This window comes from Rhodococcus sp. DMU1 (genome assembly GCF_012272955.1).
In the GTDB taxonomy this organism is placed as follows: Bacteria; Actinomycetota; Actinomycetes; order Mycobacteriales; family Mycobacteriaceae; genus Rhodococcus; species Rhodococcus aetherivorans.
On the sequence record NZ_CP050952.1, the window covers coordinates 3,710,737 to 3,766,569 of the forward strand.

The 55,833-nt window shown below is 71.0% G+C and carries 58 protein-coding genes, 2 tRNA genes, 1 other RNA gene and 1 pseudogene (2 of these 62 cut by a window edge); 19 read left to right on the forward strand and 43 right to left on the reverse strand.

Annotated features, from left to right (window positions below):
• The 7 genes from HFP48_RS17050 to HFP48_RS17080 all read right to left on the reverse strand — a co-directional run.
• On the reverse strand, window positions 1-159 hold the 5' portion of the coding sequence (locus HFP48_RS17050; RefSeq protein ID WP_006933183.1) for a VOC family protein. It extends 222 nt beyond the left edge of the window; the window shows 159 of its 381 coding nt (coding positions 1-159); its start codon is at window positions 157-159; the stop codon falls past the left edge of the window.
• Entirely contained in the window at window positions 156-443 is a 288-nt protein-coding gene (locus HFP48_RS17055; RefSeq protein WP_006933181.1) for a metalloregulator ArsR/SmtB family transcription factor, read from the reverse strand. The genes HFP48_RS17050 and HFP48_RS17055 overlap by 4 nt, the downstream gene beginning before the upstream one ends.
• A gap of 75 nt (window positions 444-518) precedes the next feature.
• Complete coding sequence (locus HFP48_RS17060; protein ID WP_161996486.1) at window positions 519-1,676, reverse strand: class I SAM-dependent methyltransferase; 1,158 nt, start codon at window positions 1,674-1,676, stop codon at window positions 519-521.
• Window position 1,677: 1 nt separating this feature from the next.
• Window positions 1,678-2,655 carry a class I SAM-dependent methyltransferase gene (locus HFP48_RS17065; protein WP_029544469.1) on the reverse strand — a complete coding sequence of 326 codons (978 nt, stop codon included), beginning with the start codon at window positions 2,653-2,655 and terminating at the stop codon, window positions 1,678-1,680.
• A gap of 53 nt (window positions 2,656-2,708) precedes the next feature.
• Window positions 2,709-3,488 carry an enoyl-CoA hydratase-related protein gene (locus HFP48_RS17070; RefSeq protein ID WP_006933175.1) on the reverse strand — a complete coding sequence of 260 codons (780 nt, stop codon included), beginning with the start codon at window positions 3,486-3,488 and terminating at the stop codon, window positions 2,709-2,711.
• 10 nt (window positions 3,489-3,498) lie between these two features.
• Window positions 3,499-4,332, reverse strand: a complete 834-nt coding sequence (locus HFP48_RS17075; protein ID WP_006933172.1) for an NUDIX domain-containing protein — start codon at window positions 4,330-4,332, stop codon at window positions 3,499-3,501.
• A 152-nt stretch (window positions 4,333-4,484) separates the two neighbouring features.
• Complete coding sequence (locus HFP48_RS17080) at window positions 4,485-5,318, reverse strand: ABC transporter ATP-binding protein (RefSeq protein ID WP_037201771.1); 834 nt, start codon at window positions 5,316-5,318, stop codon at window positions 4,485-4,487.
• Between the two features lie 96 nt (window positions 5,319-5,414).
• Here HFP48_RS17080 and glgX point away from each other — a divergent pair, with 96 nt between their 5' ends.
• Window positions 5,415-7,529, forward strand: a complete 2,115-nt coding sequence (gene glgX, locus HFP48_RS17085; RefSeq protein WP_231772701.1) for a glycogen debranching protein GlgX — start codon at window positions 5,415-5,417, stop codon at window positions 7,527-7,529.
• On the opposite strand, the gene HFP48_RS17090 is transcribed toward glgX, so the two are convergent.
• The 3 genes from HFP48_RS17090 to ctaD all read right to left on the reverse strand — a co-directional run bounded on the left by HFP48_RS17090 (window position 7,530) and on the right by ctaD (window position 11,571).
• A complete protein-coding gene (locus HFP48_RS17090) occupies window positions 7,530-8,279 on the reverse strand; it encodes a peptidyl-tRNA hydrolase (RefSeq protein WP_168579786.1) in 750 nt (249 codons plus the stop codon).
• A 148-nt stretch (window positions 8,280-8,427) separates the two neighbouring features.
• A complete protein-coding gene (serB, locus tag HFP48_RS17095) occupies window positions 8,428-9,642 on the reverse strand; it encodes a phosphoserine phosphatase SerB (RefSeq protein WP_170914110.1) in 1,215 nt (404 codons plus the stop codon).
• 174 nt (window positions 9,643-9,816) lie between these two features.
• Window positions 9,817-11,571 (reverse strand): cytochrome c oxidase subunit I, encoded by a 1,755-nt coding sequence (gene ctaD / locus HFP48_RS17100; protein ID WP_082120257.1) that lies wholly within the window; start codon window positions 11,569-11,571, stop codon window positions 9,817-9,819.
• 259 nt (window positions 11,572-11,830) lie between these two features.
• Here ctaD and HFP48_RS17105 point away from each other — a divergent pair, with 259 nt between their 5' ends.
• From HFP48_RS17105 to HFP48_RS17115, 3 genes are read left to right on the forward strand one after another with little or no spacing between them, the layout of a single operon-like run.
• Window positions 11,831-12,823, forward strand: coding sequence for an iron-siderophore ABC transporter substrate-binding protein (locus tag HFP48_RS17105; protein WP_102799157.1), 993 nt, complete (start codon window positions 11,831-11,833; stop codon window positions 12,821-12,823).
• 31 nt (window positions 12,824-12,854) lie between these two features.
• On the forward strand, window positions 12,855-13,916 hold the full coding sequence (locus HFP48_RS17110; protein ID WP_168579787.1) for an ABC transporter substrate-binding protein: 1,062 nt from the start codon (window positions 12,855-12,857) through the stop codon (window positions 13,914-13,916).
• 29 nt (window positions 13,917-13,945) lie between these two features.
• Window positions 13,946-14,422, forward strand: coding sequence for an NUDIX domain-containing protein (locus HFP48_RS17115; RefSeq protein WP_065922430.1), 477 nt, complete (start codon window positions 13,946-13,948; stop codon window positions 14,420-14,422).
• A gap of 95 nt (window positions 14,423-14,517) precedes the next feature.
• Here HFP48_RS17115 and nrdF read toward each other — a convergent pair whose 3' ends face one another.
• From nrdF to HFP48_RS17155, 8 genes are all read right to left on the reverse strand, one after another.
• Entirely contained in the window at window positions 14,518-15,525 is a 1,008-nt protein-coding gene (nrdF, locus tag HFP48_RS17120) for a class 1b ribonucleoside-diphosphate reductase subunit beta (protein ID WP_006940539.1), read from the reverse strand.
• A 44-nt stretch (window positions 15,526-15,569) separates the two neighbouring features.
• Window positions 15,570-17,651 carry a class 1b ribonucleoside-diphosphate reductase subunit alpha gene (gene nrdE / locus HFP48_RS17125; RefSeq protein ID WP_206530652.1) on the reverse strand — a complete coding sequence of 694 codons (2,082 nt, stop codon included), beginning with the start codon at window positions 17,649-17,651 and terminating at the stop codon, window positions 15,570-15,572.
• A 184-nt stretch (window positions 17,652-17,835) separates the two neighbouring features.
• Window positions 17,836-18,264: a class Ib ribonucleoside-diphosphate reductase assembly flavoprotein NrdI gene (nrdI, locus tag HFP48_RS17130; protein WP_006940545.1), complete on the reverse strand. Its 429-nt coding sequence runs from the start codon at window positions 18,262-18,264 to the stop codon at window positions 17,836-17,838.
• A gap of 69 nt (window positions 18,265-18,333) precedes the next feature.
• A complete protein-coding gene (locus HFP48_RS17135; protein ID WP_006940556.1) occupies window positions 18,334-18,564 on the reverse strand; it encodes a redoxin NrdH in 231 nt (76 codons plus the stop codon).
• A 197-nt stretch (window positions 18,565-18,761) separates the two neighbouring features.
• Window positions 18,762-20,873, reverse strand: coding sequence for a xanthine dehydrogenase family protein molybdopterin-binding subunit (locus HFP48_RS17140; protein ID WP_168579788.1), 2,112 nt, complete (start codon window positions 20,871-20,873; stop codon window positions 18,762-18,764).
• Window positions 20,870-21,859 carry a xanthine dehydrogenase family protein subunit M gene (locus HFP48_RS17145; protein ID WP_029544485.1) on the reverse strand — a complete coding sequence of 330 codons (990 nt, stop codon included), beginning with the start codon at window positions 21,857-21,859 and terminating at the stop codon, window positions 20,870-20,872. The genes HFP48_RS17140 and HFP48_RS17145 overlap by 4 nt, the downstream gene beginning before the upstream one ends.
• A complete protein-coding gene (locus tag HFP48_RS17150) occupies window positions 21,856-22,404 on the reverse strand; it encodes a 2Fe-2S iron-sulfur cluster-binding protein (protein WP_006940562.1) in 549 nt (182 codons plus the stop codon). Before HFP48_RS17150 ends, HFP48_RS17145 begins: the two co-directional genes overlap by 4 nt.
• Window positions 22,405-22,544: 140 nt before the next feature.
• On the reverse strand, window positions 22,545-23,105 hold the full coding sequence (locus HFP48_RS17155; RefSeq protein ID WP_006940564.1) for an NAD(P)H-dependent oxidoreductase: 561 nt from the start codon (window positions 23,103-23,105) through the stop codon (window positions 22,545-22,547).
• A gap of 88 nt (window positions 23,106-23,193) precedes the next feature.
• On the opposite strand from HFP48_RS17155, the gene HFP48_RS17160 reads away from it, so the two are divergent.
• Window positions 23,194-23,823: a TetR/AcrR family transcriptional regulator gene (locus tag HFP48_RS17160; RefSeq protein ID WP_006940565.1), complete on the forward strand. Its 630-nt coding sequence runs from the start codon at window positions 23,194-23,196 to the stop codon at window positions 23,821-23,823.
• Window positions 23,824-23,828: 5 nt separating this feature from the next.
• Entirely contained in the window at window positions 23,829-24,620 is a 792-nt protein-coding gene (locus HFP48_RS17165) for an META domain-containing protein (protein WP_006940566.1), read from the forward strand.
• Window positions 24,621-24,635: 15 nt separating this feature from the next.
• On the opposite strand, the gene HFP48_RS17170 is transcribed toward HFP48_RS17165, so the two are convergent.
• On the reverse strand, window positions 24,636-25,184 hold the full coding sequence (locus HFP48_RS17170; protein ID WP_006940567.1) for a nucleosidase: 549 nt from the start codon (window positions 25,182-25,184) through the stop codon (window positions 24,636-24,638).
• Window positions 25,181-25,955: pseudogene (locus HFP48_RS17175) on the reverse strand (fructosamine kinase family protein). The gene HFP48_RS17170 and the pseudogene HFP48_RS17175 overlap by 4 nt, the downstream one beginning before the upstream one ends.
• A gap of 75 nt (window positions 25,956-26,030) precedes the next feature.
• On the opposite strand from HFP48_RS17175, the gene nadE reads away from it, so the two are divergent.
• A complete protein-coding gene (nadE, locus tag HFP48_RS17180; RefSeq protein WP_006940569.1) occupies window positions 26,031-26,870 on the forward strand; it encodes an ammonia-dependent NAD(+) synthetase in 840 nt (279 codons plus the stop codon).
• 88 nt (window positions 26,871-26,958) lie between these two features.
• Here the strand turns inward: nadE and HFP48_RS17185 are convergent, their stop codons facing one another.
• Both HFP48_RS17185 and moaA read right to left on the reverse strand, forming a co-directional pair.
• On the reverse strand, window positions 26,959-27,219 hold the full coding sequence (locus HFP48_RS17185) for a hypothetical protein (RefSeq protein WP_006940570.1): 261 nt from the start codon (window positions 27,217-27,219) through the stop codon (window positions 26,959-26,961).
• On the reverse strand, window positions 27,212-28,273 hold the full coding sequence (gene moaA / locus HFP48_RS17190; RefSeq protein ID WP_168579789.1) for a GTP 3',8-cyclase MoaA: 1,062 nt from the start codon (window positions 28,271-28,273) through the stop codon (window positions 27,212-27,214). The genes HFP48_RS17185 and moaA overlap by 8 nt, the downstream gene beginning before the upstream one ends.
• A 120-nt stretch (window positions 28,274-28,393) precedes the next feature.
• On the opposite strand from moaA, the gene glp reads away from it, so the two are divergent.
• The 4 genes from glp (at window position 28,394) to HFP48_RS17210 (ending at window position 32,789) form a co-directional block, all read left to right on the forward strand.
• Entirely contained in the window at window positions 28,394-29,677 is a 1,284-nt protein-coding gene (glp, locus tag HFP48_RS17195) for a gephyrin-like molybdotransferase Glp (protein WP_168579790.1), read from the forward strand.
• On the forward strand, window positions 29,674-30,720 hold the full coding sequence (gene moaCB, locus HFP48_RS17200; RefSeq protein ID WP_006940573.1) for a bifunctional molybdenum cofactor biosynthesis protein MoaC/MoaB: 1,047 nt from the start codon (window positions 29,674-29,676) through the stop codon (window positions 30,718-30,720). The genes glp and moaCB overlap by 4 nt, the downstream gene beginning before the upstream one ends.
• The gene (locus HFP48_RS17205; protein ID WP_043798868.1) at window positions 30,713-31,159 is read left to right on the forward strand and encodes a molybdenum cofactor biosynthesis protein MoaE; all 447 of its coding nucleotides are present in this window, start codon (window positions 30,713-30,715) and stop codon (window positions 31,157-31,159) included. Before moaCB ends, HFP48_RS17205 begins: the two co-directional genes overlap by 8 nt.
• A 175-nt stretch (window positions 31,160-31,334) precedes the next feature.
• Window positions 31,335-32,789, forward strand: coding sequence for a DEAD/DEAH box helicase (locus HFP48_RS17210; RefSeq protein WP_168579791.1), 1,455 nt, complete (start codon window positions 31,335-31,337; stop codon window positions 32,787-32,789).
• Between the two features lie 24 nt (window positions 32,790-32,813).
• Here the strand turns inward: HFP48_RS17210 and HFP48_RS17215 are convergent, their stop codons facing one another.
• The 3 genes from HFP48_RS17215 to HFP48_RS17225 all read right to left on the reverse strand — a co-directional run bounded on the left by HFP48_RS17215 (window position 32,814) and on the right by HFP48_RS17225 (window position 35,612).
• Complete coding sequence (locus tag HFP48_RS17215; protein WP_044476173.1) at window positions 32,814-33,842, reverse strand: GTP-binding protein; 1,029 nt, start codon at window positions 33,840-33,842, stop codon at window positions 32,814-32,816.
• A 61-nt stretch (window positions 33,843-33,903) separates the two neighbouring features.
• Window positions 33,904-34,530, reverse strand: a complete 627-nt coding sequence (locus HFP48_RS17220; RefSeq protein WP_029544506.1) for an MBL fold metallo-hydrolase — start codon at window positions 34,528-34,530, stop codon at window positions 33,904-33,906.
• Window positions 34,527-35,612 (reverse strand): S-(hydroxymethyl)mycothiol dehydrogenase, encoded by a 1,086-nt coding sequence (locus HFP48_RS17225; RefSeq protein WP_006940578.1) that lies wholly within the window; start codon window positions 35,610-35,612, stop codon window positions 34,527-34,529. Before HFP48_RS17225 ends, HFP48_RS17220 begins: the two co-directional genes overlap by 4 nt.
• Window positions 35,613-35,876: 264 nt before the next feature.
• Between HFP48_RS17225 and HFP48_RS17230 the strand changes: the two genes are divergently transcribed.
• Both HFP48_RS17230 and HFP48_RS17235 read left to right on the forward strand, forming a co-directional pair.
• Window positions 35,877-36,191: a WhiB family transcriptional regulator gene (locus HFP48_RS17230; protein ID WP_065922424.1), complete on the forward strand. Its 315-nt coding sequence runs from the start codon at window positions 35,877-35,879 to the stop codon at window positions 36,189-36,191.
• A gap of 52 nt (window positions 36,192-36,243) precedes the next feature.
• A complete protein-coding gene (locus HFP48_RS17235) occupies window positions 36,244-36,792 on the forward strand; it encodes a gluconokinase (RefSeq protein ID WP_006940581.1) in 549 nt (182 codons plus the stop codon).
• Here the strand turns inward: HFP48_RS17235 and HFP48_RS17240 are convergent.
• Together HFP48_RS17240 and HFP48_RS17245 are read right to left on the reverse strand one after the other, a co-directional pair.
• The gene (locus HFP48_RS17240) at window positions 36,776-38,053 is read right to left on the reverse strand and encodes a LuxR C-terminal-related transcriptional regulator (protein WP_006940585.1); all 1,278 of its coding nucleotides are present in this window, start codon (window positions 38,051-38,053) and stop codon (window positions 36,776-36,778) included. The two genes, HFP48_RS17235 and HFP48_RS17240, sit on opposite strands and share 17 nt — an antisense overlap.
• Window positions 38,054-38,097: 44 nt before the next feature.
• A complete protein-coding gene (locus HFP48_RS17245) occupies window positions 38,098-39,459 on the reverse strand; it encodes an MFS transporter (protein ID WP_065922423.1) in 1,362 nt (453 codons plus the stop codon).
• Window positions 39,460-39,677: 218 nt separating this feature from the next.
• On the opposite strand from HFP48_RS17245, the gene HFP48_RS17250 reads away from it, so the two are divergent.
• Genes HFP48_RS17250 through HFP48_RS17275 form a run of 6 tightly spaced genes read left to right on the forward strand, consistent with a single transcriptional unit; the run spans window position 39,678 to window position 45,489 of the window.
• Window positions 39,678-40,739, forward strand: a complete 1,062-nt coding sequence (locus HFP48_RS17250; protein WP_168579792.1) for an aromatic ring-hydroxylating dioxygenase subunit alpha — start codon at window positions 39,678-39,680, stop codon at window positions 40,737-40,739.
• A gap of 24 nt (window positions 40,740-40,763) precedes the next feature.
• On the forward strand, window positions 40,764-40,961 hold the full coding sequence (locus tag HFP48_RS17255) for a hypothetical protein (RefSeq protein ID WP_037201779.1): 198 nt from the start codon (window positions 40,764-40,766) through the stop codon (window positions 40,959-40,961).
• Window positions 40,962-40,971: 10 nt separating this feature from the next.
• Window positions 40,972-41,949 (forward strand): PDR/VanB family oxidoreductase, encoded by a 978-nt coding sequence (locus tag HFP48_RS17260; protein ID WP_102799085.1) that lies wholly within the window; start codon window positions 40,972-40,974, stop codon window positions 41,947-41,949.
• Between the two features lie 25 nt (window positions 41,950-41,974).
• Entirely contained in the window at window positions 41,975-43,174 is a 1,200-nt protein-coding gene (locus HFP48_RS17265) for a cytochrome P450 (RefSeq protein WP_246872429.1), read from the forward strand.
• A 34-nt stretch (window positions 43,175-43,208) separates the two neighbouring features.
• A complete protein-coding gene (locus HFP48_RS17270; protein ID WP_168579793.1) occupies window positions 43,209-43,994 on the forward strand; it encodes an IclR family transcriptional regulator in 786 nt (261 codons plus the stop codon).
• Entirely contained in the window at window positions 43,987-45,489 is a 1,503-nt protein-coding gene (locus tag HFP48_RS17275; RefSeq protein ID WP_168579794.1) for an AMP-binding protein, read from the forward strand. Before HFP48_RS17270 ends, HFP48_RS17275 begins: the two co-directional genes overlap by 8 nt.
• Here the strand turns inward: HFP48_RS17275 and HFP48_RS17280 are convergent, their stop codons facing one another.
• The 16 genes from HFP48_RS17280 to HFP48_RS17355 all read right to left on the reverse strand — a co-directional run.
• A complete protein-coding gene (locus HFP48_RS17280; RefSeq protein WP_029544516.1) occupies window positions 45,490-45,906 on the reverse strand; it encodes a hypothetical protein in 417 nt (138 codons plus the stop codon).
• 378 nt (window positions 45,907-46,284) lie between these two features.
• Window positions 46,285-46,357 (reverse strand) — tRNA-Ala (locus HFP48_RS17285).
• Between the two features lie 77 nt (window positions 46,358-46,434).
• Window positions 46,435-46,510: transfer RNA gene (locus HFP48_RS17290), tRNA-Ala, on the reverse strand.
• A gap of 140 nt (window positions 46,511-46,650) precedes the next feature.
• On the reverse strand, window positions 46,651-47,397 hold the full coding sequence (locus HFP48_RS17295) for a DsbA family protein (protein ID WP_006940599.1): 747 nt from the start codon (window positions 47,395-47,397) through the stop codon (window positions 46,651-46,653).
• 37 nt (window positions 47,398-47,434) lie between these two features.
• Window positions 47,435-47,923, reverse strand: a complete 489-nt coding sequence (locus tag HFP48_RS17300; protein ID WP_006940600.1) for a MauE/DoxX family redox-associated membrane protein — start codon at window positions 47,921-47,923, stop codon at window positions 47,435-47,437.
• Between the two features lie 26 nt (window positions 47,924-47,949).
• A complete protein-coding gene (locus HFP48_RS17305; RefSeq protein ID WP_006940603.1) occupies window positions 47,950-49,158 on the reverse strand; it encodes an MFS transporter in 1,209 nt (402 codons plus the stop codon).
• Between the two features lie 61 nt (window positions 49,159-49,219).
• Window positions 49,220-50,854: a phosphoglucomutase (alpha-D-glucose-1,6-bisphosphate-dependent) gene (gene pgm / locus HFP48_RS17310; RefSeq protein ID WP_029544519.1), complete on the reverse strand. Its 1,635-nt coding sequence runs from the start codon at window positions 50,852-50,854 to the stop codon at window positions 49,220-49,222.
• Between the two features lie 78 nt (window positions 50,855-50,932).
• Window positions 50,933-51,277 (reverse strand): fluoride efflux transporter CrcB, encoded by a 345-nt coding sequence (gene crcB, locus HFP48_RS17315; RefSeq protein ID WP_006940607.1) that lies wholly within the window; start codon window positions 51,275-51,277, stop codon window positions 50,933-50,935.
• A complete protein-coding gene (locus HFP48_RS17320; protein WP_006940609.1) occupies window positions 51,274-51,627 on the reverse strand; it encodes a CrcB family protein in 354 nt (117 codons plus the stop codon). Before HFP48_RS17320 ends, crcB begins: the two co-directional genes overlap by 4 nt.
• A gap of 68 nt (window positions 51,628-51,695) precedes the next feature.
• Window positions 51,696-52,064: a transfer-messenger RNA gene (ssrA, locus tag HFP48_RS17325) on the reverse strand.
• A 101-nt stretch (window positions 52,065-52,165) separates the two neighbouring features.
• Window positions 52,166-53,008: a DMT family transporter gene (locus HFP48_RS17330; protein WP_168579795.1), complete on the reverse strand. Its 843-nt coding sequence runs from the start codon at window positions 53,006-53,008 to the stop codon at window positions 52,166-52,168.
• Window positions 53,009-53,016: 8 nt separating this feature from the next.
• On the reverse strand, window positions 53,017-53,490 hold the full coding sequence (smpB, locus tag HFP48_RS17335) for an SsrA-binding protein SmpB (RefSeq protein WP_006940611.1): 474 nt from the start codon (window positions 53,488-53,490) through the stop codon (window positions 53,017-53,019).
• Between the two features lie 117 nt (window positions 53,491-53,607).
• Window positions 53,608-54,513 carry a permease-like cell division protein FtsX gene (gene ftsX / locus HFP48_RS17340; protein ID WP_006940612.1) on the reverse strand — a complete coding sequence of 302 codons (906 nt, stop codon included), beginning with the start codon at window positions 54,511-54,513 and terminating at the stop codon, window positions 53,608-53,610.
• A 60-nt stretch (window positions 54,514-54,573) separates the two neighbouring features.
• Entirely contained in the window at window positions 54,574-55,263 is a 690-nt protein-coding gene (ftsE, locus tag HFP48_RS17345; protein ID WP_029544525.1) for a cell division ATP-binding protein FtsE, read from the reverse strand.
• Between the two features lie 31 nt (window positions 55,264-55,294).
• Window positions 55,295-55,735 (reverse strand): hypothetical protein, encoded by a 441-nt coding sequence (locus HFP48_RS17350; protein WP_168579796.1) that lies wholly within the window; start codon window positions 55,733-55,735, stop codon window positions 55,295-55,297.
• Window positions 55,732-55,833, reverse strand: partial view of a mechanosensitive ion channel family protein gene (locus tag HFP48_RS17355; RefSeq protein WP_044476174.1) — the final stretch only. The gene runs 753 nt beyond the window's last position; only the last 102 of its 855 coding nucleotides appear in the window; its start codon lies beyond the right edge, outside the window; its stop codon occupies window positions 55,732-55,734. The genes HFP48_RS17350 and HFP48_RS17355 overlap by 4 nt, the downstream gene beginning before the upstream one ends.

Below are 55,833 nucleotides of genomic sequence, written 5' to 3' on the forward strand. Positions count from 1 at the left end.
CAGTTCCGGCCCGTCCGGTTGCTGCGGCGAGACGACGGTGAGCCACCGCGCCTCGCCCAGGGGGACCTCGGTCTTCTTCACGAAACCCAGGACGTCGGTGTAGAAGGCGAGCGCCTTGTCCTGGTCGTCGACCAACACGCTGGTGAGGGTGACCTTCACTGCGACTCCTTTCGATGCGCGACCGTCCATCGGTCGGCGAGGCCCTGCAGTGGCGCAACGTCCACATGATGGAACTTCGATCGCCCCTCGCGGCGGGTCCGGACCAGCCCGGCCTCCTCGAGGATCGCCAGGTGCTGCGAGATCGCCTGCCGGGACGAGCCCAGGCCGTGCCGCGAGATCAGTCGTGTGCACAGCTCGAACAGCGTCTGGCCGTCCCGGTCGACGAGCTCGTCCAGGATGGCCCGCCGGGTCGGATCCGCCAGCGCTTTGAAGACGTCGACCACACCGTCGAGAATACGCAAGTATTTGCTTGCATATCAAGACCCGCACCGGAACGACCCACCCGGCCGGGACAGGGCTCAGCGACTGGGTTCGCAGACGAACGCCGTCGGGGTGCGGCCGATCCGCGTGAGCACGACGCTCAGCGACCGCGATCCGCGCAGCTTCAGCCGCGGCCGGAGCACCGCCGGATCGACGTCGACCCCTCGCACGAGAATCTCCGCCACCCCACAGTCCATCGACGAGAGCGATTGCCGGAGAGTCTTTTCCGTGTACTTCAGTCGATCGAGAACGCGGAATCCCCGCACCCCCGCGGGGAGGGTGTCGCCGGTGAGATACGCGATCCGCGGATCGAGCTGCCACAGGCCGTGGGCGGCCGCGTAGTGCCGCACCAGCCCCGCACGCACGATCGCCCCGTCGGGATCGACGATCCACTCCCCCGGTTCCCGCTCGGGGATCTCGTCCGGCTCCGCGTCGGTGATCTCGAATACGGCGCCGTCCGAACGCAACACACTCGCCCGTCGCCGCACGCCCGGCGTGGCCAGACCCGGGGAGTACAGGCATGCCTCGCGGACGCCGCCGTCGAGCGAGACCACCTCGACCTCCCCCGCCCAGTCCAGCGCATCGAAATCCAGCCCGGGGGCACACTTGACGGCCAGGTCCCGTCCGGCGTAGGCGTCGAGCAGGTCGGGCAACGGCGGCATCAGGGCCGCCGGGTCGTGCGTGCGCCGGCCCTCGGATCGGCGGGCCGGATCGGCGATCACGGTGGTACCGCGGGTGATCGGGCGCAGCGCGTCGGCGCGGGCCAGCGCCGCCCCGGGGACGTTGTGGGCGGCCATCGCGAGGCGAACGGGGTCGAGATCGCTGCCGACCACCGCCTCCGCGACCCCCACCAGGGCCGCCAGCTCGGCGCCGATCGAGCACGTCACGTCGTGGACGCGCCGGCCGGCGAGCCGGCGGGCCCGATGCGCGGCGACGGACGCCGGCGTCGCCTGCTGCAGCGCGTCGTCGGTGAACAGCCAGCCGCCGGCAGCGGGCAGCTTCGCGACCGCCCTGCGGCGCAACAGCACCGTCTCGGTCAGCGGCGCGGTCAGGTCGGCGAAACGCGTACGCGCCCAGCCGATGTCGGCTAGGCGCGTCCGCGCGGACAGCTCCCGGACGGCCACCTCCGCGAGATCGGCCGCGCCCTGCGACGAACGCAGGTACGCGACGTCGGCGAGGGTGAACGCGTAGCCCACACTACTTGCCGGGCTTCACGCCGGTGATCATGACGTTGTAGAAGAAGCTGCGCGGGACCACGTGCCTGAGGACCTTCTCGTCCACCCAGCTGAGCGTGCGCCACCCGCCGAACGCGAAGCGCGCCCAGCCCCAGCCCAGCTTCTCCGCGGGCACCGCGGCCTCGAATGTGCGGACCGGCCAGCCCAGCAGCGCGGCCGCGAACTCCTCGCTGCTCGCCTTCACCTCGACCGCGCCGGCCGAAGCCGCCATCCGCTCCAGGTCCGACGGGTCGAAGGTGTGCAGGTCGACGACCGCCTCGAGCGCCGCGGCACGGGAGGACTCGTCGAGTTCGGCCTGCGGCCGCCGCCAGTCCCGCAGGAACGGCAGCTTCGTGACGTTGGTGGTGGCCTCCCACGTGAGGCGGCCGAGCCAGCGCGCGTAGAAGTTCCCGACCGTGCTGGGCTCGCCGGCGAAGACGAACCGGCCGCCCGGCTTCAGCACCCGCAGCACCTCCCGCAGCGACTGCTCGACGTCGGGGATGTGGTGCAGCACCGCGTGACCGACGACGAGGTCGAAGGTGTCGTCGTCGTACGGGATCGTCTCGGCGTCGGCCACCCGGCCGTCCACGTCGAGGCCGAGGTGCCCGGCGTTGCGCAGCGCCACCTTGACCATCCCGGGCGACAGGTCGGTGACCGAGCCGGTCCTCGCCACTCCGGCCTGCATGAGGTTCAGCAGGAAGAAGCCGGTGCCGCAACCGAGTTCGAGGGCCCGCTCGTACGGCAGGGGCTGGTCACCGGCGGCGGCGTCGAAACGACCCTTCGCGTAGTCGATGCAGCGCTCGTCGTAGGAGATCGACCACTTCTCGTCGTAGGTCTCGGCCTCCCAGTCGTGGTAGAGCACCTGCGCGAGCTTGGTGTCCCGAAGGGCGGCCGCCACCTCCTCGGCAGTGGCGTGCGGGTTCGGCGCGGGGTCGACCCCGTCGGTCCTGCTTGCAGTCATGAAGGGCATCCTACCCATCGGTAAGGAATGAACAAGTTCCAGTTCCGGGGTGCCTACTCCCCGACGAACTCGGCCTTACCCGGGCCGTTGGCGACGAAGGACTCCATGCCGATCGTGCGGTCCTTCGTCGCGAACAGGCCGGCGAAGACGTGCTGCTCGATCTTCAGCCCCGTGTCCAGGTCGGTGTCGAGGCCCTGGTCGATCGCGGCTTTGGCCGCCGCCAGTGCGCGGGTGGCGCCCCGGCTGAACTGCGACGCCCACGCGCGCGCCGCGTTGTACACCTCGTCCGGGGCGACGACCTCGTCGACCAGCCCCATCTGCAGGGCCTCGGCCGCACCGACGAAGCGGCCGGTGAACACCAGATCCTTCGCCCTCGACGGGCCGACGAGGCGGGCGAGGCGCTGCGTTCCGCCGCCGCCCGGGATGATGCCGAGCAGGATCTCCGGCACACCGACCTTCGCGTTGTCGCCGGCGATCCGCCGGTCCGCACCCAGCGCGAGCTCCAGGCCGCCCCCCAGCGCGTAGCCGGTGATCGCGGCCACCGTCGGCTTCGGGATCTCCGCCACCGACCCCAGCGCCGACTGCAGATCCGCGATGATCTCGCTCATCTGCACGTAGCTCAGCTCGGCCATCTCCTTGATGTCCGCGCCGGCCGCGAACACCTTCTCACCGCCGTAGACGATCACCGCCTTGACGTCGGAGTTCACGGTCGCCTCGCGCGCAGCGGCCCGGATCTCCTCCTGCACCTGCCGGTTGAGTGCGTTCATCGGCGGCCGGTCGAGCCGGATGGTGCCGATACCGTCGGAGACCTCGAGTGTCACGAATTCAGCCATGAGGCACAGGCTAGTTGGCATCCCGGGCGGCCCACGGATGCGGCCCCGCCTCGTAGTAGCCGTCCTGCTCGGGGAACTCCACCCGGAGCTGTCCCTCCCAGGTGATCCGGGTCGGCAGGATCGGCGTGATCTGCGGCTCCGCAGCGAGGATCTCCGCGACCGAGCCGAACCGTGACAGGGCCGTCAACTGGCTCCAGGTCGGGGGCAGCAGCACACTGCCGCCCTCCTGCCAGTGCGCGATCGCCTCCTGCGGAGTCTGCCACCGCACCTCGTCGGCCTCGCTCGTCTCGCCGTCGGCGATCTGTCCCTCGGGGGCCGCCGCGACGAAGAACCTCGTGTCGTAGCGACGACCCTCTCCGACCGGCGTGATCCAGTTCGACCACGGCCGCAACAGGTCCGCACGCAGCACCAGCCCCTCACGTTCGAGGAACTCGCCGAAGGTGAGCTCCCGAGCCTCGAGCTGCCTGCGGGCCTCCCCGAACGGTGTCGTGTCCGCCACCACGGTGTCCGGTGTCGCACCGGCGAGCAGCACCCCGCACTCCTCGAACGTCTCGCGCACGGCCGCGAGGACGAGCGCCTGCGCGAGCGTCTCGGAGGTGCCGAACCGCTCCGACCACCAGGGCACGGGCGGTCCCGCCCACGCCACCGTCGCAGCGCTGTCCGACGGGTCGACGCCGCCGCCGGGAAACACCGTCATGCCGCCGGCGAACGCCATGCCGCGCACGCGCTGCAGCAGGAACACCTCGACGCCACGGTCGCCGTCCCGGACGAGGATCACCGTCGAGGCATCCTTGAGCGGCATCGCCGCTGCACCCGCGGGTTCTCCCGAACGTTCGATAGCCATACTCACAAGTTACGGCATGACGTGACACACAACTCACCCACCCGGCTGCTCCGCGCGGCAGTGACCTCGGCCGCGGCTCCGCTACGCGCGGCAGTGACCTCGGCCGCGGCTCCGCTACGCGCGGCGGTGACCTCGGCCGCGGCTCCGCTCCGCTACGCGCGGCGGTGCCTCCCGGGCTGGTACGTGCGGCGCGCGAAGAACCGGCCGTCCGCCTTGTCGAGCGTGATCGCCTGGCTGAACGCATCGCTGAGGTTCTCACCCGTGATCACGTCGTCGAGCAGACCCTGCGCCACCACCTGCCCCTCCTTGAGCAGCATCGCGTGGGTGAAGCCCGGCGGGATCTCCTCCACGTGATGGGTGATCAGCACGATCGCCGGAGCGTCCGGGTCGGCCGCCAGCACGCCGAGCCGCGCCACGAGCTCCTCACGACCACCGAGGTCCAGGCCGGCGGCGGGCTCGTCGAGCAGCAGCAACTCCGGATCCGTCATCAGCGCCCGGGCGATGAGCACGCGCTTGCGCTCACCCTCGGAGAGCGTGCCGTAGGTGCGGTCGGCGAGATGCTCGGCGCCGAGGCTTTCGAGCATCTCCACGGCGCGTGCGCTGTCCACCTCGTCGTACCGCTCGCGCCAGCGCCCCAGCACGCCGTACCCCGCGGAGATCACCAGGTCCACGACCTTCTCGTCGCCCGGCACACGGTTCGCCAGCGCCGACGACGACATCCCGATCCGGGGCCGCAGCTCGGACAGGTCGGTCTTCCCGAACGTCTCCGCCAGCACGTGCGCCGTCCCCGATGTGGGGAATGTCTCCGCTGCGGCCACCCGCAGCAGCGACGTCTTACCCGCCCCGTTCGGACCGAGGATCACCCAACGTTCGTCGAGTTCCACCTTCCAGGACACGGGACCGACGAGGACGTTGCCGCCCCGCCGCACGAGCACGTCGTCGAATTCGATGAGCAGATCGGGATCAGGTTTTGCCACGCCGACCATCTTTGCGTACGCGCACGAGCGGTTCACGGCAGGATCGCTTCCGTGTCGTACCCCTCGCCTCCACCGCACCCCTCCCCCGCACCCGGCGAGCCGCCGGTGGGACCTGCCGTCGCCCGGTCCGACGCCGGTCCCTTCCCGCTGGGCGCCTTCCCCGGCGACGACGGGACGCGGTTCGCCGTGCACGCGCCCCACGGCAGCCGTGTTCAGCTCTGCCTGATCGACGACGCCGGCCGCGAGGAACGCATCGACCTGCCGGACAAGACGTACGGCGTCTGGCACGGCGCGGTGCCGGGGGTCCGCCCGGGCCAGCGCTATGGCTACCGCGTGCACGGCGCGTGGCAGCCCCGGACCGGGCTACGTGCCAATCCGCACAAGCTGCTGCTCGACCCGTGGGGCCGGCAGCTGACCGGTGACATCGGCGACACGGCCCGCTTGCTCGGCTACGAGCGCACCCCGTTCGGCGATGCGTCGACCGTGGACTCCCTCGGCCACACACCGCTGTCGGTGGTGGCCGACAACCCCGGCCGGGCCCGGCACAACCGTCCCGGCACGCCGTGGGAGCAGACGGTGATCTACGAACTGCACGTCGGCTCCTACACCGCCCGCCATCCCGCCGTCCCCGAGCAGTGGCGCGGCACCTATCTGGGCCTGACGGCGCCGGCCGTGCTCGAACACCTGGTCGGCCTGGGGGTCACCGCCGTCGAACTGCTGCCCGTGCACGCCTTCCTCACCGAACCACCCGTACGGGATCGCGGCATGCGCAACCACTGGGGTTACTCCACCGCGTCGTACTTCGCGCCCCACCCGGGCTACGCGGCCACCCCCGGCAACGAGATCGCGGAGTTCCGGACGATGGTCGACACGCTCCACGAGGCGGGCCTCGAGGTGATCCTCGACGTGGTCTACAACCACACCTGCGAATGGTCGGTGGACGGCCCGCACGTGTCCTGGCGCGGCCTCGACGCGCCCGGCTACTACCTCCTCGACGCCACCGGCCACGACATCGACCTGACGGGCTGTGGCAACACCGTCGACGGCAGTTCCCCGGTGGCGGTGCGGATGATCTGCGACAGCCTGCGGTACTGGGCGACGGAGATGGGTGTGGACGGCTTCCGGTTCGACCTGGCCAGCGCGCTCGCCCGGCCGCGAGGCGGCGACTTCGATCCCCGGGCGGCGGTGTTCACCGCCATCACCACCGACCCCGTCCTGACCCGGCTCAAGCTGATCGCCGAGCCCTGGGATGCGACCCTGCCCGGCTACCAGCTCGGCAACATCGGTCCCCAGTGGTCGGAGTGGAACGATCGTTACCGCGACTCGGTGCGGCGCTTCTGGGCGCGCGGTGCGGGAATCCGGGAGGTCGCCTCCCGGCTCGCGGGCTCGGAGGACCTCTACGGCCGGCACACCCACCGGCCGTGGATGTCGATCAACTTCGTCACCGCGCACGACGGTTTCACGATGGCCGACCTCGTCAGCTACCGGCGCAAGCACAACGAGGCCAACGGCGAACAGGGCCGTGACGGTAGCGACAACAACGAATCCGTCGACCACGGCGTCGAAGGACCCACGGACGATCCGCGGATCGTGGCCGCCCGGGCCCGGCACGTGCGTGCGCTGCTCGCCACCCTGCTGCTGTCGACCGGCACCCCGATGCTGCTCGCCGGCGACGAGTTCGGGCACTCCCAGGGCGGCAACAACAATGCCTATTGCGTGCCCGCCGACGTCCCGGTCCGCGACGCCTGGCCACTCGACTGGGAGCACGCGGACCAGGAACTCGTCGAGTTCGTGCGGCAGACGTTGCGTCTGCGCAAAGTGGTGCCGGTGCTGCGTCAGGGCCGCTTCTTCGACGGCAGGGCCCGCCAGGTCGGCTACCCCGACCTGGTGTGGTTCGGCGCGGACGGAAGGGAACTGCAGGAGGCGGACTGGCTCGACGAGAACCGGCGGACGCTGCAGGCGTGGGTGGACGGCTCGCAGCTGGGCACGGTCACCCGCGCGGGCGTTCCGCTGACGGACAGCAGCGGCCTGCTCGTGCTGCACGCAGGCGGCCCCACCACCCTGACCCTCGGCCGGGCCGAGTGGTACCACGGTGCGATGGTGTGCGCCTTCGACTCGAGCTCCCTCGACGGAGAGCCCGCGGATCTCACGCCGCTGCCCGCCGGCTCGACGTTCCCGCTGACCGGGCCGACGCTGCTGGTGTTCCGGATCGCGACGTGATCAGCCCGGGACGGCGACGACCGTCACCGACCCCGGCGTCACCTCGGTGAATCCCGCGTCCCGTACCGCCACGGCGGTGCCGGCGTCGACCCGCTCCGTCAGGTACCGCCACCGGGCGGGGTCGGCGTCGCGCACGGCACACACGAATCCGGAGTCGGCCCATGCGCCGGCGCGCTCGACGTCCAGGGCCCCGGCCAACAGCATCGCGGCGTGGCCGACCTGTGCCGCGGCCTTCCCGACGGTCATGCCGAGCGCGGCGTCGATCCACAGCACCGGAACTCCGGCGGGCGGATCGCCCGGGGTGTCGTGGGGCAGATCGGTGCCGCCGATCTGCAGCCGCGAGATGCGCGGATCGAGAGCGCCGACGGGCCCCGGGACCAGTGCCCGGGCGTGTGCCCCCCGGTGTTCGACGGTGATTCCGTCGACCTCCTGCGCGGCGCGCCACTGGGCACCGCGGGCGCGACGGCTGACCTTGCGGATGCGCGCGTCGGTCCACGCGAGGTAGGGCTCGCGCCACGGGCCGGGTTCACCGGCCGGCCCGGTCCCGACGCGTGGGTCCAGGCACAGCGCGATCGTCGCCATCGCAGCAGCCTCGAGCAGCGCGCTACGGGAGGGCGGATCCTGCTTGGGGATGTGCAGCACGATCGGCATCGCGAGCACCGCCCCGGGGTCCTCCGGGTCCGGTCGATGCCCGTAGCCGCGGGCGAGGACACCGTGGCGCGCCACGAAATCCGCACCGTGGCGAGCCACGAAATCCGCACCGTGGCGAGCCACGACATCCGCACCGTGGCGAGCCACGACATCCGCACCGTGGCGAGCCACGACATCCGCACCGTGGCGAGCCACGACATCCGCACCGTGGCGAGCCACGACGTCGGGACCGAGCGGGGCCGTGGCCTCAGGCACCGGTGTCGAGGGGCACGCGGCGCAGGGTGCCGTCGACCCGGTCGGCGGCCTCCACCTCGTCGCGGGTGACGCCGAGGACGAACAGCACCGCGTCCAGGTACGGGTGGGACAGCGCGGTGTCCGCGACCTCGCGTAGCGCCGGCTTGGCGTTGAAGGCGATGCCGAGCCCTGCCGCGCCGAGCATGTCGATGTCGTTGGCGCCGTCGCCGACCGCGACGGTCTGCTCGATCGGCACGCCGGCCTCGGCGGCGAACTCCCGCAGGGCACGGGCCTTGGCGGCACGGTCCACCACCTCGCCGACGACGCGGCCGGTGAGCTTGCCGTCGACGATCTCGAGCGTGTTCGCCCGGACGAAGTCCAGTTCGAGTTCGTGGGCGAGGCCGTCGATGACCTGCCGGAAGCCACCGGAGACGACGCCGCATCGGAAGCCGAGCCGGCGCAGCGTGCGGATGGTGGTCCGGGCGCCGGGGGTGAGCTCGAGGTTCTCGGCGACCTCGTCGATCACCGACGCGGGCAACCCGGCCAGGGTCGCCACCCGCTGGTTCAGCGACTCGGTGAAGTCGATCTCCCCGCGCATCGCGGCCTCGGTGACGGCGCGGACCTTGTCCTCCACGCCGGCGTGCGCGGCGAGCATCTCGATGACCTCGCCCTGGACGAGGGTGGAGTCGACGTCGAACACGATCAGCCGCTTCGAGCGGCGGGCGAGACCGGCGCGCTCCACGGCGATGTCGACACTGAGGCCCGCGGCGACCTCGGCGAGCCCGGCGCGCAATCGGACGTCGGCCTCGGCGCCGGGGTCGGCCGCGGTCACCATGAGTTCGAGACCTGTCACCGGATAGTCGGCGATGCCCCGGATCGAGTCGATGTTGGCGCCCTGCCGCGCGAGCTCACGACCCACCGAACGCAGCGCCCGGGCGCTGACGGGACTGCCGAGGACCACAACGGCGTGGGTGGACACGGTCGAGCCGATACCCGGCTCGACACCGGTCTGCACCTGGGCGTGCATGCCGATGGTGGCCATGGCGGCCTCGATCTCGTCCTGCAGGGCATCGGGATCGGCGGGGCAGGAGACCAGCACACCGAGGGTGAGCCGGCCCCGGATCACGACCTGCTCGACGTCGAGCAGATCGACCTCGTGCCGGGTGAGCGCCGCGAAGAGCACAGAGGTCACGCCGGGATGGTCCGGCCCCGTCACAGTCACCAGCATCGCGGTGTCAGACGCCACCTACGTCTCCGATCCTTCGTCCGTCGCGGCACATGCTCACTCATTGTGCCAGGTGAACGGGGTGCCGAACGAGCAGGGGTCCACCCCGGAAGAATGCGCGAGGCCCCGCCCGTCGGGACGGGCGGGGCCTCGGGAAGAGTCGATCCGGTGTGCGGATCAGCGGTCGGCGGGGGTCCTCTCGGCACCCTCGCTCAGCGCCACATGGTTGTGCTTGTTGCTGCCCGGACCGACGTGCGCCTCGGCGCGGATGCGGTCCACCATGTGCGGGTAGTGCAGCTCGAACGCCGGGCGCTCGGAGCGGATGCGCGGCAGCTCGTAGAAGTTGTGCCGCGGCGGCGGGCAGCTCGTCGCCCACTCGAGGGAGTTGCCGTAACCCCACGGGTCGTCGACGGTCACGACCTGGCCGTACCGGTAGCTCTTGAACACGTTCCACAGGAACGGCAGGGTCGAGGCGCCGAGCACGAAGGCACCGACGGTCGAGATGATGTTCAGGGTGGTGAACCCGTCCGAGGGCAGGTAGTCGGCGTAGCGGCGCGGCATGCCCTCGTTGCCCAGCCAGTGCTGCACCAGGAACGTGGTGTGGAAGCCGAGGAAGGTCAGCCAGAAGTGCCACTTGGCGAGACGCTCGTCGAGCATGCGTCCGGTCATCTTCGGGAACCAGAAGTAGATGCCGGCGTAGGTGGCGAACACGATGGTGCCGAAGAGCACGTAGTGGAAGTGCGCGATGACGAAGTAGGAGTCCGTCACGTGGAAGTCGAGCGGCGGGCTGGCGAGGATGACGCCGGACAGGCCGCCGAACAGGAAGGTGACGATGAAGCCGACCGAGAACAGCATCGGCGACTCGAACGTCAGGTGGCCCTTCCACATGGTGCCGATCCAGTTGAAGAACTTCACGCCGGTGGGCACTGCGATCAGGAAGGTCATGAAGGAGAAGTACGGCAGCAGCACGGCGCCGGTGGCGTACATGTGGTGCGCCCACACTGCGATCGAGAGCGCCGCGATGGCCAGCGTCGCGTAGACCAGGCCGGTGTAGCCGAAGATCGGCTTGCGCGAGAAGACCGGGAAGATCTCCGAGACGATGCCGAAGAACGGCAGCGCGATGATGTACACCTCGGGGTGGCCGAAGAACCAGAACAGGTGCTGCCACAGCATGACGCCGCCGTTGGCGGGGTCGAAGATGTGCCCGCCCAGGTGGCGATCGACGAAGAGGCCGAAGAACGCGGCGGTCAGCAGCGGGAACGCCAGGAGGATGAGCACGCTGGTGATGAGGATGTTCCAGGTGAAGATGGGCATCCGGAACATGGTCATGCCGGGGGCGCGCAGGCACACGACGGTGGTGATGAAGTTGACCGCACCGAGGATGGTGCCCAGACCCATCACGCCGAGGCCGAGGACCCAGAAGTCACCACCGACGCCGGGCGAGTGCAGCTCACTGGTGAGCGGGCTGTAGGCAGTCCAGCCGAAGTCGGCCGCACCACCGGGGGTGATGAAGCCGGCGGTCACGATCGTCGCGCCGAACAGGTACAGCCAGTAGCTGAACGAGTTCAGACGCGGGAACGCGACGTCGGGCGCGCCGATCTGCAGCGGCAGGATGTAGTTCGCGAAGGCGAACACGACCGGGGTCGCGTACATCAGCAGCATGATCGTGCCGTGCATGGTGAACAGCTGGTTGTACTGCTCGTTCGACAGGAACTGCAGACCCGGGACCGCGAGCTCGGTGCGGATGAGCAGAGCCATCACGCCACCGATGAGGAAGAACGCGAACGAGGTGACCATGTACATGATCCCGAGCATCTTGGGATCCGTGGTCGTGATCATCTTGTAGAAGAACGAGCCCTTGGGTCCCTGCCGCGGCGGGTACGGCCTCGCTGCAGCTATCTCCGGGACTGGCTGGGGCGCTACGGCAGTCACTAATCCTCCTGATTGCGCGCTCGACTCGCAGTGCGAGACGAACGTTCTCTGGCTTGCGCTGATCGAATCGTAGACGGTGCGACCACCGCACGCTCACCGGGTCCTACTCAGTGTCGTACTCGGCGGTCGAGCATACCGGCGGGGGTCTGTGACCCACGCAACCCGGGGCCGTGGCACACCTCACCGAGCACACGGTTTCGCCCGCACACTAAGGTAAGCGTTCCCTAACTGTTTGCGATCCCGAGAGACGAGGTCCACCGTGTATCCCCTCCCCCTGCGCCGCGGCATCGCCGCCCTGGCGGCGTCCCTGACCGCGGCCGTGCTGCTCGCGGGCTGTTCCTCCGGCGAGACGGCCGAGCAGACCCCCGCCACCGCGGGCTTCCCACGCACCGTCGAGCACTTCCGCGGAACGACCACCGTCGAGTCCCAGCCGCTGCGGGTCGTCGCGCTCGACACCAGCTACGCGGACGCGACGCTGCTGCTCGAGTCCGACCTCGTCGGCTACGTCGACTACCGCACCGAGGGACTGCCCGACTACCTCGGTGACAGCCGCCGGCAGTTCGCCGCCGAGGCCACCTCCGTCGGTGCGGTCTCCGACGCGAGCCTGGAGAAGATCGCCGCGCTGCACCCCGACCTGATCCTGTCCGCCGACGTGCGCGACGGCGAGAACTACGACAAGCTCTCCGCCATCGCGCCCACGGTCTTCTCCGAGAGCACCGGGCCGACGTGGAAGGACAACATCCGTCTCGCCGCGCGGGCCCTCGGCAAGGAGGACCTCGCCGAACAGAAGATCGCCGACTACGAGGCCCGGGCGAAAGCCATCGGCGACGAGATCAACGCCACAGCCGGCAACCCCACCGTCTCGGTGGTCCGCTTCGCCGGTGAGCCCACCGCCCGCCTGTACCGCACCACGTCGTTCAGCGGCATCGTCCTCGAGGACGCCGGCCTGGCCCGCCCCGCGAGCCAGGGACCCGACCCGGCCGATCCGAGCAGCATCATGAACGCGATCAGCCCCGAACTCATCGGCGAGGCGGACGCGAATGTGATCTTCGTCAGCATGTACCGCGACGGGGAGGGCAAGTCCGAGGCGGCGGCGCAGCCGTTCCTCTCCAACCCGCTGTGGCAGAACCTGCGCGGCCGGAAGGTGGACGTGGACGACAGCCTGTGGATGACGCCGGTGTCCATCCAGGGCGCGCACGAGATCCTCGACGACCTCGCCGAGGCGTTCGGGGTCGATCCGCACACCAGTTAACCTGGACCGTCCCCTAGACAGGAGTGGTCGTATGCCCGCAGCGTCCCGGTCTCGCGCCGTCACGTGCACCGTCGCCCTCGCCGCCGTCGCGGCACTCGGGTTGGCGGGATGCACGGAGGCGACGGACGATCCGGCGAGCAGCATCGTGCGCACCACCACCCGCATCGCCGGGGCGGCCGTCGTCGGGATCGAACGCGACACGACCACCGCGTGCGCGCTCCCCAGCCCCCCGGACCCGGGGCAGCCCGCCGGCGGCACCCGGTCGGTGATCCACACCGGCGGCGTCTCCGAGGTGCCCGCCGACCCGCAGCGGATCGTCGTGCTCGACGCCGCCGCGATGGACGCGGTGTGCGCCCTGGGCCTGTGGGAGCGGGTGGTCGGCACGACCACCGACGTCGCCCGGGCCGAGTACCTGGGCACGGGGATCGCGACGCTGCCGTCGGTGGGCACCACATCGGCGCCCGACGTCGCGCTCATCGACGGCGTGGAGCCGGACCTCATCCTCGGCTCGTCCGCCGACCCGGAGCTCTACCGCCGGCTCGGCACCGTCGCGCCGACGGTGCTCGTCGGCTCCGACCCGGTGTTCTGGCGGCAGCAGTTCCTCCGCGCCGGCGAAACACTCGGACGCTCGCAAGCGGCCGGCCGCGTGCTCGACGACTACCGCGCGACCGCGACGGACGTCGGCAAGGCGGTGACCGCGTCGCAGACCCAGGCGTCGATCGTGCGGTTCACCGGCGACGGCGCCGTCGTCGAGGGCACCGCCTCGTTCGCCGGACAGGTCCTCGCCGACGCCGACGCCGCGCGCCCGCCCGCACAGCGGTTCGGTGTGCAGGACGGGCGCGCGGACGCCCCGCTCGACGAGGCCGACCCGGCCGCCGCGGAGGGCGACCTGATCTACGTCCGCTTCGCCGGCGAGGACGGCGTCGCGCACGGCAGCGAGGTGATGGACTCCGAGGCGTGGCTCGAGCTCGGGGCGGTCACCGACAGCCGGCTGTTCGCGGTGGACGACCTGGTGTGGTCCACGCCCGGCCCGGTGGCCGCGAAGGCCGTCCTGACGGATGTGCGCAACACCCTCAACGGCTATTCCAACTGAGTCGACCTCGTCGAAAGGCGCCCGGGGACATGCCTATTCCGGAGTTCGTCGCGCAACTGCGCGCACAGGTCGGTCCCGCGCCGCTGTGGCTGCCCGGCGTCAGCGCCGTCGTCGTCGACCCCGACGGACGGGTGCTGCTGACCCGTCGCGCGGACAACGGCCTGTGGGCCGTGGTCTCGGGCATCCTGGAACCCGGCGAGGAACCCGCCGTCGCGGCCGTGCGCGAGGTGCGGGAGGAGACCGGCATCGACGCCGAGATCGTCCGGCTCACGAGCGTGGACGTGACCGCTCCGATCACCTATCCCAACGGGGACGTCGCGCGGTACCTGGACGTGTGCTTCCTGATGCGCCCGACGGGTGGCGTGGCCCACGTCGCCGACGACGAGAACCTCGAGGTGGCCTGGTTCGCGCCGGATTCGTTGCCGCAGAACATGACCGCCACGTCGGTGCTGCGCCTGGAGAAGGCGCTGCGGGACGTGCCGGAGGCGTGGTTCCGCCGCCCCTGACGGTGCGCCTGACGCCCACCTGACGGCCGAATGTCACACGTGCTCGATCAGATCGAACGCGTGTGACATTCGGCCACAACAGGTGGACCGTGGGGTCAGAAGTCCCAGTCCTCGTCCTCGGTGACGACGGCCTTGCCGATCACGTACGAGCTGCCCGAGCCGGAGAAGAAGTCGTGGTTCTCGTCGGCATTCGGGGACAGCGCGGACAGGATCGCCGGGTTCACGTCGGTCTCGTCCTTGGGGAACAGCGCCTCGTAGCCGAGGTTCATCAGGGCCTTGTTGGCGTTGTACCGCAGGAACTTCTTGACGTCCTCGGTGAGCCCGGCCTCGTCGTAGAGGTCCGCGGTGTACTGGGTTTCGTTGTCGTACAGCTCGAACAGCAGATCGAAGACCCAGTCCTTGAGCTCGTCGCGCTCGGCCTGGGTGATCTGCTCGAGGCCGCGCTGGTACTTGTAGCCGATGTAGTAGCCGTGCACGGCCTCGTCGCGGATGATCAGCCGGATCATGTCCGCGGTGTTGGTCAACTTCGCCCGCGACGACCAGTACATCGGCAGGTAGAAGCCCGAGTAGAACAGGAACGACTCGAGCAGCGTCGAGGCAGCCTTGCGCTTGAGCGGGCTGTCGCCCTGGTAGTAGTCGAGGACGATCTGCGCCTTGCGCTGCAGGTTGTCGTTCTCTTCCGACCAGCGGAACGCGTCGTCGATCTGGCGGGTGGAGCACAGCGTCGAGAAGATGCTCGAGTACGACTTGGCGTGCACCGACTCCATGAACGCGATGTTGGTGAGCACCGCCTCCTCGTGCGGGGTCACCGCGTCCGGGATCAGCGACACCGCGCCGACGGTGCCCTGGATCGTGTCGAGCAGGGTCAGACCGGTGAACACGCGCATGGTCAGTTCCTGCTCGTACTCGGTGAGCGTGCCCCACGACGGGATGTCGTTGGACACCGGGACCTTCTCCGGCAACCAGAAGTTGCCGGTGAGGCGGTCCCACACCTCCGAGTCCTTCTCGTCCGGAACGCGGTTCCAGTTGATCGCCGAGACGCGGTCGATCAGTTTGACGTGGGCGCCGTCGGCCGGCGAGTGCGCGCGGGGTGCGGAGGTCATCTGTCTTTCCCTACCTGAGTTTCGATGTGTACCGGCAAGATTCGTCACAGCATGCAGGAGACGCAGCCCTCGACCTCGGTGCCCTCGAGCGCCATCTGCCGCAGCCGGATGTAGTACAGCGTCTTGATTCCCTTGCGCCAGGCGTAGATCTGCGCCTTGTTCACGTCGCGGGTGGTGACGGTGTCCTTGAAGAACAACGTCAGCGACAGGCCCTGGTCGACGTGCTGGGTGGCCGCCGCATACGTGTCGATGATCTTCTCGTACCCGATCTCGTACGCGTCCTGGAAGTACTCCAGGTTGTCGTTGGTCAGGTAGGGAGCGGGGTAGTAGACGCGGCCGATCTTGCCCTCCTTGCGGATCTCGATCTTCGACGCCACCGGGTGGATGGAACTGGTGGAGTTGTTGATGTACGAGATCGACCCGGTCGGCGGCACGGCCTGCAGGTTCTGGTTGTAGATGCCGTGCTCCTGGACCGACGCCTTCAGCGCACGCCAGTCGTCCTGCGTGGGAATCGCCACGTCGGCGTCGGCGAAGAGCTGCCGCACGCGGGCGGTGGCCGGCTCCCACACCTGGTCGGTGTACTTGTCGAAGAACTCGCCCGAGGCATACTTCGACTCGGGGAAGCCCTTGAAGTACGTGCCCCGCTCGATGGCGAGCCGGTTCGACGCGCGCAGCGCGTGGAACAGCACGGTGTAGAAGTAGATGTTCGTGAAGTCGACGCCCTCTTCGGAGCCGTAGAAGATGCGCTCACGGGCGAGGTAGCCGTGCAGGTTCATCTGCCCGAGGCCGATCGCGTGGGAGTCGTTGTTGCCCTGCTCGATCGACGGCACCGAGTAGATGTGGGTCTGGTCCGACACGGCGGTCAGCGCCCGGATCGCCACCTCGATGGTGTGCGCGAAGTCCGGCGAGTCCATCGCCTTGGCGATGTTCAGCGAGCCGAGATTGCACGAGATGTCCTTGCCCACATGGCTGTAGGACAGGTCCTCGTTGAACGTCGACGGCGTGGAGACCTGCAGGATCTCCGAGCACAGGTTCGAGTGGGTGATCTTGCCCTGAATGGGATTGGCCCGGTTGACGGTGTCCTCGAACATGATGTACGGGTAGCCGGACTCGAACTGCAGTTCCGCAACCGTCTGGAAGAACTCGCGCGCCTTGATCTTCGACTTGCGGATGCGCTTGTCGTCGACCATCTCGTAGTACTTCTCGGTGACGTCGATGTCGGCGAACGGCACACCGTAGATGCGCTCGACGTCGTACGGCGAGAACAGGTACATGTCCTCGTTGCGCTTCGCCAGCTCGAACGTGATGTCGGGGATGACGATGCCCAGCGAGAGGGTCTTGATGCGGATCTTCTCGTCCGCGTTCTCGCGCTTGGTGTCGAGGAAGCGGTAGATGTCGGGGTGGTGGGCGTGCAGATACACCGCGCCGGCGCCCTGGCGGGCCCCGAGCTGGTTGGCGTAGGAGAAGGAGTCCTCGAGCAGCTTCATGATCGGGATGACGCCGGAGGACTGGTTCTCGATCTGCTTGATCGGCGCCCCGTGCTCTCGGATGTTGCTCAGCAGCAACGCAACCCCGCCTCCGCGCTTGGACAGCTGCAGTGCCGAGTTGATCGAGCGGCCGATGGACTCCATGTTGTCCTCGATGCGCAGCAGGAAGCAGGAGACGGGCTCGCCGCGCTGCTTCTTGCCGGAGTTGAGGAACGTCGGGGTCGCGGGCTGGAACCGGCCGGAGATGATCTCGTCGACGAGGTGGGTCGCGAGCTGCTCGTCGCCGGCGGCCAGGGTCAGCGCGACCATGCAGACGCGGTCCTCGAACCGCTCCAGGTAGCGCTTGCCGTCGAACGTCTTGAGCGTGTACGAGGTGTAGTACTTGAACGCACCCAGGAACGTCGGGAAGCGGAACTTCTTCGAGTAGGCGTGCTCGAAGAGCTGCTTGACGAACGGGCGGGAGTACTGCTCGAGCACCTCGGGCTCGTAGTAGTTCTCCTCCACGAGGTAGTCGAGCTTCTCCTCGAGGTTGTGGAAGAACACCGTGTTCTGGTTGACGTGCTGCAGGAAGTACTGGCGCGCGGCGGCGACGTCCTTGTCGAACTGGATCTCGCCGTTGGGCCCGTAGAGGTTCAACATCGCGTTGAGCGCGTGGTAGTCGAGTCCCTTGAGGGATTCGTCGATCTTGGCGCTCGCTGCCGGCGCGGCATCGGTGACGGTCACGGTGCTTGCTCCCACTGTGAGTAGACGGGTTCGCCGCGCACCCGTATCCCCGACGGTGACGCAGCGTTGATGGAGTGGACGAGTGTGGGTGAGGTCGCGGTTACGCCGACTGCAACGCCTGCGCCCAGAACTGTGCCAGGCCCTCGCGGACGCGCTCGACGTCCTCGGCGGTACCCATCAGTTCGAACCGGTAGAGGTACGGGACCTTGCACTTCTGGGAGACCACATCCCCGGCGTAACAATAGGATTCGCCGAAGTTGGTGTTGCCGGCGGCGATGACCCCGCGAATCAGCGCACGGTTGCGCGGATTGTTGAGGAACCGGATGACCTGCTTGGGCACGAAGTTCGTGTCCCGGCCGGTCGCGGTGGTGCCGCCGCCGTAGGTCGGCAGGATCAGCACGTACGGCTCGTGCACCTCGAAGGTGCCGTCACGGTCGTGCAGCGGAATCCGGGTGGCCGGCAACCCCAGTCGCCGGACGAATCGGTGCGTGTTCTCCGATGTGCTCGAGAAATACACCAACGAGGTCATGGATGTCTCACATCACTTCGCTCGGGTCCGGCGACCGGCCGCAGGGGCGGTGGGTCGGCGCGCGACGGGTCAGGCGGCGACGGCGAGGGCCTTGATCCGGTCCGGGCGGAAGCCGGACCAGTGCTCGTCACCGGCGACCACCACGGGGGCCTGCAGGTAACCGAGGGCCATCACGAAGTCCCGCGCTTCCGGGTTCTCCGAGATGTCGACGACGGCGTACTCGATACCGGCCTTGTCGAGGGCACGGTAGGTGGCATTGCACTGAACGCAGGCAGGCTTGGTGTAGACGGTGATGTTCATGGTTTCCCCTTTTCGACAACCTGACGACTGACTGCACAGCAGTGCCTCGAGGCCCGTCGTACCAGCACGATCCCGCTTCCCCGAGGGACCGGAAACGATCAAGCCTTCCAGCGCTCTAGACACTACACCTAGTGGCCGACAGATTCATAGAACGCGAGATGTTGTGAGTTACAGCCGTGATATTCCCAGGTCGTTACTCACCGCGCGGGGCTGTCGGGCAGGTACGGGAGCACGTCCTCGAGGTGCACCGGAAGCCGGCGCACCCGCGCCCCGGTGGCGTGCCGGAGGGCATTGACGACCGCCGCGGCGCTGCCGACGATGCCGATCTCCCCGACCCCGCGCGACCCCATCGGTGTGGCGTGCAGGTCGTCCTCGTCGAGCCAGCTCGCGTCCACGTCGCCGACGTCGGCATTGGTGGGGATGTGGTACTCCGCGAGGTCGTGGTTGACCACGTGGCCGGTGCGGGGATCGCGGATGCTCTCCTCGTGCAGGGCCATGGAGATGCCGAAGCACATCCCGCCGATCAGCTGCGAACGGGCGGTGCGGGGGTTGACCACCCGGCCCACGGAGAACACGCCGAGCATCCTCGGCACCCGGATCTCGCCCGTGTCGACATCCACCCGCACCTCGGCGAAATGCGCGCCGAACGACTGGATGCGGTAGTGCTCGAGCGCGGGATTCTCCTCGGCCGTCGCCGATGCCTCGGCACCCGGCTCCGGCCGATCCCCGTGCCGCTTGCGGAACGCGTGGGCCGCGGCGACGATCGCCGTGCCCCACGACGAGGTACCGGAGGATCCGCCGGCGACGGTGGCGTTCGGCAGGGCCGAGTCACCGATCTCGAGATGGATGTCCTCGGGCCGGCAGCCGAGCGCGTCGGCCGCGACGAGGGTGAGCGTGGTCCATGCTCCGGTCCCGATGTCCGCGGCGCCGGTGCGGACGGTGAAGCGCCCGTCGCCGTCGTGCCGGACCGCGACCTCGGTGCCGGGGTTGACCAGGTGCGGGTAGCTCGCCGCGGCCACTCCGGTCCCCACGAGCCACCGGCCGTCGCGGCGGGTGCCGGGCGTGCGGTCGGCGGCGTCCCAGCCGAAACTGCGACTCCCCTCCCGCAGGCACTCCACCAGCCGGCGCGAGGACCAGGGCCGGCCGGACTCGGGATCGGCGGGCGGGTCGTTGCGGACCCGCAGTTCGATCGGGTCCATGCCGCACGCCACCGCCAGCTCGTCCATCGCGACCTCGCCGGCGAACATCCCGGGGGCCTCCCCCGGCGCACGCATCCAGTAGGGCGCGGGCACGTCGAGCGCGACGATGCGGTGCGAGGTGCGCCGATACGGCGAGGCGTACATCCCCCGCGACGACACCGCCGTCTGCTCCGCGTACTCGCGCACGTGCGAGGACTGCGAGAAGGCCTCGTGCACCATGGCTTCGAGACGCCCTTCCCGGCTCGCGACGAGGCGGACGTGCGAGACGGTGGGCGGCCGGTAGCCGACGTACCCGAACATGTCCTGCCGGGACACGGCGAACTTGACCGCCCGACCGGGCAGCAGGCGCGCCGCCATCGCCGCCACGACGTCGTGCGCGTGCGGCGCCCCCTTGGACCCGAAACCACCCCCGACGTAGGGACTGATCACCCGCATCTGCTGGGGGCGCAGACCGAGCACGGGAGCCAGCGTGGAGACGACGCCGTGGGCGCTCTGCGTGGAGTCGTACAACGTCAACGACTCGCCGGACCACTCGGCCACGACCGTGTGCGGTTCGAGGGGGTTGTTGTGCTCCTCCGGGGTGGAATACCAGCCGTCGACCACGACGCCGTCGCGCTCCGCGGCCTCGGCCGCTGCGGCATCGCCCTGTTCCGTGTCGGTCGGATATCCGCCGTTGGCCTGTTCCGGGGCATAGCTGCGCGGGTGGTCGTGCCGGAACGCGACGTCGTGCGGCGCGGACTCGTACTCCACCCGGACCAGTTCGCTTGCGTGTCGCGCGATCTCGGGCGTCTCGGCGACCACGGCGGCGACGATCTGCCCCCGGAAGGCGACGTCCGGGCTCTGCAGGACCGCGTACTCGGCCTCCGAGGTGTCCGCCAGGCGGGGGGCACTCCACGGGGTGAGAACGGCGAGCACGCCGGGCAGGGCCTCCGCCTCCGCGGTCTCGATGCGGGTCACCGTTCCCCGCGCCACGGTTGCCGTGACCGGGACGAGGTAGGCCGGGTCGTCGACCGGATGCTCGTACGCGTAGGGCGCGGTTCCGGCCACCTTCCGCGGGCCGTCCACCCGCGGCGTCGACGTGCCGATCGGGCGCTGGGCCGAGTGGGTCATGCGACTGCCTCCGAGGTGAGTTCACGCAGTACCGAGACGAGGGTGCGGCGCAGCAGCGGCACCTTGAACTCGTTGCCGTCGAGGGGCCGGGCATCGGCGAGTTCCGCGTCGGCGGCCGCGGCGAAGACGCCGTCACCGGGGGCGCTCCCCAGCAGGACGTGCTCGGCGCGATGGGCGCGCCACGGCCGGTGCGCGACGCCGCCGAGGGCGATGCGGCATCCGGTGACGACGCCGTCGGCGACCGTCAGGTCCGCCGCCACCGAGACGAGCGCGAACGCGTACGACGCCCGGTCGCGCACCTTGCGGTACGTCGAGACGGCGCCTTCGGGCGCCGGGATCTCGACGTCCAGGATCAGCTCGTCGCGCTCGAGCACCGTGTCGTACTCGGGGCTTTCGCCGGGAAGCCGGTAGAGCTGCTCGACGGGGATGCACCGCTCCCCCTGCGATCCGAGCACCGTCACCTGGGCGTCGAGCGCGAGCAGCGCCACCGCCATATCCGACGGGTGGGTGGCGACGCACTGTTCGGAGGCGCCGAGGATGGCGTGGTAGCGGGTGTAGCCACCGATCGCGGTGCAGCCGCTGCCCGGGGTGCGCTTGTTGCACGGGGTCGACGGGTCCCGGAAGTACACGCAGCGGGTCCGCTGGAGCAGATTGCCGGCGGTGGTGGCCATGTTGCGCAGCTGCGGGGAGGCGCCGGCCAGCAGGGCCCGGGCCAGGACCGGGTACCGGCGGCGGACGATCGGGTGGGCGGCCAGGTCGCTGTTGCGCACGTTGGCGCCGACGCGCAGCCCGCCTTCGGCGGTCTCCTCCACGATGTCGAGCGACAGGCGGGAGACGTCGACGAGGACGTCGGGCGCGGTGACGCCGAGCTTGAGGTGGTCCACCAGGTTCGTGCCGCCGGCGAGGAAGGCGGCACCCGGGTGGCCGGCGACCGCGGCGACCGCGGCGGCGGGATCGGCAGGCGTCTCGTAGCGGAACGTCTTCACGAGCAGTGCCCCTCCCCGCGCGCGACGTGGCGGAGCGCTTCGACGATGTTGGGGTAGGCCGCGCAGCGGCACAGGTTTCCGCTCATGCGTTCACGGATCTCGTCGTCGGTCAGTTCCGGGTCCTGTGTGAGGTCCGCGGTGACGTGGCTCGGGGAACCCTTGGCGGCCTCGTCGAACATCCCGACGGCGGAGCAGATCTGGCCAGGTGTGCAGTAGCCGCACTGGAAGGCGTCGCATTCGACGAACGCCTGGGGCAGGTGCGAGGGACCGTCGTCCGCGATGCCGGCGGCGGTGACGACGTCGGCGCCGTCGTGGGCGACCGCGAGCGACAGGCAGCTCACGATGCGCCGGGAGTCGAGCAGGACCGTGCACGCGCCGCACTGGCCGTGGTCGCAGCCCTTCTTCGGGGAGTAGATCCCGAGCCGGTCGCGCAGGGCATCGAGGAGCGTGGTGCGCACGTCGACGGTGCAGCGGCGCTCACGGCCGTCGACGCGCAGGGTGATCGTGTGCTCGTGTTCGCCGGGACTGTCGCTCTCGTGCGCCATGGGCTCCTCCGTCGCGGTGGGGACTGGCGAGGTATTCCCCGCAGCATGCCCCGGCAATCACGGCTGCGGGCGCGAATGGGGTACGGACGGTGACGGCCCCGGACCTGGCGTGGTCCGGGGCCGTTCGGTGTGCGGCCGGCTCAGGCGTCGACGAGTTCCCGGCGGGCGTCGGCGAGCTGGGCGAGCAGCGCGGAGATCTGCTCGGCGACCTCGGCGTTCTCCTTGGGGTGGGCGTCGCCGAACTTGTCGATGGTGCCGCCGATGGACAGCTGCAGGCCCGTCCGGCTGCCGGCGATGCCGAGCGCCTTGACGGTCTCCTCGAGCGCCCACTTCGCGCCGTTGCCGCTGGGCGAGGCGCTGATGACGGCGACGGGCTTGCCGGCCAGGGCGCCGGCGCCGTACGGGCGGGAGAGCCAGTCGATGGCGTTCTTGAGCACGGCGGGGATGGTGCCGTTGTACTCGGGGGTGACGAGCAGGAGGGCGTCGGCCTCGCTCGCCGCGACGCGCAGCGCCCCGGCGGCGACGGGCGCGCCGGTCTCGCCGTCGAGGTCCTCGTTGTAGAAGGGCACCTCGCCGAGGCCTTCGTACACGGAGACCTCGACGCCCTGCGGCGCGACGGCGGCCGCGGTCTCGGCGAGGCGGCGGTTGACGGAGGCGGAGCGCAGGCTGCCGACGAGAGCGAGAACGCGGGTCTGGGACATGGGGGTGTTTCCTTCGGTTCGGGTGTCCGGGTCTGACTCCACTCTAAACGGACCGCGGTCCACTTCCATTCCCGGGCGGTACTGTGACGTGGTGAACATTCCGCTGCTGCCGCTGGTCGGGGACGAGGGCGTCGAACGGTGCGACGCGGCCCGCAACCGGCGCCGGCTCCTCGAGGCGGCCTCGCTCCTCGTCGCCGAACGCGGCGTCGACGCGGTCACGATGGACGCCGTCGCCGCGCGCGCCGGGGTCGGCAAGGGCACCGTCTTCCGCCGCTTCGGCTCCCGTGCGGGACTCATGCGCGCCCTGCTCGACCATTCCGAACAGGCCCTGCAGCAGCAGTTCCTCACCGGTCCCCCGCCGCTCGGACCCGGCGCCGATCCCGTCGACCGGCTCGTCGCGTTCGGTCGTGCCCGCATCCGTCTCGTGGAGGTGCAGGGCGAGGTGCTCCGCGCCGCGGAGAGTTCCGCCGAGGCCCGGTTCAATGCCCCGGCACGGGCCGTCAGCCTGACCCACATCGAGGTCCTGCTTCGCGCTGCGGGTGTCGACGGCGACCTCCCGCTGCTGGCCCAGGCCCTGTTCGCCCCGCTCGAGGCCACCCTGGTCCTGCATCAGTGGCGCGATCTGGGGTTCTCGCTCGACCGGCTCGCCGACGGGTGGGCGGACCTGGCCCGCCGCGTCGTCACGGCGCCGCCCGCCGCCGGGCGGGCGGTACCGTGACCGGCATGCGGCGGACTCTCGGGCTCTCGATTCTCCTCGCGCTGGCCGCGACGACGGCCGCCTGCGCGGGCGACGGCGCCGCCGCCCCGCCCCAGGACCCGGCCGTGCTCGTGGGGCGGGCGTTCGTCTCCACCGCGGTGTCGGGCCCGCAGATTCCCGGCGGCGGCCCACTGGTCGTGGAGTTCCCCGATGCGGGCCGGATCGCCGCCACCGCCGGCTGCAACCGTTCGTTCGGGTCGGTGGAACTCGGTGACGGCGTGCTGCGCGCCGATCGGCTCGGCAGCACTCTCATGTCGTGCCCGCCGCCGCTCGACCGCGCCGACACCTGGCTGTCCGATCTGCTGGCGTCGGAACCGCGCTGGCGTCTCGACGGCGACGTACTCACCCTCGACGGCGGGGACGTGTCCGTCTCACTGCTCGACCGCACGGTCGCCGACCCCGACCGTCCCGTCGTGGACACGCACTGGGTGCTCACCGAACTCGTCACGGCCGACGCGGTGTCGACCTCCCGCGCCCTCGAGGACGCCGCGCCCACCCTGACCGTCGCCGGCGACGGCACGGTCTCGGGCAGCACCGGCTGCAACCGGTTCACCGGTACCGCCACCGTCGGAGACACCGTGGTCACGTTCGGGCCGCTGGCCACCACCCGCGCGGCGTGCCCCGACCCGGAGCTCGCGCGGATCGAGTCGGCCGTCCTGGGAGTGCTGTCCGGCGAGGTGCGGTACACGGTCGAGGGTGCGGCGATGCGGCTGACCGCCGCCGACGGTGTCACCGGCCTCGGATACACCGCCCGCTGACGAGCCGGCTTCGGCTCAGTACCGCTCGACCAGCCACTGCGCGAGTGCGCGGGCACTGGCATCGACCTTGGCCGGCCAGTCCAGGGCGGTCTCGTCGGCGTGGTCGCTCACGTGCTTGACGAGCCGGCACTGCGCGCCCATGCGGGATGCGGCGAGCGCGACCGCGAAGCCCTCCATGTCGACGAGGTCGGCGCGGGCGGCGAGCGCGTCACGCACCTGCGCGTCCGAGACGAAGGAATCGCCCGTGGCGAGCACCGTCCCGTCCCCGTCGTCGAGTTCGAGCACGTCCTCGACCGGGTAGCCGAGGCTGCGCAGCACCTCGCTGCTGATGTCGTGATTGATCACCGCCGAGGGGACGTAGAGGCCGCCGTGGTGCAGGTGTAGCGCCCCGGCGGTCCCGATGTTGACCACCACCGGCGGGGTCCCGCGCCGGTGCCGCGCCAGCGCCTCGGTCACCGCGACGGCCGCGTGCACCTTGCCGATGCCGGTGATCACCGTCTCGTAGTGCGCCGGCACGTGCGCTGCCTCGGACTTCGTGGCGGCGACGACGAGGATCTCGGTCAACTTTTCTCTCCCAGCGCGAGGGTCGCGAGCGCCGCCCGGTGCAGCGCCCGCCCGTACCCCGCACCGTAGCCCGCCGCGTGCACCGCCAGCGGATGCAGCTGGTGCATCGGCACGCGCTCGCGCCATCCGGAACGCAGCGGGCACGTGGCGTCGTAGGCCGCGACGATCTCGTCGAGCCGGGGGCAGCCGAACAGCGCCAGCATCGCCAGGTCCGTCTCGCGATGACCGCCGTGCGCCGCCGGGTCGATCAGCACCACCCCCGCGGCGGTCCACAGCACGTTGCCGTTCCACAGGTCGCCGTGCAGGCGGGCGGGGGGTGCACCGTCGTCGAAACTCCCCGGCGGCGACGCGCGCGCAGGCCCGCTCGACGTCGGGCAGCTGCGCGGCGGTGACGCTGCCGGCGTCCACCGCGATCCGCAGGAACGGCTCGACCCGTTCCACCACGTAGAACTCGCCCCAGCTCGCGTGGACCGTGCTACTCATCGGCCGCTTGCCGATGAACAGCTGGCCGTCGAATCCGTCCGGTGCGCAACCGAATCCGGCGGCGCCCGCGGCGTGCATACGCGCCAGGCGAGCGCCGAACTCCCGAGCCGCCGCGGCGGTGGGGGCCGCCTCGGTCAACCGCTCGAGGTCGATGTGGTCCACCCCGACGCCGCGGACACCGGCAACGGGCATGCCGGCGTCCGCGAGCCAGGCCAGCCCGGCGGCCTCGGCGCGGAAGAAGTCGGGGTGAGCCCCGGCCCGGTGCTTGCGGAAGACGTCGCTGCTCATCGCCACGAGTGTGCCCGCGGCGCGCCGCGCATGTCACCCGAGCAGACCGTCGGGCGTCCCGCTAGGGTTCGGAATATGGCGAACCTTCGCGAGCAGATCATCGAGGAACTCGGCGTCCGGCCGACGATCGACCCCCGGGCGGAGGTCCGGTCCCGCGTGCAGTTCCTGAAGGACTACGTCGTGTCGACCCCCGCCAAGGGGTTCGTTCTCGGCATCAGCGGCGGTCAGGACAGCACCCTCGCCGGCCGGCTCGCCCAGCTCGCGGCGGAGGAACTGCGGGCCGAGGGCCGCGAGGCCGAGTTCGTCGCGGTGCGGCTGCCCTACGGCGAGCAGGCCGACGAGCACGACGCGCAGGTCGCGCTGGAGTTCATCGGTCCCGACCGCTCGTTGCGGATCAACGTCAAGCCCGGTGCCGACGCCTCGGCCGCCGAGGTCGGGCAGGCCATGCACGAGATCTACGGCAACGGATCGCAGCTGAGCGACTTCGTGCGGGGCAACATCAAGGCCCGCGAGCGGATGATCCTGCAGTACGCGATCGCCGGCGAGCTCGGCTACCTGGTGGTCGGGACGGACCACGCCGCCGAGGCGGTGACCGGGTTCTTCACCAAGCACGGCGACGGCGGGGTGGACCTGACCCCGCTCGCCGGCCTGACGAAGCGGCAGGGCGCAGCGCTGCTGCGCGAACTCGGGGCTCCCGACAGCACCTGGCAGAAGGTGCCGACCGCGGATCTCGAGGAGGACCGGCCGGCCCTTCCGGACGAGGTGGCCCTGGGTATGACCTACGCGGAGATCGACGACTACCTCGAGGGCAAGGACGTCACCCCGGAGCTGGCCGAGAAGCTCGAGCGGACGTTCCTGAACACCCGGCACAAGCGGACGGTGCCGGTGTCGCCGTTCGACACCTGGTGGCGCTGACAGCCACCCCGCCCGGCGGCCGGGCCGATCCGCCCCGCCCGGCGGGCCGGGCCTGATCCGCTCAGCCCGGCGGCCGGGCCTGATCCCGTCAGCCGCCGGCGAACGGCGGGAGGACGTCGACCGTAGGTCCGGCGGCGCGTCCGAGGTCGCGGGTGAGTTCGGAGTCGATGAGGAACGCGGCCACCGACAACACCCGCGCCATCTCGGCGCCGTGACGGTCGATCAGGGCGGTCTTGAGGGTGCCCAGATCCACCGACGGCGCCAGCGCCACCGTCTCCTTCTCCACTCCGGCCGCGTCCGCCGCCGCCGCGAAATACCGCACCTCGATGCCCGTCACGGTCTCACCCACCGATAGCTCCCATGCTGCGCTGCGGCGGGGTGAAGTCCGCCGCGTCGATGCCGTGTCCGGCCCACTTGTTCCACATTGCACCACGCCACAGCGCGGCGAGATCGTCGTCGTTCGCGCCGCCGCGCAGCGCCGCCCGCAGGTCGGTCTCCCGGTCGCTGAACAGGCACGAGCGCACGGTGCCCTCCGACGTCAGGCGGGTGCGGTCGCAGTCCGAGCAGAACGACCGGGTCACCGACGCGATGATGCCGACCGTCGCGGGCCCGCCGTCGACCGCCCAGCGTTCGGCCGGCGCGGCCGGGTCCTCGCGGCCGACCTCGGTGAGGGCGAAGCGGTCGGAGAGCACGTCGAGCAGCCGCTGCGCGGGCACCATGTTCGCCCGGGCCCACTCGTGGTCGGCGTCGAGCGGCATCTGCTCGATGAACCGCAGCTGCACGCCCTCGTCGAGGCACCAGGCCAGCAGGTCCGCGGCCCCGTCGAGGGTCTGCGGCATGAGCACCGCGTTGACCTTCACCGGCGCGAACCCGGCCGCCTTGGCCGCGCGGATCCCGTCGAGCACCGAATCCAGCCGATCGCGCCGGGTCAGCCGGGCGAACCGCGCGCGGTCGACCGAGTCCAGGGAGATGTTGACCCGGGTCAGGCCCGCCTCCGCCAGCGCCCGGGCACGATGGGCGAGTCCCACCGCGTTGGTCGTCACCGCCAGCGGGATGCCGGGGACGGCGCGCGCACACCCGGCGACGATCTGCTCGAGGTCCCGCCGCATGAGCGGCTCCCCGCCGGTGAAGCGCACCTCCCGGACCCCGAGCCGGTGCACCGCGACGGCCACGAGCCGCACGATCTCGTCGGCGCTGAGCAGCCGCTCGCGCGGGATCGCCGGCAGCCCCTCCTCGGGCATGCAGTACGTGCAGCGCAGCGAGCACTTCTCGGTGATCGACACCCGCAGGTCGCGCGCGACACGCCCGAACCGGTCCAGCAGTTCGGGAGTGTCGGGCCGGTCGGAGACGTCGTCGACAGCGGCAGGGCGCACCGCCGGGATCCCCACGTGCACCGCGGTCATCGGGCCTCCGTCCTCATGACCCTCAGTATGCCGTCGCGGGCCCCGTCGTGCGGGAGGAGCAGAAACCACGACCCGGACGAGGACGCACGGCGCCGCGAGCGATGTGCCTAGGATTGGCCCATGGCGGGCGGCAGGCGGTCGGTGGAGGAGCATGCGCGACACGTGGCGACGTTGCTCTCCCCGTTGCTGATCCGCGGTACCGAACCGGTGCCGCTGCTCGAAGCGCTCGGCCGGGTGCTGGCCGAGGACGTCGTCGCTCCGATCGACCTCCCCACCTTCCGCAATTCGCAGATGGACGGCTACGCGGTCGACACGGCCTCGCTCACCGCGGCGCCCGCGACCCTGCCCGTGCGTGCCGTCCTCGCGGCCGGCGACGGGGTCGTCGCGCACGTGCCCGGGACCGCCACCAAGATCATGACCGGCGCGCCACTGCCCACCGGTGCCGACGCCGTCGTTCCCGTCGAGGACACCGTGCCGGTCGAGGACACCGTGCCGGTCGAGGACACCGTGCCGGTCGAGGACACCGTGCCGGTCGAGGACACCGTGCCGGTCGAGGACACCGCGGCCGAGGGGCGGGGACTCCGGGTCACGGTGTGCAGGCTGCCCGAACCGGGAGCATACGTGCGCGAGCGCGGCAGCGACATCCACCGCGGTCGCACGCTGCTGCCCGCGGGCACCGTCGTCGCGGCCCGGCACGTCGCGGCGCTCGCCGCCGTCGGCCTGACCCACGTGTCCGTCCGGACTCGGCCGCGCGTGGCGGTGATCTCGACCGGCAGCGAACTGGTGCCCGGAGGAAGCGTTCTCGCCCCGGGCAAGATCCACGACTCGAACGGGCCGGCCCTGGCCGCCAGCGCGGCCGCCAACGGGGCGCTGGTGGTCTCGGTGGATCGCAGTGGCGACGATGCGGAGGTGTTCGCGGCGAAACTCGCTCGCGCCGCCTCCGTCGCCGAGGTGGTGTTCACCTCGGGCGGGGTGTCGAAGGGCGACTTCGAGGTCGTCAAGGACGTGCTCGGCCCGCGAGGGGCCGAATTCGTGTCGGTGGCGATGCAGCCGGGCGGTCCGCAGGGCACGGCACTGGTGGATTCCGTGCCGGTGCTGACCTTCCCCGGCAATCCGGTCAGCGCGCTGGTCTCGTTCGAGGTGTTCGCCCGGCCGGTACTGCGGGCCGCCGCGGGGCTGCCCGCCGTCGAGCCCGAGACCCGTCCTCTGTCAACAGGTCTCAGCTCCGTGCCGGGCAAGCGCCAGTTCCTGCGCGCTCGCCGCGACGGCGGCGCCGTGGTGGCGATCCCCGGCGCCGGGTCCCACCTGATCGCCGCGATGGCCACCGCGGACGTACTGCTCGACATCCCCGCCGACACCTCGGACCTCGAACCCGGAGAACTCGTGAAGGTACTACCGCTATGACCGAACCGCACGACCTCACCCCGCCCGACGGCGGGGCCCTGAGTCACCTCGACGACCGGGGCCGCGCCCGCATGGTCGACGTGTCCGGCAAGGCCGACACCGCCCGCGTCGCGGTCGCCGCCGGCGAACTCGTCACCACCGCGGAGGTGGTGTCGCTGGTGCGGGCCGACGACATGCCCAAGGCGGACGTGCTCGCCACCGCGCGGATCGCCGGGATCGCGGCGGCCAAGCGCACGTGGGAGCTGATTCCGCTGTGCCACCAGTTGGCGCTGTCGTCGGTGAAGGTCACCTTCGGGTTCACCGACACCGCGATCACGATCGAGGCGACGGCAAAGACGAAGGGCCCCACAGGCGTCGAGATGGAGGCCCTCACCGCCGTCGCGGTGGCCGGGCTGACGTTGCACGACATGGTCAAGGCCGTCGACCCCGCCGCGGTGCTGAACGGAGTGCGGTTGGTCTCGAAGGAGGGCGGCAAACGCGGGCACTGGCAGCGCGACGAGGCGGAGACCGCCGCACCGGCGGAGGACGAGACCGTCACGCCGGACGAGGACGACATCCTGGAGCAGGCCGGCGTGCCGGCGACGGTGCTCGTCGCGTCCACGGGTGTGGCTGCCGGTACGCGGGAGGACAGGACGGGCCCGCTGATCGCGGACTTTCTCGAGGCGCGCGGCTTCACGGTGCGGGGTCCTCTGGTGTATGCCGACGCGGACATCGCGTGGGGCCTCGAGGACGCGCTCGCCGGCGACCCGGCCCTGGTGATCTCCACCGGCGGGACCGGCGCCTCCCCCACGGACGCGACCCCGGAGGCGACGCTGGCGCTGCTGGACCGCGAGCTGCCGGGGGTCGCCGAGGCCATCCGCCTGCGCGGCCTGCAGGCCACCCCGCACGCCTCGCTGTCACGCGGCGTGGCCGGGCTGGTGGGCCGCACGGTGGTGGTCAATCTGCCCGGCTCACCGGGTGGCGTGAAGGACGGGCTGGCGGTGCTCGAGCCGATTCTCGGCCACCTGCTGGCCCAGGTCGCCGGAGGAGGCGCGCATGAATGAGCTGCTGGCACGGATCTCGGCCGAGCCGCTCGACCCGGCGTCGGTGGACGCCGCGGTCGCCGGCCCCCAGCACGGGGCGGTGGTGCTGTTCAGCGGGGTGGTGCGCAACCACGACGGCGGGCGCGCGGTGAGCGCGCTCGAGTACCGGGCGCACCCCGAGGCGGAGCGATTCCTGCGTCGCTGTTGCGAACAGGTGGCGGCGGAGTCGGGACTGCCGGTCGCCGCGGTCCACAGAGTGGGCGATCTCACCATCGGCGATCTCGCGCTGGTGGCGGCGGTGGCGGCACCGCACCGGGCCGAAGCCTTCGCTGTGTGCGCCGAACTGGTCGAACGCATCAAACGCGAGGTCCCCATCTGGAAGCGGCAGCGATTCGAGGACGGTCTGTCCGAGTGGGTCGGCCTCGACGCGTGCGCCGACGAGCATCCCGGCGTGGGGTAGGCTGCGGTAGTTCGGGCATCACGACGATGCTCACCGTCGTGGGATACCGGCGGGCCGGGATCGTGCCCGGTTCCGCATGCAATACCGGCATCGGCTTTCCTTGCGGCGATCCACTGCGCCCTCCGAGATCGTCTCGGGGTGCGTGCACGCTGCATCGAAAGGCAGTTCTGTACCTATGACCGTTTCCTTCTCCGACCTCGGCGTCCCCCGGACCCTGGTGGCCTCCCTGGGCGACAGCGGCATCACGAGCCCGTTCCCGATCCAGGTCGACACGCTGCCCGACACGCTGGCCGGCCGTGACGTGCTCGGCCGGGGCCGCACGGGCAGTGGCAAGACGCTGGCGTTCTCCATTCCGCTCGCCGCGCGCCTGGCCGGCCGCGCCACCCGCGAGGCCGGCCGCCCGCGTGGGCTGGTGCTGGCTCCCACCCGCGAGCTGGCCACGCAGATCGCCGCGGTCGTCGAGCCCCTCGCGCGGGTCGCCGGGCTGCGGGTGACCACCATCTTCGGCGGAGTGTCGCAGAACCGGCAGGTCGACGCGCTGCGCCGCGGCGTGGACATCGTGATCGCCTGCCCGGGCCGCCTCGAGGACCTGATGCGGCAGAAGTTCGTCACGCTCGACGCGGTGGAGATCACCGTGCTCGACGAGGCGGACCACATGGCCGATCTCGGCTTCCTGCCCGGCGTGACGCGCATCATGAACGCGACCCCCAAGGACGGTCAGCGCCTGCTGTTCTCGGCCACGCTGGACAACGGCGTCGACAAGCTCGTCAAGCGGTTCCTGCGCAACGAGGTGCTGCACTCGGTCGACGAGGCGCACTCCCCGGTGGCGGCGATGACCCATCACGTGTTCGACGTCGACAACGCCGACACGAAGAAGGACCTCGTGCGGACCCTGGCGTCCGGTACGGGCCGGCGAATCCTGTTCATGCGCACCAAGCATCAGGCCCGCAAGCTCGCCCGTCAGCTCACCGAGTCCGGCATCCCGGCGGTCGATCTGCACGGCAACCTGTCGCAGAACGCGCGCGACCGCAACCTCGCGGCGTTCTCCTCCGGTGAGGCGCGTGTGCTCGTGGCCACCGACGTCGCGGCCCGCGGCGTCCACGTCGACGACGTGGAACTGGTTGTGCACGTCGACCCGCCGGCCGAGCACAAGGCGTACCTGCACCGTTCGGGCCGTACGGCCCGCGCCGGGAGCACCGGCGACGTCGTGACCGTGGTGCTGCCCGAGCAGCGCAAGGATCTGGCCGTCATCATGCGCAAGGCCGCGATCAAGGTCACTCCGGTGCGGGTGACGGCGAAGTCGGAGCACGTGCTGGACCTGGTCGGCGAGATCGCCCCGCACGTGAGCCCGTCGGTCAAGCAGGCCGCACCGGCCCCGTCCGGCGGTGGATCGCGACGGCCGGCCCGGCGCAGCGGCAGCGGGGCCGCCGCTCAGCGCGGCGCCCGGCAGCACGGCGGCGGGGCCGCCCGGCAGCACGGCGGCGGGGCCGCCCGGCAGCACGGCGGCGGGGCCGCCCGGCAGCAGGGCGCGTCGCGGCAGGAGCAGCCGGCGGCCCGGCAGGAACGCGCCGGCCAGGCCGGGGGGCGCCGGCGTCGCCCGAATCACACGTCGGCGACCGCCGCACGGTAGGTAGGTCCCGGCTTCCGGACCCGCTCAGCGCGGGGTGAACCGGTGCACGGCCAGCATCGCGTCTGCCGGCACCGGTTCGGTCGGGACACATTCGGCGAGCCGGGCGCGTACCGCCTCGGGGTCCAGATCGGCGCCGATCACGACGAGCCGGGTGGTGGCAGGGACGTCGCCCGTGCGCCGGACGGGGTCGAAGCGGATGTGGTCGCCGACGGTGTGCAGCAGGTAGGTGCGCGTGCGTCCCCCGGCGACGACGTGGACGTACCCCTTGATGCGGAACACCCCGGCCGGCTGGTCCTCGAGGAAGTCGACGAGGGCACGCGGGTGCAGCGGGACGGGGGACTCGAAGTCGACGGCTTCGTAGCCGTCGTGCAGGTGCGTGTGGTCGCCGTCCTCGTCGTGTTCCTCGTACAGCAACCGGTCGAGGCTGAGTTGTTCGCCGGGTTGCGGCTCGGGGCGTTCGGGGATGTCGAACAGCAACGCCGGGTCGATGCGCCCGTGCACGGTGGACACGATCGCGGCGCGGTCGTTGAGGCGGCACAGCAGTTCGAGCAACTCGTCGTGGGCGTCGCCGTCGATGCGGTCGGTCTTGTTGAGCAGCACGAGGTCCGCGAGCGCGACGTGCTGATCGAGTTCGGGATGCCGGTCCCGGACGGTGCCGAACTCGGCGGCATCGACGACGAGGACGAGACCGCCGTAACCCACGTATTCGTTGCCCGAGCCGACGACGAGCCGGATCATGTTGCGCGGCTCGGCGAGTCCGCTGGCTTCGACGACGATGACGTCGATGCCGGAGGTACGGTGCGCGAGCCGGTCGAGCATCGCGTCCATGTCGGCGACGTCGACGGCGCAGCACAGGCAGCCGTTGCTCAGCGAGACCATGGAGTCGACCTGCCCGGCGACCATCATCGAGTCGATGTTGACCGAGCCGAAGTCGTTGACGATCACGCCGATTCGCGCGCCGCGGTTGTTGCGCAGCAGGTGATTGAGCAGGGTGGTCTTCCCGGAGCCCAGGAATCCTGCGACGATCACCACGGGGATCCGCTTGTTCGCCATGAGGCGAGCCTAGCGGTGCGTCCCGCCGGCCGGTCCGGGACGGGACGCACCACGGGCCTCGTCAGTTGCCCCGGCGGATCCATTCCTCGAGATGCGGGGACTCGGTGCCGATCGTCGTGCCGTCGCCGTGACCGGTGTGCACCTTCGTCTCGGCGGGCAGGGCGAACAGCTTGTCGCGGATCGAGCCGATGATGGTCGGGAAGTCCGAGTACGAGCGTCCCGTCGCACCGGGACCGCCGGAGAACAGGGTGTCGCCGGTGAACAGCTCGCCCGCCTCCGGCAGGTACAGGCACGTCGAGCCGGGCGAGTGCCCGGGGGTGTGGATGACCTGGATGTCGGTGCCCGCCACCGTGATCCGATCCCCGTCCGCGAGCGGCCGGTGCGCGACACCGGGGTGGGTCATCTCCCACAGCACGTCGTCGGCGGGGTTGAGCAGGATCGGGGCGTCGAGCTTGTCGGCCAGCTCGGGGGCGACGGTGACGTGGTCGTTGTGCCCGTGCGTGCACACGATCGCCACCACCTTCCGGCCACCGACGGCGTCGATGATCGGCTGCGCGGTGTGCGCGGCATCGATCACGACCACCTCGTCGTCGTCGCCGACGAGCCAGATGTTGTTGTCGACCTCCCACTCGCCGCCGTCGAGGGCGAAGGTGCCGTGGGTGACGACCCGATCGATACGCAGAGTCACAGGACCACCACCGAGCGCAGCACCTCGCCGCGGTGCATGGTCTCGAACGCCTTCTCCACCTGGTCGAGGGCGATGCGCTCGGTGACGAACTTCTCGAGCGGCAGCCGGCCCTGCTGGTAGAGGTCGACGAGCATGGGGAAGTCCCGCTCGGGCAGGCAGTCGCCGTACCAGGACGACTTGAGGGACCCGCCGCGGGAGAAGAAGTCGATCAGCGGCATCTCGAGGGTCATCTCCGGGGTGGGCACCCCGACGAGGACGACGGTGCCGGCCAGGTCGCGGGCGTAGAACGCCTGCTTCCACGTCTCCGGGCGGCCGACCGCGTCGATGACCACGTCGGCGCCGAAGCCGCCGGTCAGCTCCTGGATCGCCTCGACCGCATCGACCTCGGCCCCGTTGATGGTGTGGGTAGCCCCGAGGTCGGTGGCCCACTCGAGCTTCCTCGGGTCCCGGTCGACCGCGATGATCTTGTTGGCGCCGGCGAGGCGGGCGCCCATGATCGCGGCGTCGCCCACGCCGCCGCAGCCGATCACCGCGACGGAGTCGCCGCGGGTCACCCCGCCGGTGTTCACCGCGGCACCGAGGCCGGCCATCACCCCGCAGCCGAGCAGGCCGACGACGGCCGGGTCGGCGCTGGGGTCGACCTTGGTGCACTGCCCTGCGTGCACGAGGGTCTTGTCGGCGAACGCGCCGATGCCCAGGGCCGGGGTCAGCTCGGTGCCGTCCTCGAGGGTCATCTTCTGCGTGGCGTTGTGGGTGTCGAAGCAGTACTGCGGGCGGCCGCGCTTGCAGGCGCGGCACTGCCCGCACACGGCCCGCCAGTTGAGGACGACGAAGTCCCCGACGGCGACCGAGTCGACGCCCGCACCGACGGACTCGACGACACCGGCGGCCTCGTGCCCGAGCAGGAACGGGAACTCGTCGTTGATGCCGCCCTCCCGGTAGTGCAGGTCGGTGTGGCACACGCCGCACGCGGCGATCGCAACGACGACCTCTCCCGGCCCCGGGTCGGGGATGACGATCGGCACGACCTCGACGGGAGCGCCCTTCGCGCGGGCGACGACGCCCCGGACCTGCTGTGGCATGACGGTGTCTCCTTCTTCTCGTGCGGTGCTCGCGCGACGTCGGCGACGTATCGCGGTATGCGCACACGCTATCGGCGGCGCGGCACCCCGGTACCTGATCGAAGGAGTGGATCGACCTGACCGAAAGACCAGTCCCCCACTTTCGACCCCGAAATGCCGAAGTTTCGTTGATCGAGTACGGAAGTCCGACTAAGCTTCGGTATGACCGCCCTCACAGGGCGCAGCGTCCAGGCGAGGCGACCCCTCGCAGGCCCGAGGAGTGCAATGTCGATCGCCAACACGGTGACCCTCCCCCACCCCCGCAGCGAAAGCTGGGACTGGCAGCTGCACGCGGCGTGCCGGGGCCACGAGTCGTCGGCCTTCTTCCATCCCGAGGGGGAACGTGGCCGCGCACGCGAACTGCGCGAGTACCGTGCCAAGCTCGTCTGCGCCCGGTGTCCGGTTCTCGAGCGCTGCCGCACCCACGCACTGGAAGTCGGTGAGCCGTACGGCATCTGGGGTGGCATGTCGGAGTCCGAGCGCCGCTCGCGCCGCGCCGCCGTGGATCGGTCGGCCCGGTGGGGCATGCTGGGGCGCTGACGCGACCCGCCTGCGCCGCGACGCGGCGCAGGCGCCGACCAGGGAGGCACGAATGGACTCACCCGGCCACCCCGGCCCGCCGATTCTCGTCGTCATGGGGGTGTCCGGCTCCGGCAAATCGACCGTCGCGGCACTCGTCGCCGAGGCCACCGGATGGGACCTGCTCGAGGGCGACGACCTGCATCCGCGTGCCAACGTGGAGAAGATGGCCGCCGGCCGGCCGCTCAGCGACGCGGACCGGGCGCCGTGGCTCGCGGCAGTCGGCGCGTGGATCCGGGACCACACCGGCCGGGGCAGGCCGGGGGTGGTGACGTGCTCGGCGCTGCGCCGCCGCTACCGGGACGACCTCGCCGGCGAGAACGTGGTCTTCGTGCACCTGGCGGGCACGCGCGAGCAGATCCGGGAACGGCTCCGCACGCGGCGCGGCCACTACATGCCGGCCGACCTGCTGGACTCGCAGTTCGACACGTTCGAGCCGCTCGAACCCGACGAGGCGGCGATCGTCGTCGGCATCGACGCCGAGCCCGCCGACGTCGCCGCCGAGATCGTGGCGCGGGCGGCCGAGTGGACGCGCGGGACGGACGTCAGCCCGCGGCCTTGATCCCCGCCTCGGCGCCGAGCGCGGCCGCCTCGCCGCGGGTGCTCACCCCGAGCTTGCGGAGCACCGAGGCCACGTGGAACTTGACCGTCGACTCGCTGACACCGAGCCGCTCGGCGATCACCCGGTTCCGCCGGCCCGCGACGAGGTGCTCGAGCACCTCCACCTCGCGTGGCGCGAGGACCGCCAGCGCCTCGAGTGCGGGGCTGCCGGCCACGGGTGCGGGCATGTCGAGCGGTAGCCGGGCCGCGACCCGGCAGCCCCAGCCGGGCGTGGACTCGGCCTCCACGGTGCCGCCGAGGGTTTCGGCCCGGTCCCGTAGCTGCCGCGCGAGGTCGGCGGCGTCGGCCTCGCCGTCACCGTCGTCCCGGATGTCGATCAGCAGGTCGGTTCCGTCGCAGTTCCAGGCGACCCGGACGCGGCCGAGGTTCGCCTGCGCGGACATCGCGAGGACCGCGCCGCGGGCGAGGGCCCGGGCCGCATGCGCGACCTCGCCCGGCAGCGCCCGCCCGTCCACCGGCGGGGCGACCATCTCGAGGACCACCTCGCGGTGCCGGAGCAGACCGCGCAGTTCACCGTGCAGCCTAGCGAAGGCGGTGGTCACCGCCTCCTCGGCGAGTTCGCGGTGCCGGTCGACGGCCGAGCGCAGCCCGATGAGGGCATTGGTGGCGGTTTCGCGTGCGGTGATGCGGGCCCGGGTGTCGTCGAGGTCCCTCGACCGCAGCGTCGCGAGGATCGACTCGAGCGTCATCGCATGGGCCTCGGTGAGCTCGGCAACGGTCCGTGCGCGTTCGGAGGAGGCGGCGCGGGATTCGGCGAGGTACGCCGGGCTGGCGTTGCGGACCTGCAGCTGGATGCCGGTGGCCACCACGGCGAACAGGGCCCGGACCAGCTCGAGGGGAATCGAGCCGGTGCGGGCACCGCCCGGGACGAGCACGAGCAGCGTGTCGGTGGCGTCGAGGATCGCCCACACGTCGCGGTCCCGGCCCGCGATCCGGGCCGGGCCGCGACGGATCTGCCCGGTCGCGAGTTCGCTTCGGACGCGGTCGAGTTCGGCGATGGTCACGCGGTCGACGATCGCCGGGTCGCCGGCCACCTTGCGGGGCCGGCCGGTGCATTCCCGCGTGAAGATCACCAGGGCGGTGTGCGGGACCAGGTCGGTGAGCAGCGCCGAGAAGCGCTGGCCGATCTCGGTGAGCGGCCCGACCAGTACGTCCCGCAGATTCGTGATCAGCGTGTCGGGGGCCGGGATCGGGGTGTTCACTCCGGTCACGATAGCGCGCGCGGCCCGGCGACCGGCCCCGCCGATCAGTGTGTGGCCACCGAGGCGGGTGTGTCGGCGGACCGGGCGTCGGCGGTGTGCGCCTCGAACCGCAGCCGTCCCACGGCGACGGCGGCGAGCACGAGGGCGCCGGCGACGAGCAGGTAGAGCTGGGTGGGCGACCAGTGCAGGTCGAGCAGCGCACCGGCGACGATCGGCGAGGCGATGGCCCCGAGCCGGCCGACGCCGATGCCCCAGCCGACGCCGGTCGCCCGCACCGACGGCGCATACACCGAGGGCGTGATCGCGTACAGGCCCGCGATGCACCCGTTGACGAACACGCCGATGAGGGCGCCGAGGGCGAACGCGACGACCACCGCGACGGTGGCGGGGACGAAGACCACGAGCAGAGCGCCGGCGATCACCATGTACGACGCCAGGACCCGCTTCAGCGCGAATCGCGCGGACAGCGCGCCGAGCAGCGTTGCGCCGAAGATGCCGCCGAGGTTCAGCAGCACGCCCCCGGTGATGCCCTGGTCGGCCGACAGGCCCGCTTCGACGAGCAGCTTCGGCGTCCAGCTCGTCACGAAGTAGAAGGCGAACATGGTCAGGAAGAACGCGGCCCAGACGAGCAGCGTCGAGCGACGCTGCCGCGGTGCGAGGAGGCTGCCGACCCTGACGCCGGACCGCGGCCCGGAATCGTCGGCCTGTCGCGGCGCGGGCAGCGCGGCGAGCGGCTGGTGCCCGGCGCGGACCGCGAACGCGTTGATGCGGGCGAGGGCGTGGGCGGGCCGCCGGGCGAGCAGGAAGTCGAGGGATTCGGGCAGGCGGAGGTACACGACCGGGATGATCACCGCGGTGCAGACGCCGCCGAACAGGAAGACGGATCGCCATCCGTAGGAGTTCTGCAGCACGACGGCGATGATGCCGCCGACGGTGGCGCCGACGGCGTAGCCGGTGGAGTTCAGGCTCACCGCCAGCGCGCGCCACCGGTTGGAGGCGTACTCGCTGGCGATGACGTTGCTGCTGGCGAGGATTCCCCCGATGCCGACGCCGGTGAGGGCGCGCAGCAGCCCCAGCTGCAGGGCGCTCTGGCTGACCGCGGAGGCAAGCATGCCGATCGACGCGATCCCCAGGCAGAGCAGGATCATGCCGCGGCGGCCGATCGTGTCGGCCCACGGCGCGAGGAACAGCGAGCCCGCGGCCATGCCGAACAGGCCTGCGCTGAGCAGCAGGCCGAGCGCCGAACCGGACAGGCCCCACTCCTGGGACACCGACTGGGCGGTGAAGGCCATGACGAGCACGTCGAAGCCGTCGAGGACGTTGAGCAGCACGCAGATCGCCACCGCGCCCCATTGGAAGCGCGTCATCGGGCTGGTGTCGATGCGTTCACGTAGATCGATTGCCATGTATCGGGCCCCTGTTCGAAGGATGTGAGGCGAGTCACCTGCGAGGAGCGTGATGGATCGGATCACAACGAATCCACCCTCCTTCCGGATACCGGAAGGGCACCGCCCGACTTTCCGCCATCCGGAAGTCGGGTGGCGCCCGTCACGTGCCGCCCGTCACGGTGGAGGCATCCGCCGGTCGCTCGGACCGGAACCATCCCCGTGGAGACGAGACAACCATGACGAAGATCGCCCGGAACCAGTGGTATGTGGCCGCCTACGGCCGCGAGATCGACCGGGAACTGTTCGCCCGGACCATCTGCGACGAGCCGATCCTGTTCTGGCGCACCGAATCCGGTGAGGTCACCGCAATGTCGGACCGGTGCGTGCACCGCCGCTTCCCGCTCTCGCAGGCGCCGAGCCGCCTCGCGGGCGACACGGTCGTATGCGGCTACCACGGCTTCACCTACGGGCCCGACGGCGGCTGCGTGGCCGTGCCGGGCCAGAAGCGGGTGCCCCGCACCGCGCGACTGAAGTCGTACCCGGTGGTCGAGCAGGACTCGTTCGTGTGGATCTGGATCGCCGACCCGGACCGTCCGGCCGAGCCCGATCCGACCCGCATCCCCCGGGCGCCGTGGCTCGACGCGCCCGGCTACGCCGTGGCCTCGGGCATGGAGCCGCTGCGGGCGCGCTACAGCCTGCTCGTCGACAACCTGATGGACCTCTCCCACGAGACGTACCTGCACGGCGGCTACATCGGCACCCCCGAGGTGGCCGAGACCCCCATCACCACCGAGGTCGACGACGAGGCCGGGATCGTCTACGTCTCCCGGCACATCGCCGACGCGGAATGCCCGCCCTTCTACGCCGAATCGACCGGCCTCGAGGGCCGCATCACCCGATGGCAGGACATCGAGTACCACCCGCCGTGCCTGTACCTGCTGCACAGCCGGATCGCGCCCGTCGGCGTGCTGCCGCCCGAGACCGGACCCGACAGCGACGCGTTCCACGTCGAGGTGGTCTACGCGATCACCCCGGAGACCGAACACTCCACTCACGATTTCTGGTCGGTGGCAAGGGATTTTGCGCTCGAGGACGAGAAGGTCACCGAGTTCCTGCGCGAGAACAACCGCACCGTCGTGCTGCAGGACGTCGTCGCGCTCGACCGGCTCGAACAGGTGCTCGCCACCGAACCAGAGGGGTACCAGGAACTGAGCATCAACATCGACGCCGGCGCTCTGGCCGCGCGGCGGATCCTGCAGGCGATGACGGCGGGCGGCACCCTCGCCGAGACGAGGTAACCGATGTCCTCGCAACCGAACCGGATGCTGCGCGGGCCCAACGTGATGCGCGTCGTGTGGCTGCCCGGCTCCGACCGCCTCGAGGGAACGTGCCATTGCGGTGCCCGGCACGTCGCCGAGGATCCCGTCACGCTGTGGGACTGGCTGCTCGCTCATCCCGTCGGCCACGCCGACGCCCTCCCCCGGCCGCCCGAACCGACCCGCGAAGTCGCTCACGCGTAAGGACCCGACCATGACATTTCCGGAAAACAACTCCCCGGCAAACGAATTCGGCACCGACCTCGAAATCGTCGAGCGGACGGAACCCGCGGACGGCGTCGTCGCGTTGCGCCTGCGGCACCCGGACGGCGGGCCCCTGCCGCCGTGGAGTCCCGGCGCGCACATCGATCTCGTGCTCGACGAGGACCTCGTCCGTCAGTACTCGCTGTGCGGCGACCCGGCCGACACCGGGACGTGGCGCATCGCCGTCCTGCGCGAGGCCGACGGCCGCGGCGGCTCGCAGTACGTGCACGACAAACTCGCCGTCGGTGACCGCGTCCGCGTTCACGGACCCCGCAACAACTTCGACCTCGCCCCGGCGCCGCGCTACCTCTTCCTCGCCGGCGGGATCGGGATCACCCCGATAGTGCCGATGATCGCCGCGGCCGAGGCGGCCGGCGCCGACTGGTCCCTCGTCTACGGCGGCCGCCGCCGCGCCTCGATGGCGTTCGCCGACGACCTCGTCACCCGCTACCCGGGCCGGGTCACCCTCGTGCCGCAGGACGAACGGGGCCCGCTCGATCTGCCGTCGCTGCTCGGGGACCCGCGTCCCGGCACCCTCGTCTACTGCTGCGGCCCCGCCGGGCTGCTCGACGCCGTCACCACCGCCTGCGCCGACCGGCCCGCCGGGTCGCTGCGGATCGAACGGTTCGCCGCGAAGGAACAGTCCGCACCGGTGCGCTCGGACGGCTTCGAGGTGGAGCTGGCCCTGAGCGGTACCACCGTCACCGTCGCGCCCGACGAGAGCGTCCTGGACGCCGTCGCCGCCGCGGGTGTGCAGGTGCTCTCGTCCTGCCGCGAAGGTACCTGCGGCACCTGCGAGACCACCGTGCTCGCCGGCACGGTGGACCACCGCGACTCCCTGCTGACCCCCGAAGAACAGGCCGCGCACGACACCATGCTGATCTGCGTGTCCCGCGCCGCCTGCCCCCGCCTGGTTCTCGAACTCTGACTGCCCGAATCCCGAGGTGACCGCCGTGACCGTCGCAATGCACCCGCCCACCCTCGACGACGACCCGTTCGACGACGCCGTCCTCGCCGACCCGTACGAGTTCCACGCCCGGCTGCGCGCCGCCGGACCGGTGGTGTACCTGCCCCGATACGACGTGTACGCGACGGGCAGGTTCGAGGAGGTCCACGCCTGCCTCACCGACTGGCGCACCTTCGTCTCCGGACGAGGGGTCGGCCTCGCCGACTTCGCCCACGAGACGCCGTGGCGTACCCCGAGCCTGCTGCTCGAGGCCGACCCGCCGGACCACACGGTGGTGCGGGCGGCCATGGGGGTCGTCGTCTCGCCGCGCACCGTGCGCGCGCTACGCGCCGGGTTCGAGGCCGAGGCCGACGCCCTGGCCGACGCGCTCGTGGCCCGTGGTGAGTTCGACGCCGTCACCGATCTCGCCGAGGTGTTCCCCCTGCGGGTGTTCCCGGACGCGGTGGGGATCCGGGAGGACGGCCGCGAGCATCTGTTGCCGTACGGCGCCATGGCGTTCAACGCCTTCGGACCCCGCAACGACCGCGTGGAGAAGGCACTCGCCGCGTCCGGGCCGACGCAGGAGTGGGTCGCGGAGTCGTGCCAGCGGGAGAATCTCGCGCCGGGCGGGTTCGGCGCGCAGATCTGGGCGGCCGCCGACCGTGGTGACATCACCGCCGAACAGGCGCCTATGCTCGTTCGATCCCTGCTCACCGCCGGCGTGGACACCACCGTTCACGGCATCGCCAACACCGTCTACGCCATGACGCGGTTCCCCGGGCAGTGGCAGGCGCTGCACGCCCGGCCGGCGCTCGCGAAGTTCGCATTCGACGAGGCGCTGCGCTGGGAATCGCCCGTGCAGACCTTCTTCCGCACCACCTCCACCGACACCGAGGTGGCCGGCGTCCCCATCGGCGAGGGCCGCAAGGTCCTGCTGTTCCTCGGCGCCGCCAACCGCGACGAACGGCGATGGGGACCCGATGCGCACGTCGTCGACATCCACCGCTCCGCCGGCGGACACGTCGCGTTCGGCATGGGCATCCACCAGTGCGTCGGTCAGCCGATCGCGCGGCTCGAGGCCGAGGTGCTGCTCACCGCGCTGGCACAGCGGATCCGGCGGATCGAACCGGCCGGGGCTCCGGTGCCGCAACCGAACAACACGCTCAAGGGCTGGGCTAGCATTCCGCTCAGAGTCGAACCGGCCTGACCGGAGCAGTTCCCGAGGAAGGGGTGAGCACACCGTGACCCCCACCGGCGCCGCCCGCCCGGCCACCGGTTCCGTCACGGTACGCGCGCTCACCCTCCTGGAGGCGTTCACGCGCGAGCAACCCAACCTGACCCTGAGCGAGATTTCCCGGCGCACCGGCCTGCCGCTCACCACGGTGCACCGGCTCGCCGGGGATCTCACCGAGTGGGGCGCGCTGGAACGCGACTCGTCCGGCCGATTCAGCATCGGCCTCCGGCTGTGGCAGGTCGCGGCGCTCGCGCCGCGCGGCATGCTGCTGCGTGAGCTGGCGCTGCCCGTGATGGAGGACCTGTCGCAGATCACCCAGGAGAACGTGCAGCTCGGTGTGCGCGAGGGGACCGAGGTGGTGTTCGTCGAACGCCTGCGCGGTCAGCGGGCGGTGAAGACCCTCACCCGGGTCGGCAGCCCCTTTCCCATCCATGCGTCCGGCCTGGGACTCGTGCTGCTCGCGTTCGCACCGCGCTCCGTTCAGGAGGAGGTGCTGGCCCGGCCGCTGGAGCGGTTCACCGAACGCACCCTCACCTCCCCCGCCGAGCTGCGCCGGGTCCTGGCCGAGGTACGCCGCTCCGAGATCGCGGTGAGCGACCGGCAGGTGACGATGGAGGCGGTCTCCGTGGCCGCACCGATCTTCGAGCGGCCCGGCGTCGCCATCGCGGCGCTGTCGATCGTCGCCGCCGCGGACACCGCGCAGGTCACCGCACTGTCCCAACTGGTCCGCGCCGCGGCCCGCGCGATCGGCCGCTCCCTGCGGCCCGGCGGATTGACGAGCAGCGATGGGTGAACCCGCCCGCACCGTGCCGCGGCTGCTGCTCGACCGGGTGGCCCGCACGCCCCACGCGGAGGCATTCCGGCACCCCAGCGGCGACGACTGGACGAGCGTGTCGTGGACCGAGGTGGCCGGCCGGGTCACCGCCCTCGCCGCCGGGTTGATCGGCCGTGGAATTCGCCCGGGCGCGCACGTCGCCGTCTGCGCCGCCACCAGCTACGAGTGGATCCTCGCCGACCTCGCGATCGTGTGCGCCGGGGCGGTCACCGTGCCGGTCTATCCCGCCACCCCGCCGACAGAGGTGGTGGCACTGCTCCGGCACTCGGGCAGCGTGCTGACCTTCACCGACCGGCCGCTGCCCACCGCGCCGGTGCTGCACCTGGACCGGCTCGGCGAACTCGAGGCCGAGGGCCGACGGCTCCTGGCCGCCGATCCCGGAGCGGTCGCGGCCCGCATCGCGGGCGTGACGCCCGACCACCTGGCCACCCTGATCTACACCTCCGCCTCCGACGGCACCGCCAAGGGCGCGTGCCTGCCGCACGCCGCCGTCACCTACGAGGCCCGGGCCATGGCCAGCCTGGGCATGCTCACGCCCTCGGACCTGCAACTGCTGTGGCTGCCGCTCTCCCACGTCTTCGGACGTGCGCTGCTGTTCGTGGGCGTGCACCTGGGCGTGCCGACGATCGTCGACGGCCGTGCCGATCGGGTCGTGCAGCACCTCGGCGAGGTCCGGCCGACATTCCTCGGGTCCGTTCCCCACGTGCTGGGCAAGATCCGCGCCGGCGTGGAGTCCGGTGCCGCGGATCTGGGCCGGTTGCGGTTCGTGATCTCCGGCTCGGCGCGGCTCGACCGTCCGCTGGCCGAGTGGTTCGAAGGGGCCGGCGTGCCGGCACTCGAGGGATACGGCCTCACCGAGACCGCGGGTCCGTGCTGCGTCAACCGCCCGGACAGCCGGCGCCTCGGTTCCATGGGCCGGCCGCTGCCCGGCACGCAGGTGCGCATCGCCGCCGACGGGGAACTGCTCGTCCGCAGCCCCGCCGTCATGTCCGGATACCACGACGACGCCGAGCGCACCGCCGCAGTCCTCGACCGCGACGGGTGGTTCCACACCGGCGATCGCGCCGTCGTCGACGACGACGGTTTCGTCACCCTGCGCGCCCGCAAGAAGGAGGTGTTCAAGACCTCCACCGGCAAGTACGTCGCGCCGGTCGCCGTCGCACGCCGGTTCCGGGCACTGTTGCCCGGCGCGGACCTCGTCGTGGTGGGCGAGCACCGCCCCTACTGCGTAGGACTGGTGGTCCCCACCTCGGGCCGGGCGATCCCCCCGGCCGAGGCCGCGGCCGCCGTCGCCCGGCTCAATGCGGAGCTCGGCCGCTGGGAACGCATCCGCCGGTTCACCGTGCTGCCCGCACCGCTGCCGCCCACGGAGGTCGACGCGCACGGACACCCGCTGCGGGAGCGGGTGCTCGCGCGCTGTGCCGAGGTGGTGCGCCGGCTGTACGAGGGTTGATCAGGGGCGGTAGCCCGGCTCGGTGCGACCGGCGTCCCAGGTGCGATCGGCGTCCCAGGTGGACACCGCCCAGATCACCACCACGTCGATCGCGATGATCGCGAGCGACCATCCCGGGTAGTAGGGCAACCACAGGAAGTTCGCGATGATCGACAGCGCCGCGATGACGATCGCGGCGACGCGCGCCCACGTGGCTCCCGTGACGAGAGCGAGACCGATCACGGCCACGAGGATGCCCAGGATCAGATGCACCCAGCCCCACGCCGAGACGCTCCAGGAGAAGGTGTACTCCTGGCCGACCACGATGATGTCGTCCTTGGCGATCGCGGCGATGCCCTGCAGAACCTGCAGGACGCCGACCGTCGCGAGCAGGATGCCGGCCGCGATCGACGTGCCCGCGGCGAAGCCCTGCTTCAGGCCGGACCCCGTTGCAGGTCCACTGTCGTGGCGGACCGCGGCGGGGCCGCCGGCCTCGTGGGCACCACCACCGTGGCGCGCGGACGCACCCGCCGCTGCCGTGGAACCTGCACCGGCGGTGGCACCTGCACCAGCCGTCGAACCTGTGCCGGCCGTCGAACCTGCACCGGCCGTGGCACCCGCACCGGTTGGAGAACCCGGGGTAACGCTCGAACCTTCGGACACGACAGCTCACCTCTCCCGTTTTCGAAGCGATCCTTCACAGTGTGCGCCGCCGGACGAGAGCGTGGAGCAGGTTCCGAGGGTGAAAAATGTCGGCATTGCCCGGAGAAGGGGGCCGCCGCGGTGGGAGAAGGATCCGGAGAGTGCCGGAGGGAGTGGAGCTAAGGGGACTCGAACCCCTGACCCCCACACTGCCAGTGTGGTGCGCTACCAGCTGCGCCATAGCCCCGTGCAGAACAACCGTGCCACCCGCGGTGGCCTCTCACGACGAGAGGCGAGAGCATTCACTCTCGCCTCTCGCGGTGATGGTGGAGCTAAGGGGACTCGAACCCCTGACCCCCACACTGCCAGTGTGGTGCGCTACCAGCTGCGCCATAGCCCCGTACTCGGATCGTCACCCGGGATTCACTCCCCGGTGCGAGAAGAAAATTACACCATCGCCGTCGACGACAACAAATCGCCTGGTCAGTGGCGACGGTGCGGGCGACGGTGGTCGAACGGCCGACCACCGTCGCCGCCGCCTCAGCCGAGTTCGGCCACCCAGTTGTCGTTGCCGAGGGCGTCGATCACCGTGCCGTTGTGCACCACCGCGGGGGTGCCGGACGCGCCCGCCGCCGCGAGCGCCTGCCGTCCCGCCTCCGCGTCGACGGCGGCCTGCTCGACGCGCGCGCCGTCGGCGACGCACTGCGCCGCCTCGTCGGACGCCCCGGCGTCCCGCGCCATCTGTGCCAGCTCGGCGTTGGTGAGGTCGCTGTCGCTCCGCTCGGCGGGCTGGTTCTCCGGCGAGAGCAACGCGGCGTGGAACGCGGAGAACGCCGTCGCATCACCGGTCTGCGCGACGCACTGGCCGGCCGCGACCGCGCGGGTCGAGTAGTCGCCGCTCGCGGAGAGCTGATCGAGGAACGCGAGCATGTGGTACCGCACGGCGACGTCGCCGGCGTCGACCGCCTGCGCGAGTTCCTGGCCGTGCTTGTGCTCGAGCTCGGCGCAGTACGGACACAGCGGATCCTCGAACAGGTCGATCGTGGTCGCGGCGTCGGGAAGACCGAGCACGATGACACCGTCGTCCTGCAGCTCCACCTGCACCGCGGTGTTCTGCACCGTCCCGTAGCCCTCGTTGCGCGCCTTGCCCCGGTTCGACTGCCACAACACCCCCCCGATGACCAGCACCGCGATGACCAGGACCGCGATGCCGCCGAGGATGAAGGTGGACTTGCTCGACGTCGGCTCCGGCGTGTACTTGACCGGTTTGACCTTCTTCGCGCTCACGGAATCTGCCCTTCGCTGCTCGGGGATCGATGCGGGATCACTCTGCCATCGCGGGCTGAGTGCGTGCTGAGAGCCTCGCCCGTGAGCCGAGACCGAGCGCGAACGGACTGCGCGGGAACACCGTCAACCACCCGGCCAGGGCGAGGAAGCCGAGGTCTCGTGCGATCTCCCCGGCGTAGTCCCAGCCGTTCACGTCCGCCGCTCCACCGCCGCCGAAGCATCCGCAGTCGATGGACAGGCCGCGGGCCCAGACCGAGGCGATCACCGCGATCAAGGTCAGCAGCGCAGCCGCGCCCACGACCGCTGCGGCGCGCACCGCGAGTCCGATCAGCAGCAGCAGGCCGAGCACGAGTTCGAGGATCGGCAGACCGGCCGCAACGGGCCGTACGAGCGCCTCGGGCAACAACTGGTATGCGCGGACGGCCACGACGGTCTGTGACGGATCGGCGAACTTGATCCATCCGGAGATCAGCCACACGGCAGCGAGACCGAGCCGGGCGATCAGGCTGAACAGGGGAATCCACACCCCTTCGACAGTACCGACGACTGGGGTCAGATCTCCGTGGCTTCGGTCACTGTGGGTTTCCGGGCGGGCCGCGGCGCCAGCGCCCAGGGCACGGCGACGAGCAGCATGACGGCGCCGGTCACGGCGAAGGCGGCCCCGTACGACACCTGCTGCGCCAGGATTCCGGCGGCGACCGGTCCGATCACCGCCCCCACATCCGCGGTCATCTGGAACGTCGCCAGCACCGGGCCCCCGCGCGCCCTGCTGCCGACCACGTCGGCGACGGACGCCTGCTGGGCCGGGTTCATCAGGCCGGACCCGACGCCGGCCAGCAGCGACGTCGCGAAGAACAGCGCGAGGTTCGTGGTGAGGCCCATCGCGATCGTGCTGGTCCCGCACACCACCAGCCCCAGCAGGACGAACGGGCGGCGGCCGAACCGGTCGGACAACCGCCCGGAGACCATCAGGACCAGGGCATTGCCCACGGCGAACACCGTCAGTGCCACCCCGGCGAGGCCGGCGTCGCGCCCGAGGACCTCCACGACGAACAGCGGCACCATCGCCACCCGCACGCCGAAGACGACCCAGCCGTTGGCGAAGTTCGACCCGAGCGCGGCCCGGTACACCGGCGACCGCAGAGCCTCCCGCAGCCGCATCACCGGCATGGCGCCGCCGGAGTCCGGCACGGCAAGCGCGGAGTGACGCAGGCTCACGAACACGACCGCCGCCGCGACGAGCAGCGCCACCGCATAGATGAGGAACGGTGCCCGCAGGCCCAGCCCGACCAGGGCGCCCCCGGCGAGGGGGCCACCGATGTTGCCGAGCAGGAAGCTCGTCGCGTAGAGCCCCGACACCCGGCCCCGCGCGTTCGGCGGCGAGATGCGGATCAGCAACCCGAGCGCCGAGACGGTGAACATGGTGGAGCCGATGCCGCCGAGCGCCCGGAACAGCAGCAGCTGCCAGTAGTCCGTCGCGAAGGCGCAGGCGCCGGTGGACAGCGCCACGATGAGCACGCCGGCGGTGTACACCGGCCGCTCCCCCAGCCGCTGCACGAGGTTTCCGCTCGCGGGGGCGAACAGCAGGCGCATCGCCGCGAACGCCGAGATGACGACGGACGCCGCGGTGACCCCCACCCCGAAGCTGCGCGCGAACTGCGGCAGCGCGGGTGCGACGAGACCGAAACCGAGGGCGATGACGAAGGCCGCGCTGACCAGGACCCAGATCTCCCGCGGCAGGGCGGCGTCGCGTGTTCGCATGATGGCCTGATGTTAGCGACGCGCACGACCGGGAGGGCGGGCGCGTCCCGCCGGTGCGGGCTCAGCCGAGGACGTGGGACACCAGGTCCCGCGCCGCGTCCTGGACGCGGGCGAGATGCTCCGGGCCGAGGAACGATTCGGCGTAGATCTTGTACACGTCCTCGGTGCCGGAGGGCCGGGCCGCGAACCACGCGTTCTCCGTCGTGACCTTCAGGCCCCCGAGCGCGGCACCGTTGCCCGGCGCGGCGGTGAGGGTCGCGGTGATCGGCTCGCCGGCGAGTTCGGTGGCGTCGACCTGGTCGGGCGAGAGCTTCGCCAGGACGGCCTTCTGCTCGCGCGTCGCGGGCGCGTCGACCCGGGCGTACGACGGGTCGCCGTAGCGCTCGGCGAGCTCGGCGTAGCGCCGGGAGGGGGTCGTGCCGGTCACGGCGGTGATCTCGGACGCGAGCAGGGCCAGCAGGATGCCGTCCTTGTCGGTGGTCCACACCGAGCCGTCGCGCCGCAGGAAGGAGGCGCCGGCGCTCTCCTCTCCACCGAAGCCGAGGCTGCCGTCGAGCAGGCCGGGAACGAACCACTTGAAGCCCACCGGCACCTCGAGCAGACCCCGGCCCAGGCCCGCGGCCACGCGGTCGATCATCGACGAGCTCACGAGGGTTTTGCCGACCTTCGCCTCGGCCGACCATCCGGACCGGTGCCGGTACAGGTAGTCGATGGCGACCGCGAGGTAGTGGTTCGGGTTCATCAGCCCCCCGTCGGGGGTGACGATGCCGTGCCGGTCGGCGTCGGCGTCGTTGCCGGTCGCCAGGTCGTAGCGGTCGCGGGCGCCGATCAGCGACGCCATCGCGTTGGGCGACGAGCAGTCCATCCGGATCCTGCCGTCGGTGTCGAGGGTCATGAACCGCCAGGTGGCGTCGACGAGCGGGTTGACGACGGTCAGGTCCAGCCGGTGCCGCTCGGCGATCTCGCCCCAGTAGTCGACGCTGGCGCCGCCGAGCGGATCGGCGCCGACGCGCAACCCGGCGTCGCGGACGGCGTCGAGATCCACGACGTTCGGCAGGTCGTCGATGTAGGCGGCGAGGAAATCGTGCCGGCCGGCGTCGGCGAGCGCCCGGACGGCGGGCACCCGGCGCACCCCGTTCAGCCCCGCGGCGAGCAGTTCGTTGGCGCGCGCCGCGATCGCCGACGTCGCATCGGTGTCGGCGGGCCCGCCGTGCGGCGGGTTGTACTTGAAGCCGCCGTCGCGGGGTGGATTGTGCGACGGGGTGACGACGATGCCGTCGGCGCGGGCACCGGATCCAGCGCCGGCGTTGTGCCGCAGGATCGCGTGGCTCACGGCCGGGGTCGGCGTGTAGCGGTCGCGAGCGTCGATCACCACGTCGACGCCGTTGGCGGCGAGCACCTCGAGTGCGCTCGTCCACGCCGGCTCCGACAACGCGTGGGTGTCGCGGCCGAGGAACAGCGGACCGGTGATCTGCTGCGCCGCCCGGTACTCGACGATCGCCTGGGTGGTGGCGAGGATGTGCTGCTCGTTGAAGGCGCCGTCGAGGCTGGAACCGCGGTGACCGGAGGTGCCGAAGGCCACCTGCTGCATCGGATCCTGCGGGTCCGGCGTCACCGTGTAGTACGCGGTGACCAGGTGCGCGAGGTCCTCCAGATCCTCCGCCGCCGCCGGTTGTCCCGCTCGTTCGTGCGCCATGTGACCTCCTCGTCCACCCGACCTTGCCCTGCTCATCTTGCCCGCCCGGCGTGCCCGGCGCGCGCCGATCGCCGTCGGTCAGGACGTGAGGGCATACCCGGCCCAGGCCGCGGCCGTGCCGGCGAGCACGCTCACCGCCGCATACACCGTCGCGGTGACCGGGCGGCGCACCCGGACGAGACCGACCGTCTCGACGGCGAACGTCGAGTAGGTGGTCAGGCCCCCGCAGAACCCCGTGCCGAGCAGCGCGAACGTCGAGGGCGCGAGCGCGGCCCCGGACAGCACACCGAGCAGCAGGCAACCGAGGACGTTGACGGTCAGGGTCGCCACCGGGACGCTGCGGTAGGAGCGGACGTGCCGGCCCGCGAGATAGCGCAGGACCGCTCCGGCACCGCCGCCCAGGGCGACGAGCAGGACGGTCATCGGGCCGTCCGGTGCCGCCACGCCTCACCGGCCGCCATGCCGGCGCGCGCCGCCGCGAGTGCCCCCACGAGTGTCACGGCCACATAGACGACGGCAGTCGCGGGGTGGCGGACCGCGTCGACGGCGAACGTGGAGAAGGTGGTGAACCCGCCGAGCACACCGACGCCGAGGAACAGGCGCCACAGCCGGTCGGGACCGAGCATCGCTGCGACGACGCCGAGCAGCAGCGAACCGGCGATGTTGATCGCCGCGATCGTCCAGATGCCGGGGAATTGCACGGACAGCGCGTATCGGGTGACAGCGCCCACCGCGCCGCCCGCGGCGACGACGGCCGTCGGCTTGTACTCCATGCCGGTAACCGTAGAGGTCCGGCATATGCGAAGGACCCCGGCCGGGTGGCCGGGGTCCTTCGCGTTTCCGGTGGAGCTGCCGGGAATCGAACCCGGGTCCTCCGCCGCCTCGCCAGGGCTTCTCCGTGTGCAGTTCGCTATGTCTCTACTTGGATCTCCCGGTCCCGCGAACAAGCCGAGATGACGATCCCAGTCGCTGTTTGTTGTCCCGTCCGGCTCCGCGACCGAGCCGTACGGTGGAGCTCCCTAGTCGATGCCAGGATCCGGGGCGGGAGCACACCCGGTCTGACAGAGACGCACTCGCTTAGGCAGCGAGGGCGTACTCGCGCTGAGTAGACTCGGCGCTTATTGGTTTGCAGCGACGCTTACGGTGGTCTCTTGCCTGCACCGACACGCTTCCCCTAGCTCAACGTACGCAGTCGAAACCGTTCAGCCCCGTACGTACCTGCGGCCTTCGCAGGACTACCCACTTTAACGCGCGGACCCCCCTCCGTCATTCCCATTTCCACCGTGATGCGAATGACGTGGCTCACAGCCCTCAGGCGGCCGCGGTGATCATGCCGACGGCGGTGAGGGCGAGCACCATTCCGGTCATCTGGCCCCGCCCGATGCGCTCGCCCAGCACGACCATCGCCAGCAGCACGGTCGCCGCCGGGTACAGCGCGCCGATGACGCTCACCAGCGACAGCATGCCGCCCTGGAAGGCGAACATCAGCGCACCGTTGGCGATCACGTCCAGCACCGCGACCGCGATGATGTGCGGATAGACCCGGCTCGGCGGCCGGATCATCTGCCGCACGCCCAGGGCCACCGCCCACACGACGAGTGTCGCCGTGAGCCGGGACATGCCGAGGGGCCACAGGCCGGTGCCCGCGGGGACGCGGTGCAGCGCGACGAACATCAGCGCGAACGCGACTCCGGAGCCGACGGTCAGCCACGCCACGTTCGCGGTGAATCGGGGTTGCTCGTCCCCGGCGACGCCTTCCTTCGATTCGCGACTGACCAGCACGACGGCGACGAGGGCGATCGCGATGCCGGCGTAGGCGACCGGTCCGGGCCGCTCCCCCGTCGCGATCCCGACGAGCACCGGGATACCGGCCACGAGCACGGCGGTGAGCGGGGACACCACCGACATCGGGCCCGCGGCGAGCGCGAGATAGAACCACCAGATCGCGAGCCCGCCGGCGACACCGGCCGCCGCACCCCAGCCGAGGGACTCGGGGGTGAGGTCGCCGCCCACGAGCGGCGCGGCGGCGAGCACCAGCAGCAGCGACAGCGGGTACGAGACGATCACGAACCGCAGCGCCGCCACCCGGCGGGACGCGACCCCGCCGAGGAAGTCGCTCACCCCGTAGCCGACCGCGGCCACCAGGGCGAGCACGATCGCCGTCAGCGCATGCCCTTCACCCGCCGGCCGAGCTCGCGGGTCACCTCGCGCTCGGCGGTGCGACGGGCCAGGTCCTGCCGCTTGTCGTAGTCCTGCTTGCCCTTGGCCAGCGCCAATTCGACCTTCACCTTGCCGTCGGAGAAGTACATCGACAGCGGGACCAGGGTCTGGTTGCCCTCACGGGTCTTGCCGACGAGGTTGTCGATCTCCCGGCGGTGCAGCAGCAGCTTGCGGGTGCGCCGGGGCGCGTGGTTGGTCCACGTGCCGTGCCCGTACTCGGGGATGTGCAGCCCGCGCAGCCACACCTCGCCGTCGTCGACGGTGGCGAACGCGTCGACGAGCGACGCCTTGCCCTCGCGCAGGCTCTTGACCTCGGTGCCCAGGAGCGCGACTCCGGCCTCGTACGTGTCGAGAATGGTGTAGTTGTGCCGTGCCTTGCGATTCGTGGCGATGACCTTGCGGCCCTTTTCCTTCACTTTCGGGCCCCTCCGGTCCTCCACTTTCGGGCCCCTCCGGTCCTCGATGCGTCCGACAGATCTGTGTACAGCATAGGTAGCGGACGCAACGAGATATTCCCGCGCACCGACGCGCGGCTATTCACGCACGTACAGGCGCAGGGTGACGTAGGCGGTCAGGGCCGCCATGCCGACGCCCACCAGCACCAGGATCGGCGAGACCAGCAGCACGTCGCTGTTGGAGATGCGGGCGACGATGTTGGCCTCGTAGACCTCCGAGAGCACCTCGTCGACGAAGGCGCCCTTCGCGACGAACAACCCCGCGATCGCCAGCGCCGCGCCGATCACGGCCGCCACGACGGCCTCGAGCAGGAACGGCAGCTGGGTGTACCAGCGGGTGGCGCCGACCAGCCGCATGATGCCCACCTCGGTGCGGCGGGTGAACGCGGCGATCTGCACCATGTTCGCGATGAGCAGGATCGCAGCGACCGCCTGGACCGTGGCGATCGCGAATGCGGCGTTGCGGACGCCGCCCAGCACGCTGAACAGCCGCTCGACGAGGTCCTTCTGATTGAGCACGCTGTCGACACCGGGACGGACGGCGAACTGGTCCTCGATCACCCCGAAGCGGTCGGGATCCGAGAGCTTGATCTTGAACGAGGCCGGGAAGCTCTCGGCACTGACGAGCTCGGCGAGCTCCGGCTGGTCCTTGAAGACCCGCTCGGTCGCGTCGGCGACGGCGTCCTCGCGGTTGAGGTACTGCACCGACACCACCGCCGGGGTGTTCTCGAGGTCCGAGCGCAGGGTGCGGCAGATGTCCTGTTCGCAGTCGGGGTCGAGCGTCGAGATGTCGTCGGTGAGGAACACCTGCACCTCGACCCGGTCGAGGAAGATCTGCTGCGTCTTGTCGGCCATCTGCACGACGAGCAGACCCGCGCCGAACAGGCCGAGGGAGATCGCGGTGGTCAGGATCATCGCGACGGTCATGGTCAGGTTGCGGCGCAGGCCGGTGACGACCTCGCTCAGGATGAAGCTGGCACGCATGGAGTGTCGAAGTCCTTCGGTTGCCGGAGGGGCGAGAGCGATGGGAGCGGAGGAGCGCGGTCAGCGACCGACGCCGTAGACGCCGCGCGCCTCGTCGCGCACGACCCGACCGAGATCGAGCTCGACCACGCGGCGCCGCATGGAGTCGACGATGTGGTGGTCATGGGTGGCCATGAGCACGGTGGTGCCCGTGCGGTTGATGCGCTCGAGCAGCATCATGATGTCCTGGCTGGTGTCCGGGTCGAGATTGCCGGTCGGTTCGTCGGCCATGAGCACCAGGGGCCGGTTCACGAAGGCCCGGGCGATCGCGACGCGCTGCTGTTCGCCGCCGGACAGTTCGGTGGGCAGGCGGTCGGCCTTGCCGGACAGGCCGACGAGGTCGAGCACCTCGGGCACGGTGCGAGCGACGACCGAGCGGGGCTTGCCGATCACCTCGAGCGCGAACGCGACGTTCTCGGCCACCGTCTTGCGCTGCAGCAGCCGGAAGTCCTGGAATACGCAGCCGAGGTTCTGCCGCAACCTGGGCACCCGGCGCGCCGACAGGCGGTTGACGTGGAAGTCCGCCACGTGGATGTCACCGGAGGTGGGCGTGTCGTCACGCAGGAGCAGCCGCAGGAAGGTCGACTTCCCGGAACCGGACGGGCCGATGAGGAAGACGAACTCGCCCTTGTCGATCTCGACGCTCACCTTGTCGAGGGCGGGCCGGGTCGACGTCTTGTACGACTTGGACACATTCTCCAGGCGGATCACGCCGCCATGCTAGCCGTTATCGGACGGTGACCTAAGGAACCGACTCGCCGGTAGGTTCGGCGGGGGACGAATCGCCGAGGCCGGGAATCGGAATCTCGGGCAGCCGCAGGCCGGGCTGAGTCGTCGTGGTCGTCGGGGCCGGGGCCTCGGGAACGGTGCGCGAACCCGCTCCGCCGGGCGTGGATCCGGTCCCGGTCGGCGCCGGCGTGGTCGTCGTCGGGGTCGGCTCCGTAGTGGTCGTCGTGGGGCTCGGTTCGGCGGTGGTGGGCTCGGGCACGTACGGCACGTACGGCGTCTCGCTGACGACCACCGCGCCCGGCGGCGCCGTCGCCGTGCCCCGTTCCTCCTCCGGGTTGAGGTACAGGTAGAGCACCCACAGCCCCAGCCACACCAGGCACAGGGCCAGGGTGGCGGTACGCAGCCGGCCGCCGAAGACGTGGTCCGGGATGTGGAACCTGCGAGGCTCGCTCACCGCACCGCCTCGATCCCGTGGATCGGGGTGGACGTGTCGAGCTGTGGATGGACGGTGAGGCCCTGCCGGCGCAACGCGAGCGCGACCCGCACGCGCAG

Bases quoted from the DNA above. Each gene is read 5' to 3' on its own strand.
- HFP48_RS17210 (WP_168579791.1), top strand. From the start codon at position 31,335: ATGACCGTTTCCTTCTCCGACCTCGGCGTCCCCCGGACCCTGGTGGCC.
- HFP48_RS17070 (WP_006933175.1), bottom strand. From the start codon at position 3,488: ATGGCTGAATTCGTGACACTCGAGGTCTCCGACGGTATCGGCACCATC.
- HFP48_RS17205 (WP_043798868.1), top strand. From the start codon at position 30,713: ATGAATGAGCTGCTGGCACGGATCTCGGCCGAGCCGCTCGACCCGGCG.
- HFP48_RS17155 (WP_006940564.1), bottom strand. From the start codon at position 23,105: ATGTCCCAGACCCGCGTTCTCGCTCTCGTCGGCAGCCTGCGCTCCGCC.
- HFP48_RS17135 (WP_006940556.1), bottom strand. From the start codon at position 18,564: ATGAACATCACCGTCTACACCAAGCCTGCCTGCGTTCAGTGCAATGCC.
- glp (WP_168579790.1), top strand. From the start codon at position 28,394: ATGGCGGGCGGCAGGCGGTCGGTGGAGGAGCATGCGCGACACGTGGCG.
- HFP48_RS17110 (WP_168579787.1), top strand. From the start codon at position 12,855: ATGCCCGCAGCGTCCCGGTCTCGCGCCGTCACGTGCACCGTCGCCCTC.
- nrdF (WP_006940539.1), bottom strand. From the start codon at position 15,525: ATGACCTCCGCACCCCGCGCGCACTCGCCGGCCGACGGCGCCCACGTC.
- HFP48_RS17235 (WP_006940581.1), top strand. From the start codon at position 36,244: ATGGACTCACCCGGCCACCCCGGCCCGCCGATTCTCGTCGTCATGGGG.
- HFP48_RS17275 (WP_168579794.1), top strand. From the start codon at position 43,987: ATGGGTGAACCCGCCCGCACCGTGCCGCGGCTGCTGCTCGACCGGGTG.
- HFP48_RS17225 (WP_006940578.1), bottom strand. From the start codon at position 35,612: ATGCCACAGCAGGTCCGGGGCGTCGTCGCCCGCGCGAAGGGCGCTCCC.
- HFP48_RS17140 (WP_168579788.1), bottom strand. From the start codon at position 20,873: ATGACCCACTCGGCCCAGCGCCCGATCGGCACGTCGACGCCGCGGGTG.
- moaA (WP_168579789.1), bottom strand. From the start codon at position 28,273: ATGACCGCGGTGCACGTGGGGATCCCGGCGGTGCGCCCTGCCGCTGTC.
- crcB (WP_006940607.1), bottom strand. From the start codon at position 51,277: ATGACCGTCCTGCTCGTCGCCCTGGGCGGCGGTGCCGGAGCGGTCCTG.
- HFP48_RS17065 (WP_029544469.1), bottom strand. From the start codon at position 2,655: ATGACTGCAAGCAGGACCGACGGGGTCGACCCCGCGCCGAACCCGCAC.
- nrdE (WP_206530652.1), bottom strand. From the start codon at position 17,651: ATGTTGAACCTCTACGGGCCCAACGGCGAGATCCAGTTCGACAAGGAC.
- HFP48_RS17215 (WP_044476173.1), bottom strand. From the start codon at position 33,842: ATGGCGAACAAGCGGATCCCCGTGGTGATCGTCGCAGGATTCCTGGGC.
- nrdI (WP_006940545.1), bottom strand. From the start codon at position 18,264: ATGACCTCGTTGGTGTATTTCTCGAGCACATCGGAGAACACGCACCGA.
- HFP48_RS17320 (WP_006940609.1), bottom strand. From the start codon at position 51,627: ATGGAGTACAAGCCGACGGCCGTCGTCGCCGCGGGCGGCGCGGTGGGC.
- pgm (WP_029544519.1), bottom strand. From the start codon at position 50,854: ATGGCGCACGAACGAGCGGGACAACCGGCGGCGGCGGAGGATCTGGAG.
- HFP48_RS17080 (WP_037201771.1), bottom strand. From the start codon at position 5,318: ATGGTCGGCGTGGCAAAACCTGATCCCGATCTGCTCATCGAATTCGAC.
- serB (WP_170914110.1), bottom strand. From the start codon at position 9,642: ATGCTGGTGACTGTGACGGGGCCGGACCATCCCGGCGTGACCTCTGTG.
- HFP48_RS17250 (WP_168579792.1), top strand. From the start codon at position 39,678: ATGACGAAGATCGCCCGGAACCAGTGGTATGTGGCCGCCTACGGCCGC.
- HFP48_RS17245 (WP_065922423.1), bottom strand. From the start codon at position 39,459: ATGGCAATCGATCTACGTGAACGCATCGACACCAGCCCGATGACGCGC.
- HFP48_RS17150 (WP_006940562.1), bottom strand. From the start codon at position 22,404: ATGGCGCACGAGAGCGACAGTCCCGGCGAACACGAGCACACGATCACC.
- HFP48_RS17165 (WP_006940566.1), top strand. From the start codon at position 23,829: ATGCGGCGGACTCTCGGGCTCTCGATTCTCCTCGCGCTGGCCGCGACG.
- HFP48_RS17260 (WP_102799085.1), top strand. From the start codon at position 40,972: ATGACATTTCCGGAAAACAACTCCCCGGCAAACGAATTCGGCACCGAC.
- HFP48_RS17305 (WP_006940603.1), bottom strand. From the start codon at position 49,158: ATGCGAACACGCGACGCCGCCCTGCCGCGGGAGATCTGGGTCCTGGTC.
- HFP48_RS17075 (WP_006933172.1), bottom strand. From the start codon at position 4,332: ATGGCTATCGAACGTTCGGGAGAACCCGCGGGTGCAGCGGCGATGCCG.
- nadE (WP_006940569.1), top strand. From the start codon at position 26,031: ATGGCGAACCTTCGCGAGCAGATCATCGAGGAACTCGGCGTCCGGCCG.
- moaCB (WP_006940573.1), top strand. From the start codon at position 29,674: ATGACCGAACCGCACGACCTCACCCCGCCCGACGGCGGGGCCCTGAGT.
- HFP48_RS17230 (WP_065922424.1), top strand. From the start codon at position 35,877: ATGTCGATCGCCAACACGGTGACCCTCCCCCACCCCCGCAGCGAAAGC.
- HFP48_RS17115 (WP_065922430.1), top strand. From the start codon at position 13,946: ATGCCTATTCCGGAGTTCGTCGCGCAACTGCGCGCACAGGTCGGTCCC.
- ftsX (WP_006940612.1), bottom strand. From the start codon at position 54,513: ATGCGTGCCAGCTTCATCCTGAGCGAGGTCGTCACCGGCCTGCGCCGC.
- HFP48_RS17255 (WP_037201779.1), top strand. From the start codon at position 40,764: ATGCTGCGCGGGCCCAACGTGATGCGCGTCGTGTGGCTGCCCGGCTCC.